Raw genomic sequence first — 57,386 nt, 5'->3', positions numbered from 1 at the left:
GAACCATGACGGAGAAAAACGATGCAAAGACGAAACTTCATGCTGAAGAGCACCGCTGCGCTCGCTTTCGGCGGCCTTGCACTCGCTGGCTGTACAACGACGAGCAACAGCAGCAACCAGGGCACCGCATCCACCGATTCATCCAAACGTCAGTCGATCGACGCAAGCGTCGACGGCACCATGTCGCGTCTGTACACCACCGTGAAGGGTTCGCGTGAACTCGTCTCCAAAGCGCGTGGCGTGCTGGTATTCCCGTCGGTGCTGCAAGCCGGTTTCATCGTCGGCGGTCAGTACGGCGAAGGCTCGCTGCGCGTAGGCGGCGGCACGGTCGGCTACTACAGCACGATCTCCGGTTCGTTCGGTTTTCAGGCCGGCGCTCAGTCGAAGGCCATCATCTTCCTGTTCATGACGCAGGACGCACTGGACAAATTCCGCAATGCCGACGGCTGGTCGGTCGGTGGCGACGCTTCGGTCGCGCTGGTGAAGATGGGCGCCAATGGCGCCATCGACACCAACACGGCGACCGCGCCGGTCGAAGTCTTCGTGCTGACCAACGCCGGCCTGATGGGCGATCTGTCGCTGTCGGGTACCAAGGTGTCGCGTCTGAAGATCTAACGGTCGCGGAAGCTTCGCAACCACTCTCCGGTTTGCGGGTAAGCGCCCGATCCGCGCCTGGTGTTGTCTGTCGGCATCTGGCGGCATCTGCCGGCAACGGCATCCGGATCGAGCGCAGCCCGCTGCGAAGGCTTCTGCAACCAGGCATTGCATCGTGCAGGCTGCCTGACTTCGAGCAATCGAAGACCATCCGGGACGAACGCCCCGCAGGCGGCAATGAAAAACGGCGATAAGCATAGGCCTATCGCCGTTCTTTTTTCAGCTGCCGCCAGCCGCTGGCCCGATGGCCCGGCGCCCAAGCGACTCGCCGCTCAACTCCCCGACGTATCGATCACCTTGAAGCGCGAACGCTTCTGCGCACGAATCACCGATTGATACGCATCCACGTACTGCTGCGCCATCCGGTGCGACGTAAAGCGTTCCTCGAAGCGCTGCCGCACTCCCGCGCGAGGCATCTTGTGCAGACGGTTGACAGCCGCCACCGCGCCGATCTCGTCCTCGACGATATAGCCCGTGATGCCGTCTTCCAGCACCTCCGGCACCGACCCGCGATTGAACGCGACGACCGGCGTGCCGCAGGCCATCGCCTCGATCATGACCAGACCGAACGGTTCCGGCCAGTCGATCGGAAACAGCAACGCGTGCGCACCGGACAGAAACTCGGCCTTCTGGTTATCCGCGATTTCGCCGATGAATTCCACGTAGGGCAAATCCAGCAGCGGCCGGATTTCGCGCTCGAAATACTCGCGATCGGCGGCGTCCACCTTCGCGGCGATGCGGATTGGCAGGCCGCAGCGCCCGGCAATGCGGATCGCGGTATCGACGCGTTTTTCCGGCGAAATGCGACCAAGGAATGCCAGGTATTTCGGCTCGACCGGTTGCGGGGTGTACAGGTTTTCAGGCAGGCCGTGATACACGGTCGTCAACCAGCGCGCTTGCGGCAAAGGCTGGCGCTGCGAGTTGGAAATGGAGATGACCGGCGCCGTGTTGAACGTGTCGAACACGGGCTGCTGCTCGGGAAGATCGAGCCGGCCATGCATGGTCGTCACGAACGGCGTTTCCTGGCGCTTGAAAACCGAGAACGAGTAGTAGTCGAGATGGAAATGCAGCACGTCGAAGTTGTCGGCCTGACGGCGCACCAATTCCATTAGCAGCATGTGCGGCGCGACGCGATCGCGAATGCCCGGATCGAGACGCAACGCGCGCGGCCAGACGGCTTCGAGTTTCGCGCTGGTGACCGAGTCACCGCTGGCGAACAGCGTGACGTCGTGCCCGAGATCGACCAGCGCCTCGGTGATGTACGACACGACGCGCTCCGTGCCGCCGTAAAGCTTGGGCGGCACCGATTCGGTCAATGGGGCGATCTGGGCAATTTTCATTCGCTTGTCTCCTGTTCTTGAGCCGCCGGTTCGCGCTGCGACGGCAACGAATCATTATTCCCGAGGCCACCCGTAAAAGCCTCGGGTCTTGCACTTACATGGCGCTGTTACATTCGGCTTACATTCGACCGGGCCAATTCCCTCCGCTAGCGCGAAGGCCATTTCCAGGCCGGCAGGTCGCGATCGTCCGCATCGGCGATACGCGTTGCGCCCAGCTCCTTCTCCAGCACGATCGACTCGCTGCCGGGTTCGCGCTCGAGCGCCGCGATCAGACGCGTCGCATGCGACACGACCAGCACCTGTGAATGCGCCGCTGCTCGCGCGATCAGTCGCCCGAGCGGCGCCAGCAGATCGGGATGCAGGCTCGTCTCCGGTTCGTTCAGCACCAGCAGCGCGGGCGGACGCGGCGTCAGCAGCGCGGCCACCAGCAGTAGATAACGCAAGGTGCCGTCGGATAACTCAGCGCCCTTGAGCGCGCGCAGCAAGCCCTGCTGCCGCATCGTCACTTCGAAACGGCCGTCCCTGCAGTCGATGTCGACACGCGAGCCGGGAAACGCGTCGTCGATGGCGGCGTCGAGCGCGGCCGCATCGCCGATCTCGCGGACGGTTTGCAACGCGGCGGCGAGATCCGCGCCATCGTTCGCGAGCACCGGCGTATGCGTGCCGATCTGCGGCAGGCGGGCGGCAGCTTCGGCGTCGGTGCGAAAGTGATCGTAGAAGCGCCACGAGCGGATCTGCTCGCGCACCGCGATCATCTCCGGCGCGGCTCTCGGGTCGGAGAACTCCGTCATCATGCTGTCGAAGCTCGCGACCGGCTGCGGGATGCTTTGCCAGTCGTCGCGGCTAGCCGCGCCTTCGCGCGTGAAGATCGCCGGACCACGGCGGTCCACCAGCAACGTGGACGGACGCAGCAGCGGTCCGTTCCAGATGCATTCGCGCTTGATGACCGGGTCGAGCGTGAAGCTGGTCGCTTCGTGATTGCTGGGTATGCCCAGATCGATGGCATAGCTGAAGGTCTCGCTGGCAAAACCCAGCCGCAAGCTCACCGGCTCGTTGCGGCGGGTCGGCTGGACCGGCTGATCCCCAGCGAGCATCGCGCGTGAAAAGCGCTCGGGGCCGGCCCACAACGTGGACGGCAAACCGCCCTCGCGCGCCAGCGACGCAATCACCCCGCCGCGCGCGGTCTCGCCGAGCAGCCGCAACGACCGGTACACACTCGACTTGCCGCTGCCGTTCGGACCGGTAATCACGTTCAGCCGACCGAGCGGCACGATCAGTTCGCGCAACGACCGGTAACCCGCGACGGCGAGCGCCGTCAGCATGACGCTTCCTGCACCGGGCCATGCGACATTACTTGTGTCCTCCGCGCGAGCCGGGTTTGCGCACCGGCACGCTGCGCAGGTCGCGCAGAAAACTGTCGCGCCACACGCCCAGATCGTTTTTGCGCAGCGCCGCCATGTTGATTTCATGCCGACGTTGACGCGCGTCGAGCGGCATCTGCAACGCCCGTTGCAACGCTTCGCACATGCCGATGGCGTCGTGCGGATTGACCAGCAGCGCGCCGGTCAGTTCAGCCGCCGCGCCCGCGAACATCGACAACACCAGCACGCCCGGATCTTCCGGATTCTGCGCGGCGACGTATTCCTTGGCGACGAGATTCATACCGTCGTGCAACGGCGTGACGAAGCCGATCTGCGACTCGCGGAACAGCGACATCAGCTTCCAGCGGTCGTACTGCTGGTTCAGATAACGGATCGGCGTGTAGTCGAGGCCCGAATAGCGCCCGTTGATCCGCCCTGCTTCGTACTCCAGGTCCTGGCGGATCTTCTGGTAGGTCGCGACGTCCGAACGCGTGGGCGGCGCAATCTGCACCAGCGTGACATTGCCGCGCCACTCGGGCGAGCGCTCCAGCAGATGCTCGAACGCACGGAAACGTTCGACCAGCCCTTTCGAATAATCGAGCCGGTCGACGCTCATGATCAGCTTGCGGCCTTCCAGGCTTTGCTTCAAATCGAGCACGTGCTGCCGCCCTTCGTAGCGCTGCGCCTGCTCGGCGATTTCATCGGGAAACACGCCGATGCGATACACGCCCGTGCGCAGCTTGCGCCCATATGCTTCGACCCGATTGCCGTCGGTGACCTTGCCTTGCGCATGACGAACCACGTAGTCGTGAAACGCCTCTTCGTCGGTCGAGGTCTGGAAACCCAGCAGGTCGTAGCAGGACAGCGACTTCACGAGCTCTTCGTGCGGCGGAATGTTGAGCAGGATTTGCGGCGCGGGAAACGGAATATGCAGGAAGAAACCAATGCGATTCGTAACGCCTTCGTTACGCAGCGCTTCGGCGAACGGGATCAGGTGGTAATCGTGAATCCAGATCACGTCGTCCGGTTCGAGCAGCTTGATGAGCTTGTGGGCAAGCCATGCATTGACGCGCCGATAGCCCGCGTATTCCTCGCGCTCGTAGCGCGCGAGATCGTTGCGGTAGTGGAACACCGGCCACAACGTGGCGTTGGAGAACCCGCGGTAGTACTGGTCGTAGTCCTTGCGCGTGAGCCCGACGGTGGCGAACGTCACCGCGCCTTCCTGCACGAGAGTCGGGCCGGCATTGGCGACGGTTTCGCTCACCACGTCGCCGCTCCAGCCGAACCATACGCCGCCCGCATCTTTCAGCGCACCGAATACGCCGACCGCGAGACCGCCCGCAGACCCTTTGGTTTCCGTCGGCGTTGCGACGCGATTCGACACGACGATCAGTCGCCCCATAGTGCTTGTCCTCCCTGGTTCGCACGGCGCGACAGCGCGGTTCGGTTGCTCATGATGTCTCGAATGCAGCAGCACGTCGATGATCTGGAACAGATGAAACACGCCGGCATCGCGCCGGATTCTTCAATCGGAAAGCGGTTCGACCGCTTTAGTGCCGGATCAGTTGCACGGCGCGTGCCTGCCCGGCGGCTAAACCTTCTCTTTCTCCCGTTCGGCGCTGGTGGTCGGCGGTGGAATTGACTGCGCCGTCCTTCCCGTGCGACTCGCGACCGGATCGGCTTCGGTATGCGCCGCAGTGCTGCCGGCCGGCGTTTGCGTGCTGCGCGGCACCCAGTCGAGCGCCGTGCCCTGACCGGTTTCGAGTTCCGCCGACACTTCCGCGCGCGCCCGCGGCAGATATTCCGGAAAGCGCTGCTGGATAAAGCTGAGCAGCCCCTCGCGCACACGGCAACGCAAGTCCCAGTTCAAACCGGAATCGAGCGAACTGACCAGCGCGCGTAACTGCATCGAGCGCTCGGTGCCGTCGGTCACCTGCAGAACCTGCACGCGGCGATCCCATTCCGGCGCATCTTCGACGATTCGCGCAAGCTCTTCGCGCAGCGGCGCGAGCGGCATCCGGTAGTCGACGTACAGAAACACCGTGCCGATAATCTGCGAACTGCTGCGCGTCCAGTTCGAGAACGGGTTTTCGATAAACCACTGCAGCGGCACGATCAGCCGCCGCTGGTCCCACAGCCGCACCGACACGTACGTGCCGGTGATTTCCTCGATACGCCCCCATTCGTTCTCGATCACGACCACGTCGTCCAGCCGGATCGGTTGCGACAGCGCGATCTGCAAACCGGCGATCAGATTGCCGAGCACGGGCCGCGCGGCGATACCGGCGACCAGCCCGGCCACGCCCGCCGACGCCAGCAGGCTCGCGCCGATCTGGCGAACGTTGGGGAACGTCATCAACGCGCCGCCCACGCCGACGATCACGATGACCAGCATCACCGAGCGCGCCAGCACCCGCGCCTGCGTGTGGATGCGGCGCGCGTGCAGATTGTCCGCGGTATCGAGCGGATGTGCCTGAATGATGGCCTCGCCGATCGCCGCCGCCGAGCGCACCGAGAGCCACGTAATCGAGCCGATCAGCGCGATGGCCGCGGCGTCGCGCAAGGGCGTGATGAACGTGAGCGTATCGGGCGCTTCCCACCAGACGGCCTCGAGCGCGAGGATCATCAGCGCGACGCGCGACGGTTTGTCGATATAGCGCAGCACGACGCTGGTGAGCGGATACGGCCGGGCCACGCGCGTAACGATGCGCGAACCGACGTAATGGATGCCGATGGCGAGCAGCAGCGCGAAACCCGACACGATCAGCGCGCCGAGCCAGCTATGCATCGGGGAATCGGCGATACGGCTGAGGTCGTCGAAAGTAGGCATGTCGGGCGAGCTCCTCCAGAATGGCGGGATGGACTGGACCGCTTGACCTGCTGGGCGGCAATAGCCCACCGGCGCGGATCGACCTCCTCCGCGCCGGTGTCGGACCGGCTTCACATGAGATTCAAAGCGGCTTCAAGACGCGCTTCAAGGCAACCTTCACGGCAACCTTCACGACGCGCTTCACATCACACCCCGGGGGCGCTGCTCCGGCGTTCAGCTGCCGCTTTTGCAAGGAAAAGCCTTGCCCAGTCCCAGCGAAATGGCCGTGCTGGCGTTATAGCCAACAGCGTTCGGATTTTCGGCGATGTACTTGCGCACCGCGTCGGTGAGTTGCGCCGAGCGTGCGTCCTGCGGCAGACAGTAGTACTGGCCGACGCGCGGCCCGGTAGTTCCGCCGATCGCGTCGATGGTGTTGAAAATGCCGTCGGCGGCGCCTTCGATATACGCGGCGCACGCGCTACGCGAGGCCACGTCGGTTTTGGTGCACAGCTTGTTGAGGTCGCCTCCCGTAAACGCGGCGGCCGATAGCGGGACGGCAAGCGCGCTGGCGAAAATCAAAACCCGCAGCATGGTGTTCCTTTTCAGGGTCGTTTATCGGGCGGTCTCGCGCCGCATCCGGAAAGCGCGCCTATTAGGGCGCGCCAAGTCGCCATTCTGCACTGTTTTGCGAAGCGGCAGCAGGCCTGCCACCGCGATCTTCGGCAAAAACGACGTGTCGAGCAGAACGGCTCAAGCCTTTATTTCTGCTGCATCTGCTGCAACCGCGCGGTCAGGCCTTCGACCACGTCCGGCTCCTTATAGGTCTTCGCGAAATCGAGCGCGGTCAGGCCGATCTGGTTCTTCACCGTGAGGTCCGCGCCGTTGTCGAGCAGCAGTTTGACCGTCGAAACATGACCGCCGCGCGCCGCCATCATCAGCGGGGTGGTGCCGTTCGGCGAACCGGCGTCGACGTAGGCCGAATGGTCCAGCAGAATTTTCACGATGTCATCGTGACCGTTCGCGGCGGCGTAGTGCAGCGGCGCCCAGCCCTTCTTGTTCACCTCCGCGTCTTTCGCGATCAGCAGGTTGACGAAGTCGGCGTCGCCGTTCAGCGCGGCCATCATCATTGCGTTTTCGCCGGCCTTGTCCTGAATCTCGATGTTGGTTTTGGGGTTGGCGGCCAGTACGGCGCCCACCTTGTCGGACTTCTCGCGTGCGGCCAGAACCAGCAGCGGAATGCCCTGGTCGTCGACGCTGTTCGGGTCCAGCCCGCGGCCTAGCAGCTTGTTGACGCCGTCGACGTCGTCGAACTTCACCGATTTGATCAGCGAGTCGATGGGCGCGGCATGCGCCGATACCGACAGAAGCGAGGTCAGCGCCGCGCAGACCAGCGCGACCGTCAGCGACAGCCGCGACGCGCTGCGGCGAACTTGCTGTTGAAGCGTTCCCATCGACATCGAATTATTCGTCATATTTTACTTTAGGAAAATTTCCTATCCATTTGATATTTCTAAAATTTTATCGATTCACACGCCAACGGGCGCGGGAATCTTGAAAAGCCGGAAGAAGTTGGCGGTGGTCGCCGCGGCCAGCGCCGTGTCCGGCATCTCGCGTTGCTGCGCGATGAAGCGTCCGACATAACTTACGTACGCAGGTTCATTAGGCTTGCCGCGATACGGTACCGGCGCGAGATACGGCGAGTCGGTTTCGATCAGCAAACGGTCCAGCGGCATGCGGCGAGCAACGTCCTGCACGTCCGTCGCGCTCTTGAACGTCACGATGCCCGACAGCGAAATATAGAAATTCTGCGCGAGCGCCTGTTCGGCGATCGCCCACGGCTCGGTGAAACAGTGCATGACGCCGCCCGGCTCGCTCGCGCGCTCCTCGGCCATGATGCGCAGCGTGTCTTCCGACGACGAGCGCGTGTGGATGATCAGCGGCTTCGACGTGGCATGCGCCGCGCGAATGTGGGTGCGAAAGCGCTCGCGCTGCCACTCCATATCGGCGATCGTGCGGCCTTCCAGACGGTAGTAGTCAAGGCCGGTTTCGCCGATGGCGACGACCTTCGGGTGTTGGGCCAAGTCGACCAGCTCGGCGAGGCTCGGCTCGCGCATATCCTCGTGATCCGGATGCACGCCGACCGACGCGTAAATATTCTCGTGCTCGCTGGCGATTTTCAGCACGGACGGCAGCGTCTCCAGATCGACCGATACGCACAGCGCATGCGTGACCGACAGGCTGCGCATGTTTTCGAGCACCTGCGGCAGGCGGTCGGCGAATCCTTCGAAGTTGATATGGCAGTGCGAGTCGACAAACATGGTGAGTCCTGCGGGTTAATGGCCTGAGGATGAGCGGAGCGCCGAGGGCAGATTCAGGCCGGATCGAGCCGTTTGCCGAGAATCACCAGATCGCGCTCCACGCCGTCGAGCACGGCCACGCGCGGCAGCGACCCCCACGTATCGAAACCGAAGCCGCGGAACAGGCGCAGGCTCGCGTCATTGTGGCCGAAGATAAAACCCAGCACCGTATCGATGCCGAGCGCCGGCGCCGTGTCGAGCGAGGCGGCCAGCAACTGCTTGCCGAGGCCCTTGCCGCGCGCGCTTTCGTCCAGATAGATGCTGACTTCGGCCGTGCGCAAATAAGCCGGACGACCGTAAAAATCCGAAAAGCTCAGCCACGCGATCACCCGGCCCGGCTGCTGCGGGTCTTCCACCACCCACAGCGGCCGCTTCTGCGGGTCGTGCGCGTGGTACCACGCAAGGCGGCTTTCGACCGTGACCGGCTCGAGGTCGGCGGTCACCTGCCGCGACGGCACAGTCGAGTTGTAGATAGCGACGATGGCGGGCAGATCGTCGAGCGTGGCATCGCGGTAGACAAGACTCATGGCGGTATGAAGAGAAGAAGGGAAAACGAATGGGCGGGCGGGAATTCAGGCTGATCCGGCGGCACCGGCGGCGCGCCGCGCTTTACCCGCCCGGCCCGGACAGGCTCACGCGAACAGTTCGCGGTAACCGATAAACAGTTCCTCGAACACCAGCCGCGCGTTCAGCGGATGATTTTCCACCGCACGCTGACGCGTCACGGTGCGGATGAAGCGGGCGAACGCATTGGCATCGGCCTGCGCGGCGCAACGGGTCAGCGCGACCGACGCCTGCGGGAAATAGCGCGGTGCGCCCGCCGTACGCTGTGCGAGCAGGTCGTACATCCAGCGCTGCAACCAGCCGAGCACCAGCGGCACCGGCAGCTTCTGCAGCGCCTCGCCGCACGCAAAGGCGTCGCACTCGGGACCGGCGGCCAGTTGCTTGAGCGTCCAGTCGCGCAACGTGCGGTTCTCGTCGCTGGCGAGCGCCAGCGCCGCGAGCGGGGCGCCGCCGGCTTCGGCGAGCAGCGCGGGCGCTTGCGCCACGCCTTGGGCCGTCAGCCATTCGGTCGCGGCGGCCGGCGCGGGCAAGGTCATCGGCCATTGGCGGCAACGGCTGATGATGGTGGGCAACAAGCGGTCGATGCGCGCCGACACCATCAGGAACACGACGCCGGCGGGCGGTTCTTCGAGCGTCTTGAGGAGCGCGTTGGCGGCCGCGACATTCAGGGCCTCGGCCGGCGCCAGCACGACGACGCGCGCGCCGCCGCGATGCGAGCCCACGCCGACGAAGTCGAGCAGGCCGCGCACCTGTTCGATCTTGATTTCCTTGCTCGGAGCGCGGGTTTTCTTGCCTTCGTCACCGTCGCCTTTGTCGGCTTTTTCCTCGGCCGCGTTGCCGATGCCCGCTTCGGCGGCGAGCGCCTCGGGCACGACGATCCGGTAGTCGGGATGATTGCCTTGCGTGAACCAGTTGCACGCGACACACGCGCTACAGGGCTCGCCATTTGGCTGCTGCGCCTCGCAGAGCAGACCTTGGGCGAGATGCTGCGCGAAGCGCAGCTTGCCGATGCCTGCCTGGCCATGCAGCAGCAAGGCATGCGGCCAGTGGCCACGCAATTGCTGCAGGCGGTTCCAGTCATCGGCTTGCCACGAATAAATCATCGGGTTTCTTTTTTAAATCAGCTGGTTATAAGCATTACGCGAGACATTGCTTTAACTTGGAGCGCTCTCGGCTCGACGCGGTATTAATGTCTAAAAATCATAGGCCTGCGACCAACTCTTCAAGTTTTTTCTGAATTCGCGCGATGGTCTGCGAAGAGTCAATGATAGCGAAACGGTACGGCGCTTCCTCCGCACGGCGCAGATATTCCGCCCGCGTGCGGTTGAAAAACGCCGTCGTTTCGCTCTCGAAGCGGTCGGGATCGCGCGCTGCGCTGCGCCGTTCTTCGGCGATATCGGGCGGCAAATCGAACAGCACCGTCAGATCCGGCTGAAACCCGCCCTGCACCCAGCGCTCCAGCGTTTCGAGCTTGTCGCGCGGCAAGCCGCGGCCGCCGCCCTGATAGGCAAAGGTGGCGTCGGTGAAGCGGTCCGAGAGCACCCAGTCGCCGCGCGCCAGCGCCGGTTCGATCACGTCGGCCAGATGTTGCCGGCGCAGCGCGAACATTAGCAACGCCTCGGTTTCCAGGTCCATTTTCTGATGCAGAACGATTTCGCGAATCTGCTCGCCGAGCGGCGTGCCGCCCGGTTCACGCGTGATGACGACGGCATGGCCCGCGCGCGCCACTTTCTCTTCCAGGCGGGCACGGAACCAGTCGAGGTGCGTCGTCTTGCCCGCCCCGTCGATGCCCTCGAATGTGATGAATTTGCCCCGCACCATCATTGCCCTCGAATGTATTTGTCCACGGCCTTGTTGTGATCGCCGAGGGTGTCAGAAAAGATACTGCTGCCGTCGCCGCGCGAGACGAAGTACAACGCGGTGCTTTGCGCCGGGTTCATCGCGGCCTGCAGCGACGCGACGCCGGGCAGCGAGATGGGCGTCGGCGGCAGGCCCATGCGGGTGTAGGTATTGTAGGGAGTGTCGGTTTGCAGGTCTTTTTTGCGGATGTGGCCGGCGTAACTCTCACCCATTCCATAGATCACGGTCGGGTCGGTCTGCAGCGGCATCCCCACTCGCAGACGGTTCGCGAAGACCGCCGCCACCATCGGCCGGTCGGACTTCTTGCCGGTTTCCTTTTCGATGATGGACGCCATGGTCAGCGCGTCGTACGGCGTCCTGTACGGCAGGTTCGGTGCGCGCGCGACCCACGCCTCGTCGAGCCGCAGGCGCATCAACCGGTACGCGCGGCGGTACACGTCGAGGTCGCTGGTGTTCTTGTCGAACAGATACGTATCGGGGAAAAACAGCCCTTCGCCGTTGCCAAGGGTCGCTTCCGGCGCGTTGATCGCGTTCATCAGATCGGCGTCGCTCATGCCGGCGGTGTCGTGCGTGAGCGCCGGGTTCGCGTCGAGTTCGGCGCGCATGCGCTTGAACGTCCAGCCTTCGATGATGGTGGCGACGTATTCGTTGACGTCGCCGCGAGCGATTTTCTGCAGCACTTCGTAGGGCGTGACGCCCGACTTGAACTCGTAGTTGCCCGATTTCAGATCGCTTTGCAGCCCCAGCAGCCGTGTCATGACGATGAACAGTTCGGGCTCGACCGGCACGCCGCCGCGATTCAGTTGCAGCGTGACGCTACGCAGGCTGCTATGCGGCTTGACCGTCACGTCGAGTTGCGCGGGAGACAGAACGAGCGGGCTGCGGGCCCAGTAGTAACCGCCGGCGACCCCCGCCGCGGCGATGGCCACGGCAACCGAGCCGGCGATGAAACATTTCGTGAACAGGGACATGCGGAACGTGGCTGAGTGTGACTGCATATAATACTTGTTTGCCTCAGCCAAAGTCAGAATTGACTGTTCCGGAAATCCATGAACACACCGCTCGCTACCGCGCCAGGCACAGCCTCATCGGCCCTTCCCGTCCTGCCTCGTCCCGCTGCTGCTGAATTCGCCGCCGCGCTCGAACACGGCGCTTTCTCGACGCTCACGCAATTCGGCGTGATCGACGCCACCGGCGACGACGCGGCCAGTTTCCTGCACGGCCAGCTCACCAACGACACCCAGCATCTCGACGCCGCCACTGCGCGCCTCGCCGGCTATTGCACGGCCAAGGGCCGTCTGCTGGCATCGTTCCTGACGTGGCGCACCGGCGAGACGATTCGCCTGCTGGTGTCGAAAGACGTGCAGGCCGCGGTGCAAAAACGGCTATCCATGTTCGTGCTGCGCGCCAAGGCGAAACTCGCGGACGCCAGCGACGAACTGACCGTGATCGGCCTCGCCGGTGACGTGCGGCAAGCGCTCTCGGGCGTGTTCGACGCATTGCCCGATGGCGTGCACGGTCAGGTCGACGGCGACGCGGGTTCGCTGATCCGCGTGCCCGACGCGCTCGGGCGCCTGCGGTATCTGTGGATCGGCGCCAGGGCGCAGATCGACGCGCATCTGCCCACGCTCGACGCCGCGCTGACCCGCGTCTCGCCGGCCGTGTGGGACTGGCTCGACATCCGCGCGGGCGAACCGCGCATCACGCAGCCGGTGGTCGAACAGTTCGTGCCGCAAATGATCAACTTCGACGTGCTCGGCGGCGTGAACTTCCGCAAAGGCTGCTACCCCGGTCAGGAAATCGTCGCGCGCAGCCAGTATCGCGGCACGATCAAGCGGCGCACCTCGCTCGCCAACGTCGCCGGCGATCTGGACACGGTCAAGGCCGGCGCGGAACTGTTCCACTCGGCCGATCCGGGCCAGCCTTGCGGAATGGTGGTGAATGCCGCATCCGCGCAGGAAGGCGGCGTCGACATGCTGGTCGAGATCAAGCTGGCGGCGCTGGAAGACGGTACCGTCCATCTCGGCACAGCGGACGGTCCGGCGCTGAACTTCCTCGCGCTGCCCTACGGCCTGCCGACCGAGGTCTGATCCTTTTGCCCGTCGATCCACGGCGGCGTCCAGTCACGGCGCCGCTTTTTGCTCGCCTCGTGCGCCGCCATCGTCTTTCCCGGAGTGTTCGCCGATGTGCCTGATCGTCTTCGACTGGCGGCCGGACGCGCTCGAGGGCGCACTGTTCACGCTCACGGCAAATCGTGACGAATTCTTTCGCCGGACTGCCGAGCCGATCGCCTGGTGGGCCGATGCACCCGGCGTGCTGGCCGGGCGCGATCTGGTCGGCGGGGGCACCTGGCTCGGCCTGTCGCGCGACGGCCGCTTCGCCGCGCTGACCAACTACCGCGCGCCGCACGAGATGCGCGCCGATGCGCCGACGCGCGGCACCCTCGTCAGCGACTGGCTCGGCGCATCGACGCCCAACGCCAAACCCGGCACGACGCCGCTGGCGTATCTGCAGGATGTCGCCAGAAGCGGCGATCTTTATAACGGCTTCAACCTGCTGATCGGCGACTGGACGCGCCGCGAGTTGGGCTGGTACTGCAACCGCGCAGCGGCCGCGCCCGCGCTGCTCACGGCGGGCACGCACGGCATGTCGAACGCGGTGCTCGATACGGCGTGGCCGAAGCTAGTCGGCAAGCGCGCCGAGTTGAGCGCGCTGCTGTGCAAAGAGCCGATGCCGCCGCTCGAAACGCTAATCGACCTGATGCGCGATCCGCGTATTGCACGCGATGACCAGTTGCCCGCCACCGGCATTGCGCTGGAACGCGAGCGAGCCTTGTCGGCGGCGTTCATCGACACGCCGGATTACGGCACGCGCGGGACGACTGCGCTGCGGGTGGTCGCGCATGGCGAGGTGATCGGCGTCGCCGTCGCCGAACGCAGCGACGACAACGGCTCGCACCGGATCGTGCGGCCCGGCGACTTCGAGCGGAGTTTCGCTTTCAACGTCGAGCGCGAACTGGCCTGATACCTCGAACCACGTTGCGCAGCAAAGCGTCCGGTTTCAGGCCTTCGCCGCAAAAAACGCCGCGCGCAACGCAGCCGCGGCATCCGCATGCGCGTCGGCCACTTCGGGCACGAAGCCGCCCATCTTGAAAAATTCGTGGATCATCCCCGCATAACATCGGAATGCGACCCGGTTGCCCGCCGCGCGCAGCTTCTGCGCGTAAGCCGCGCCCTCGTCGCCTAGTGGATCGTATTCGGCGGTCGCGATCCAGGCCGGCGCGAGTCCGTCGAATGCGGGAGCGCCGCGCTGGCCGTCGAGCGGCGCGAAACGCCAGTCGTCGCGGTCGTTTGCCTCGCGCACGTAGTTCTCGAAGAACCACTGGATCGTTTCGCCCGACAGCAGATAGCCGGAAGCCAGCCGACGCTGCGACTCCGTCTGCTGATGGCCGCCCGTGCCGGGATAGATCAGCAATTGCAGCGCGAGCGCGATGCCCGCGTCGCGCGCGAGTACCGCACAGACCGCCGCCAGCGTGCCGCCCGCACTGTCTCCGCCGACCGCGAGACGCGCCGCGTCGATGCCGTATTCCGCCGCGTGCCCGTGAAGCCAGCGCAACGCATCGAACGCATCCTCGACGGCCGTCGGAAAGCGGTATTCGGGCGCGAGCCGGTAATCGACCGACAGCACCGCGCATTCGCCGTCGCGCGCGAACATCCGGCACAGCGCGTCGTGCGTATCGACGCTGCCGACCGTATAGCCGCCGCCATGAAAATACACGAGTGCGGCCGACGGTTCGGTCCAATCCGGCTCGACCGGTTGATACAGCCGCGCGCGAATCGTCGCGCCATCGCGGGTGGGCACCTGCAGGTCTTCCACGGAGAACATCGGCGCGCTCGCGATCTCCAGGATCGGCGCGCTTTTTTCGTACGATGCGCGCGCCTGTTGCGGCGTCAGTTCGTGAAACTGCGGGCGCCTTGCGCGCGCGATCATGTCGAGCACCTGCGCGATCGTAGGGTTCAACGGCATCGCGCTCTGATTCCTTGCTGGCCTTCTTAGGGTTCGTTCCTGACTTCGGGCTTTAGCGACATCGGGTCGGTGGGATTGCGCAACTGCTCGATGTCTTCGTGACGCAGCTTGACGGTCGCCATGATGCCCGGGTGCGTGACGATGTAGAAGCGTCGCGCGCCGATTGCTTCGAACGTGATGTCGGCGACGTCGGCCGCGGTCAGCCTGCCGGATTGCACCGCGCGTTGCAGTTGCTTGCCGGCGGCGATCTGCGAACGGGTCAGGCCAGCCGTGTTACGCAACGCGGCTGGCCGCGCGCGCTCGGCGTTGGCGATGCCGGTCGGCACGAAGGCCGGACACAGCAACGAGCAGCCCACCGGCGCCTCGACGGGATGGCCCGGTTGACTCGCCTGGGCCAGTTGCAGGTCGTGATACAGCGTCTCGGTAAGCGACACCACCGCGTGCTTCGACGCGTTATAGATGCCCATGGCCGGCGGCGACAGCAACCCCGCGACGGAGGCGGTATTGACGATATGCGCCGGCTCGTTCTGCGCGAGCATGATCGGCGTGAAGACGCGCACGCCGTGCGCCACGCCCATCACGTTGACGCCGAATACCCACGACCAGTCGTTCGCCGAACTCTCCCACAGAAAACCGCCCGCGCCGACGCCCGCATTGTTGAACAGCAGATGCACCTTGCCGAACGCATCGAGCGCCGCTCTTGCGAGCGCTTCGACCTGAGCGGCATCCGCGACGTCGGTCGGCACGCCGATCACCTCGGCGCCGTTCGCCCGCAACGGGTCGATGGTGGCCGCGAGCGCTTCGGGATTCACGTCGGCGAGCACGAGCTTCATGCCGAGCGCCGCGCCCTTCTCCGCGAACGCGCGACCGAAGCCGCTTGCCGCGCCGGTGATCACGGCCACCTTGCCGGTGAATTCGAACATTGCTTGTCCCCTTGCCGATTGCGCTGATTGCGCCGATTGCGCCGGTGCGCCGCTGCGCCGATTATTTGCTGTTCGCGCTATTGTCAAGAATGCGATGGAGGTTCAACTCGAGCCAGAGCTTCAGACCAGCTTCACGAGTTGCTTACCGAAGTTCTTGCCCTTCAGCAGACCCATGAACGCCTCCGGCGCCGCGTCGAGACCTTGCGCGACCGTCTCGCGATATTGCAGTTTTTTCTGCGCGACCAGCGTGCCGAGTTGTTTGAGCGCTTCGGGCCACACCTCCATATGCTCGCTGACGATAAAGCCCTGCACGAGCAGCCGCTGAGTGAGGATCAGCGACGGATACTTGAGCGGCACCGGTTGACCGTCGTAGCCGGCGATGAAACCGCACAGCGCGATGCGGCCGAACGCATTCATCCGCGCGAGCGTCGCGTCGAGCACGGCGCCGCCGACGTTTTCGAAATAACCGTCGACGCCGTCCGGCGTGGCGGCTTTCAGTTCTTCGTAGAGTTTGCCGGCCTTGTAGTCGACGCAAGCGTCGAAGCCGAGCGTCTCGACCACGTAGCGGCATTTTTCCGCGCCGCCCGCGATACCGACTGCGCGCGCGCCGGCCAGCTTCGCCAGTTGCCCGACCACGCTGCCCACCGCGCCGCTCGCCGCGCTGACCACCACCGTGTCGCCCGCCTTCGGCGCGATGATGCGGTTCAGCCCATACCAGCCGGTGACGCCCGGCATGCCGACCGGTCCGAGATATGCGGACAGCGGTACGTGCGTGTCGTCGACCTTCTGCACGCCGGCGCCGTCGGAGGTGCCGTATTCCTGCCAGCCGAACATGGCGACGACCTTGTCGCCGGCAGCGAATTTCGGATTCTTCGATTCGATCACTTCACCCACCGTGCCGCCGATCATCACTTCGTTCAGCGGCTGCGGCGCCGCGTACGACTTGCTGTCGTTCATGCGGCCGCGCATGTACGGATCGAGCGACAGGAAGTGATTGCGCACGCGTATCTGGCCTTCGTTCAGCGGCTCGAGCGGGGTTTCGACGAGCTTGAAGTTATCGGGCGTGGCCTCGCCTTGCGGACGCGAAGCCAGCACGAGTTGACGGTTGATCTGGGGCATGGAAATCGTCTCCTTGTAGTACCGAGCGGGTCGGCTGATGAGTCGGGTAGATAGCGTGCGCGCGTCGGACTCAACCGTCGCTGGGACCGGGTTTCGCCGAGGGGTCGCTGCGCAGACGCTGTTGCGTGACTTCACGGCCGACCGCGAGACGTCGCATGTATTTGAACGTGCCGAGTGCTTTGGCGACGAAGTGGCCTTCGCTGTCGCGAATCTCGCCTTCGCAATACGCCATGGTCGTGGAACGGTGCAACACGCGACCGGTCGCGCGCAGTTCGCCGCGCCCCGGCTGCATGAAGTTCACTTTCATTTCGACGGTGACCACGCCGACGCCGTCGCCGGCGAGACTGCGCGCGGCCATCGCCAGCGCGACGTCCGCGAGCGTCATGGTGACCCCGCCGTGCGCGACGTTCCACGTGTTCATATGATCGTGCTGCAACGGCAACACGATTTCGCTGACCCCATCGGCCGCCGATAACAACTGCGCACCCAGTCGATCGACGAACGGGCTTTCGGGCAGGGACGCAGGGTTCGGGACGGGAGGGATGTCGGTCATGACGGATTCGGATTCGAGGGTCGGCGTTCGCCATGCGGCGGCGGGCGCGTGAGTGGGAGGGAGCGGAAATGATAACCGCTATGGCGGCTTGCCATCGCCAGTCCGCCACTTCCGCACCGCGCCCCGCAACACCCTCTCGTTCACACCACCTCGAACAACCCCGCCGCGCCCTGGCCGCCGCCGATGCACATCGTCACCACCACCAGCTTCGCGCCGCGCCGCTTGCCTTCGATCAGCGCATGCCCGGTCAGCCGCGCGCCCGACACGCCATACGGATGCCCGACCGCGATCGCGCCGCCGTTCACGTTCAGACGCTCGTGCGGAATGCCGAGCTTGTCGGCGCAATACAGCACCTGCACCGCGAACGCCTCGTTCAGCTCCCACAGGTCGATGTCCTCGACCTTCAGGCCCGCCTGCTTCAGCAATTTGGGCACCGCGAACACCGGGCCGATGCCCATCTCGTCCGGCTCGCAGCCCGCGACCGCGAAGCCGCGAAAAATGCCCAGCGGCTGCAAGCCTTCGCGCTCGGCCACCTTTGCGTTCATCACCACGCACGCAGACGCGCCATCGGAAAACTGGCTGGCGTTACCCGCCGTGATCACGCCGCCCGGCAGCGCGGTACGAATCTTCGCGACGCCTTCTAACGTCGTGTCGGCGCGGATACCTTCGTCGCCGCTCACCGTCACTTCTTTCGTGTAGAGACGGCCCGTGGCTTTATCGGCGACACCGGCGAGCACCGTCAGCGGCACGATCTCGTCCTTGAAGCGGCCGGCCGCAAGCGCGGCGGCCGCGCGTTGCTGCGAGCGCGCGCCGTATTCGTCCTGACGTTCCTTCGAAATCGCATAGCGCTTTGCGACATTCTCGGCAGTCTGCAGCATCGACCAGTAAATCTCGGGCTTGTTCCGGCTCAGCCAGCCCTCGGCGAGCATGTGCCGGTTCATCTCGTTCTGCACGCACGAGATCGACTCCACGCCGCCCGCGACGAACACTTCGCCCTCACCGGCAATGACGCGCTGCGCAGCCAGTGCAATGGTCTGCAAACCCGACGAGCAGAACCGGTTCACCGTCATGCCCGGCACGCTGACCGGCAAGCCGGCGCGCAACACGATCTGCCGCGCGATGTTCGCGCCGGTCGCGCCTTCCGGATTCGCGCAACCCATGATGACGTCTTCGACCCGCGCCGGGTCGAGTCCGGCGCGCTCTACGGCGGCCTGCGTGACGTGACCGCCCAGCGTCGCGCCGTGCGTCATGTTGAAACCCCCGCGCCATGATTTGGCGAGACCCGTGCGGGCGGTCGATACGATTACGGCGTCGGTCATGCCTGTCTCCTGCTGTCGAATCTGGATGGTGGGCGCAATGGCCCCGATGAACGCACGACGGCAGGCATCAGCCGTTGAAGCCGCGCCCTTCTGCCGCGAGCTTCGCGAGGCCCGGCGCGATTTGCCACGCATCGCCGTTCGGCTGCGCGGCATAGCGGCGGATCGCACGCTCGACGTTGTAGAGGCCGACCGTGTCCGCATACAGCATCGGGCCGCCGCGATACAACGGAAATCCATAACCGGTCAGATAGACCATGTCGATGTCCGAAGCCTTCGACGCAATGCCTTCTTCGAGAATCTTCGCGCCTTCGTTCACGAGCGACAGCACGAGCCGTTCGACGATTTCCTCGTCGCCGATCTTGCGACGCGGCGCCTGCGTTTCTGCGCAATAACCGACAATCATCTCGTCGACCGCTTTCGACGGATACGCGGTACGGTCGCCCGCTTTGTAGTCGTACCAGCCGCCGCCGGTCTTCTGGCCGAAGCGGCCGAGTTCGCACAGGCGATCGGCGACTTTCGAGTAATGCATGTCGGGCTGTTCCTGATAGCGCCGCTTGCGGATCGCCCAGCCTATATCGTTGCCCGCCAGATCGCTCATGCGGAACGGGCCCATCGCGAAGCCGAACTTTTCGATGGCACGATCGACCTGCGCGGGCAACGCGCCTTCTTCGAGCATGAAGAGCGCCTGGCGAATGTACTGCTCGATCATCCGGTTGCCGATGAAGCCGTCGCAAACGCCCGACACCACAGCCGTCTTCCTGATTTTTTTGGCCAGCTTCATCACGGTAGCGAGCACGTCCTTCGCAGTGTGCTCGCCGCGCACCACTTCGAGCAGCTTCATCACGTTGGCCGGACTGAAGAAGTGCATGCCGACCACGTCCTGCGGACGCTTCGTGAAAGCGGCGATCCTGTCGACATCCAGCGTCGACGTGTTCGACGCGAGAATGGCGCCTGGCTTCGCCACTTCGTCCAGACGCCTGAACACCTGTTCCTTCACGCCGAGTTCTTCGAACACGGCTTCGACGATCAGATCGGCGTCTTTCAGATCGTCGTAGGACAGCGTGGGCGTGAGCAAAGCCATACGCTGTTCGAGCGCCTCGGGCTTGAGACGGCCCTTCCTGACCGTGGCTTCGTAGTTCTTGCGGATGGTCGCAATGCCGCGATCGAGCGCTTCCTGTTTCGTTTCCAGCAGCGTGACCGGAATGCCCGCGTTGACGAAGTTCATCGCGATACCGCCGCCCATGGTGCCGGCGCCGATCACCGCGACGCGCTGGATATCGCGCGTCGGCGTGTCGGAGGGCACATCGGGAATCTTGCTGGCCGCGCGTTCGCCGAAAAACGCATGACGCAGCGCGCGGCTTTCCGGGGTCTGCACGAGCGCGACGAAACACTCGCGCTCGACTGCGAGGCCCTTGTCGAAACCGTTCTGCACGCCGGCTTCGACCGCGTCGATGCACTTGTGCGGCGCAGGGAAATTTTTGGCGATCGCGGCAACGCTATTGCGCGCGAACTGGATGAAGCCCGCAGCATTCGGATGCTCGATCTTCCGGTCCCGCACCTTAGGATGCGGGCCCGTTTGCGCGCCGACGCGGCGCGCAAACGTGAGGGCGGCTTCGGCCAGATCGCCTTGCGCAATCTCGTCGAACAGCCCGGAATCGGTCAGTTTCTCGGAGAGCACCGGCGTACCCGAGACGATCATGTTCAGCGCAGCTTCGAGGCCGATGGCGCGCGGCAGCCGTTGCGTGCCGCCGGCGCCCGGCAGAATCCCGAGTTTCACTTCCGGCAGCGCGATCTGCGCGCCAGGCGCGGCGATGCGGTAATGCGCGCCGAGCGCGAGTTCCAGTCCGCCGCCCATCGCCACGCTGTGGATTGCGGCGATCACCGGCTTGGCGCTGCTTTCGACCACCTGAATGACGGTGGCGAGCGTCGGTTCCTGCGTCGCTTTCGGGGTATTGAATTCGGTGATGTCGGCGCCGCCGGAGAAGGCTTTGCCCGCGCCGGTGAGCACGATTGCCCGGATGGCCGGGTCGCTCTGCGCGCGTTCGATGCCGGCTACGATCCCGGCTCGCGTCGAGAGCCCAAGACCGTTGACCGGAGGATTGTTCAGCGTGACGACGGCCACGCCGTCATGAGTCGTGTAGTCCACAGCCATCTGCCTGCCTCCATGCGACGGGTCGGCACGAGGCGCGCCGCCCATCGGTTCGGTTCGTCGAGCCGGCCTCGCGGCCGACCGCTCCGGTCGTCCCGGTCAGCAGGCAGAATACAGTAGAAAAGCACGCTCGTTCAATTTAAGCGTGGACGGGGTTTTCCCTAAGCATGGGGTGACAGCGGCGTGAGCGGACAGTCCTTCTGATCTTCGAGCGCGGACGGCAGCACGTGATCGCGAAAGATATCGCGCAGCTTGAGCTTTTGCAGTTTGCCGGTCGCCGTGTGCGGCAGTTCGTCGACGAACGCGACGTCGTCGGGAATCCACCATTTGGCCACCTTGCCGTCGTAGAACGCGAGCAACGTTTCGCGGCTCACGTCCATGCCGGGGCGCTTGACGACGACCAGCAACGGCCGCTCGGTCCATTTAGGATGCGCGCAGGCAATGCACGCGGCTTCGGCCACGGCGGGATGCGCGATCGCGACGTTCTCGATATCGATGGAACTGATCCATTCGCCGCCCGATTTGATGACGTCTTTCGAGCGGTCCGTGATCTGCAGAAAACTGTCCGGGTCGATGGTGGCGACGTCGCCGGTCGGAAACCAGCCGTCCACCAGCGGCGACTCGTCCTTGCGGAAATACCGGTCGATCACCCACGGTCCGCGCACATGCAGGTCGCCGAACGCGACGCCGTCCCATGGCAGCGAGCGGCCGTCGTCGCCGACGATTTTCATGTCGACGCCGAAGATCGCATGCCCCTGCTTTTCCAGCAACTTGCGCTGCTCGGCGGGTGGGCGTTGACTTTGCTCCCACGTCAGTTTCGACAGGGTGCCGAGCGGCGACATTTCGGTCATGCCCCATGCGTGGATGACCTGCACGCCGTAGTCGTCTTCGAACGTGCGCAGCATGGCCGGCGGACACGCCGAGCCGCCGATCACCGTGCGATTCAACGAAGAAAACTTCACCCCGGCTTCACGCAGGTAGTTCAGCAAGCCGAGCCACACGGTCGGCACGCCCGCCGAGAACGTGACGTGCTCGCTTTCCATCAATTCATACAGCGACTTGCCGTCGAGGTCCTTGCCGGGGAACACCAGTTTTGCGCCGGTCAGCGGCGCGGCATGCGGAATGCCCCATGCGTTCACATGGAACATGGGCACGACCGGCAGCACGGCGTCGCGCGCGGACAGGCCCATCGCATCCGGCAACGACGCGCCGAACGCGTGCAGCACCGTCGAGCGATGCGAATACAGCGCGCCTTTCGGATTGCCCGTCGTGCCGGATGTGTAGCAGAGATAGGAAGCCTGCCGTTCGTCGAGTTCGGGCCACTCGAACTGGCCGTCCTGCGCCTGCAGCAGCGTTTCGTAGTTGAGCACCGGCGTCTGCATGGCCGGCAGATGCCCGACGTCGGCAAGCGCGATCCAGCCGCGCACCTTCGGGCACTGCGGCGCCAGATGATCGACGAGCGGCGCGAAGGTGGTGTCGAACAGCACGTACGCGTCGTCGGCGTGATTGACGATGTAGGCGATCTGATCGGGGAAAAGACGCGGATTGATGGTGTGACACACGGCGCCGAAACCCACCGTGCCGTAATACGCTTCCAGATGACGGTAGCCGTTCCACGCGAGCGTCGCGACCCGTTCGCCGGGCGCCACGCCGAGCGCGATCAGCGCCTGCGCCAGTTGCTTCGCGCGCTTTTCGCAATCGCGGTAGGTATAACGATGCAGATCGCCTTCGATGCGGCGCGACACGATTTCCGTGCTGCCGAAGTGCCGGGCGGCGTGTGTCAGCAACGACGGCACGGTCAACGGCACGTCCATCATCTGGCCAAGCAGCGGCGTCGTCATCGTCATAAAGCGGGGTCTCCTCGCCTTCTTAAGTTACGGGGTCGTTATCGTGGGCCGCGCGGGGCTGGCGTCATGCCAGCCCTCCCAGCAGTTCCGCGGGCGCGGACTTACAATATCGGTTAATCCAGAGGCGCTCAACATGTCGTTTTCCCCAAGCATTGCAGGGTTATCCGGGCCGTTATCGGCTATTTCTAACGAATTGGCAGCACCGTCCGACAACGCGTTCGCGCGGCTGGGCAGCGAGTTTCTGACCCGTCTGCCGGCCGCGCCGCTCAGCGCGCCCTACGTGGTCGGCTTCTCCGAACAGACCGCGGCGCTGCTCGGTCTGCCTGCGGACATCCAGCACGATCCGGGTTTCGCGGAACTGTTCTCCGGTAACGCCACGCGCGAATGGGCCGCCGAATCGTTGCCGTATGCGTCGGTGTATTCGGGTCATCAGTTCGGCGTGTGGGCCGGCCAGCTCGGCGACGGACGCGCGCTCGGTCTCGGCGAAATCGAACACGGCGGCCGGCGTTTCGAGTTGCAACTCAAAGGCGCGGGGCGCACGCCCTATTCGCGCATGGGCGACGGTCGCGCGGTGCTGCGCTCGTCGATCCGCGAATATCTGTGTTCCGAGGCGATGCATCATCTCGGCATTCCCACGACACGCGCGTTATGCGTGATCGGCTCCGATCAGCCGGTGCGGCGTGAAACCGTCGAAACCGCTGCGGTGGTGACGCGGGTCGCGCCCAGCTTCGTGCGCTTCGGGCACTTCGAACATTTCTATTCGAACGATCGCACCGACGCGTTGCGCGCGCTCGCCGATCACGTGATCGACCGCTTCTATCCGCATTGCCGCGAAGCCGACGACCCGTATCTCGCGCTGCTCGGCGAAGCAGTGAAGTCGAGCGCGGACCTGATGGTCGAGTGGCAGGCGGTCGGCTTCTGTCACGGCGTGATGAATACCGACAACATGTCGATTCTCGGCCTCACGATCGACTATGGTCCGTTCGGTTTTCTCGACGGCTTCGACGCCGGCTACATCTGCAATCATTCGGACACGCAAGGTCGCTACGCGTACAAGATGCAGCCGCAAATCGCCTACTGGAATCTGTTCTGTCTCGCGCAGGGCCTGTTGCCGCTGCTCGGCGAACAGCACGAGGAAAGCGTGCGCGGCGAGAAGGCCGTCGAAGACGCGCAACGCGTGCTCGGCGGATTCAAGGAACGGTTCGCGCCCGCGCTGGAGGCGCGCATGCGCGCGAAGCTCGGCCTCGACACTCAACGCGATGGCGACGACGCGCTGGTCAACCGGCTGTTCGAAGTCATGCACGCCAACCGCGCGGATTTCACCTTGACCTTCCGCCATCTGGCCCGCCTGTCGAAACACGACGCGAGCGGCGACGCGCCGGCGCGCGACCTGTTTCTCGATCGCGCGGCGTTCGACGCGTGGGCGAACGACTATCGCGCGCGGCTGTCCGAAGAAACATGCGACGATGCCGGGCGCGCCATTGCAATGAACCGGGTCAACCCCAAATTCATCCTTCGCAATCATCTGGCGGAAACGGCGATCCGCCGCGCCAAAGAGAAAGATTTCTCCGAAGTGGAACGCCTGGCGGCCGTATTGCGCAGACCATTCGACGAGCAACCGGAATACGAGGCTTACGCAGGTCTGCCGCCCGACTGGGCAAGCTCGCTGGAAGTAAGCTGTTCGTCGTGACGCGCGAAGTCAAGCGTGAGCGCGACGCATAAAGCCCGACGCGTGAAGCCCGATCAACCCCGAGACAGGAAGCCCGACCATGAACAAGCCCGACGACCTCAAGACCGACGCCCCGGCCGTGCAGAAAGACGACGCCGAGTGGCGCAAGCAGCTCTCCGACATCGAATACCAGGTGACCCGCCATGCGGCGACCGAGCGGCCGTTCACCGGCCGCTATCACGATCACTGGGATCGCGGCATTTACGACTGCGTGTGTTGCGGCACGCCGCTGTTCGAGTCGGACACCAAGTTCGATGCCGGGTGCGGCTGGCCGAGCTACTTCAAGCCTATCGACGGCGAAGTGATCGCCGAGAAAACCGACCGCTCGCACGGCATGCTGCGGATCGAAGTCGAATGCAAGAATTGCGGCGCGCATCTGGGCCACGTGTTCGAAGACGGACCGGCGCCGACCGGTCTACGGTACTGCATCAATTCGGCTGCGCTACAATTCGAGCCCAAGTAACGTAGCGCGGCGCGCCGCGTTGGGCTACGCGCCGGGCGCCCTCGACCGGCGTTGCAGGCTGCGATGGAGTCATTCCATCGCAGCCTGTTTGCACAATCCCATCGCAACCCCGGCCTGTGCGCCCCCTTCTGCGTCCCTCAATCTCCGGTTCACATCCCGGCTTATTCTGCGAATCCCGACCAGATAATGAAATTCCTGTTCGATCTGTTCCCGATCATCCTGTTCTTCGTCGCCTTCAAGATCTGGGGCATTTTCACGGCGACGGCAGTGGCGATCGTCGCCACGCTGGTGCAGATCGCGTGGGTGGCCTTTCGCCACCGCAAGGTCGACCCGATGCTGTGGGTGAGCCTCGGCGTCGTCGTCGTGTTCGGCGGCGCGACGCTCGTGCTGCACAACGACACCTTCATCAAATGGAAGCCGACCGTGCTGTACTGGGCATTTTCGGTCGCGCTGATCGTCTCGCAATTCGCCTTCAACAAGAATCTGATCGAAGCGATGATGGGCAAGCAGATCACGCTGCCGCACGCGATCTGGAGCAAGCTCAGCATCGTCTGGGCGGTGTTCTTCGTGCTGCTCGGTCTGCTGAATCTGTTCGTCGCGTTCCACTACACGCTCGACCAGTGGGTCAACTTCAAACTGTTCGGCGCGACCGGCTGTCTGGTCGTGTTCATCCTCGGGCAAAGCCTGTGGCTTTCGAAGTACATGAAGGAAGAATGACATGACCAACCCGACCAGCACGACCGGCGACGCCTTTCTGCACGCCACCACCGCCGAGCGTGCCGAACTGATCGAAGCGCGCCTCACGGCCGCTCTCGCACCGGTCGCCTCGATCCATATCTCCGACGACAGCGCGCAGCACGCGGGCCATGCCGGCGCGTCGGCCGGCGGTCATTTTTCTGTCACGATCGTGGCCGCCGCATTCGCCGGGAAAGCCCGCGTGGCGCGGCATCGCCTGGTGTATGATGCGCTGGCCGATGCTATGCAGCGCGGCATTCACGCCCTTGCCATCACGGCTTATACGCCCGAAGAATTCGCTTTGTTGCCCCGCTAGGAACCTTTCGATGACCTTGAAAAAAACCCACTTTTGGGTATTGCTGGCTGCCTTTGCTGCCGCACCTGCATTCGCACAGAACATCGCCGTCGTGAACGGCACGCCGATTCCGAAAGCCCGCGCCGACGCGCTGATCGGTCAACTGGTCCAGCAAGGCCAGCAAAACACGCCGCAACTGCAAATGGCCGTGCGTGAAGAACTCGTGAACCGTGAAGTGCTGATGCAGGAAGCGCTGCGTCGCGGCCTCCCCAATCGCCCTGACATCAAGGCGCAAATCGCCGTTGCACAGCAAACCGTCGTGCTGCGCGCGCTGATCGAAGACTTCGTGAAGACCAACGCACCGAGCGACGCCGAAGTGACCGCGCGCTACAACGCATTGACGAAGGACGCGGGCGGCAAGGAATATCACCTGCATCACATCCTCGTCGACAACGAACAGCAGGCCAAGGATCTGATCGCGAAGATCAAGGCCGGCGCGAGCTTCGAAGACCTCGCCAAGCAATACTCGAAAGACCCGGGATCGGGCAAGAACGGCGGCGACCTGGACTGGTCGGACCCGAAGGCTTACGTGCCTGAATTCGCCGATGCCGCAACGCATCTGCAAAAAGGCCAGATGACCGATACGCCGGTGCATACGCAATTCGGCTGGCACATCATCCGTGTGGACGACGTGCGTTCGGTCACGCCGCCCCCGCTGGAACAGGTGCGCGCGCAAATCGTCCAGCAGATCCAGCAGGAAAAACTGCAGGCGTTCGAAGAAGGTCTGCGCAAGAACGCGAAGATCCAGTAAGCGGGATTGCGTGGTTGTGCAGGACAGAACCCCTGTTCGGTCGATGACCGAACAGGGGTTTTTTCTATTGAGCGCCATGTGGACGGCGCGCCCATAAAAAAAGTCCCCTGAAACCATCTCAAGGGACTTTCCGATCGTCGATCCGGCGGAGCGCTGCTGTCAGCCAATCCAGCGCCGCGCATTCTGGAACACGCGCAGCCACGGGCTTGCGTCCGTGCCGTTCTCACCCCAACCCTTGGGATGCCAGCTCATCTGCACCGCGCGATGCACGCGCTCGGTATGCGGCATCAGGACGGTGAAGCGGCCGTCCGCCGTCGTGACCGACGTAATACCTTGCGGCGAGCCGTTCGGGTTGAACGGATACTGCTCGGTCGCCTGACCACGGTGATCGACATAACGCATTGCCACCGCCACCTTCGACGCATCGCCCTGCTGCGAAAAGTCCGCGTAGCCTTCGCCGTGCGCAATCGCCACCGGAATGCGCGAGCCTTCCATGCCGGCGAAGAAAATGGACGGCGACGGCTGCACTTCGACCAGCGAAAAACGCGCTTCGAATTTTTCCGACTTGTTGCGCGTGAACTTGGGCCACGCTTCGGCACCCGGGATCATCGACGCGAGGCTGCTCATCATCTGGCAGCCGTTGCAGATGCCCAGCGCGAACGTGTCTGCGCGGCCGAAGAACGCGGCGAACATGTCGGCGAGTTGCGCATTGAAGCGAATCGCCTTCGCCCAGCCTTCGCCGGCACCCAGCGTGTCGCCGTACGAGAAGCCGCCGCAGGCGACCGCGCCGGCGAAATCGGCGAGATTCGCGCGGCCCGCCAGCAGATCGCTCATGTGCACGTCGTGCGCGTCGAAGCCCGAGCGATCGAACGCATACGCGGTTTCCAGATGCGAGTTCACACCCTGCTCGCGCAGAATCGCGACGCGCGGACGGGCGTGCGTATTGATGAACGGCGCGGCGACGTCTTCGGCCGGCTCGAAACTCAGCACCGGCGTGATGCCGGGATCGGCCGCGTCGGACAGCGCGTCGTATTCGGCATCCGCACAAGCCGGATTGTCGCGCAGACGCGAAATGCGCCAGCTCACTTCGCTCCACGTGCGATGCAGGTCGGTACGCGGCGCTTCGTAGATTTTCTTCGCGTCGCGATAGATTTCGATCGTGTCGCGTTCGTTGATCTTGCCGATGACATGCGAACAGGCCGACAGCCCGTGTTCGCGCAACGCGCCGAGCACCGCGTCGCGATCGGCCGCCCGCACCTGCACGACCGCACCGAGTTCTTCGTTGAACAGCGCGCGGATCGTGCGATCTTCGCGGCGGCCGCTGGTCTGCTTCGCCCAGTCTTTGGCATCGCCGAAATCGGATTCGTGATTCGGATCGAGCACCAGCATGTCGACGTTCAGCGACACGCCGACGTGACCCGCGAACGCCATTTCGCACACCGTCGCCCACAGGCCGCCGTCCGACCGGTCGTGATAGGCGAGCAGCTTGCCGTCCTGATTCAGCGCCTGGATGGCCGTAAAGAAGCGCTTCAGGTCTTCCGCGCTATCGACGTCCGGCACCGAGTCGCCGACCTGCTGCGTGACCTGCGCGAGAATGCTGCCGCCCAGCCGATGCTTGCCGCGACCGAGGTCGATGGCGATCAGCACCGTGTCGCCCACACCGTCGGTGCCGCCGATACGACGCAGTTGCGGTGTGAGATGACGACGCACGTCTTCGACCGGCGCAAACGCGGAGATGATCAGCGAAACCGGCGCGACGACTTCTTTGGCCACGCCGCGGTCTTCCCACTTCGTGCGCATCGACAGCGAATCCTTGCCGACCGGAATGCTGATGCCGAGTGCCGGGCACAGTTCCATGCCGATGGCCTTCACCGTGTCGTACAGCGCGGCGTCTTCGCCGGGGGCGCCGCACGCGGCCATCCAGTTGGCCGACAGCTTGAGCTTGTCCAGCGACGCGATCGGTGCGGCCGCGATGTTGGTGACCGCCTCGCCGACCGCCATGCGGCCCGACGCCGGTGCATCGATCACGGCGAGCGGCGTACGCTCGGCCATGGTCATCGCTTCACCGCGGAAGCCCGCGTAGTCCATCGTGGTGATCGCGACGTCGGCCACCGGCACCTGCCACGGACCGACCATCTGGTCGCGCGCCGTGGTGCCGCCCACCGACCGGTCGCCGATCGTAATCAGGAACGATTTGCTCGCCACCGTCGGATGACGCAGCACGCTCGTCGCGACATCGGCGAGCACGAGGCCCGTGACGTCGACCGGTTCGAGCTTGCGCTCGACGCGTCTGACGTCGCGATGCATCCGCGGCGCCTTGCCGAGCAGCACTTCCATCGGCATGTCGACGGGTTCGTGCGCGTGTGCGTCGCTGTTTTCGGAATCGATCACTTTCAACTGACGCTCGGCCGTCGCCGTACCGACCACCGCGAACGGACAACGCTCACGCTCGCACATGGCCTGGAACGCCGGCAGATCGGCCGGCGCGATGGCCAGCACGTAACGCTCCTGCGCTTCGTTCGACCAGATTTCACGCGGCGACAAACCGCTCTCTTCCAGCTGGATCTTGCGCAGATCGAAATTCGCGCCCTTGCCCGCGCCGTCCACCACTTCCGGGAACGCGTTCGACAAACCGCCTGCACCCACGTCGTGAATGCTCAGAATCGGGTTGTGCTCGCCGAGTTGCCAGCACGCGTTGATCACTTCCTGCGCGCGCCGCTCGATTTCCGGATTGCCGCGCTGAACGGAGTCGAAATCGAGTTCGGCGGTATTCGTGCCGGTCGCCATCGAACTGGCCGCGCCGCCGCCCATGCCGATCCGCATGCCCGGGCCGCCGATCTGGATCAGCAGCGAGCCTTCCGGCAGATCGTGCTTGTGCGTGTGCTGGTCGGAGATGTTGCCGATGCCGCCCGCGATCATGATCGGCTTGTGATAGCCGCGCACGAGGCCCGCGACGTTCTGCTCGTACGCGCGGAAATAGCCGCCCAGATTCGGCCGGCCGAACTCGTTGTTGAACGCGGCGCCGCCGAGCGGCCCGTCGATCATGATCTGCAATGGCGACGCGATGCGGTCGGGCCGGCCATACGCTTCGTGTTTGTCGGCGGGGTTGCGGTGCGCGAGCGGCTGCGCGGCGTCACGCGCGTTTTCCCATGCTTCGACGCCATCGGGCAGGGACAGATTCGATACCGTAAAACCGGCCAGGCCCGCTTTCGGACGCGCGCCACGGCCGGTCGCGCCTTCGTCGCGGATCTCGCCGCCTGCGCCGGTGGATGCGCCCGGGAACGGCGAGATGGCCGTCGGGTGATTGTGCGTTTCCACCTTCATCAACGTGTGCGTGAGCTCGACGTTGCGGCGATAGTGCTCGGGCAGCGCACCCGCTTGCGCGTCGGCCGGCGTGCGCGGGAACCAGCGCTCGGCCACGCCGCCCGCCATGATCGCCGAGTTGTCCGAGTACGCGACGATCGTGCCTTGCGGGTTCAGCTTTTCCGTATTGCGGATCATGTTGAATAGCGAGATGTCCTGCTTCTCGCCGTCGATGGTCCAGTCGGCGTTGAAAATCTTGTGGCGGCAGTGTTCGCTGTTGGCCTGCGCGAACATCATCAGTTCGACGTCGGTGGGATTGCGGCCGAGCTTCGTGAACGCGTCGACCAGGTAGTCGATTTCGTCGTCGGCGAGCGCGAGCCCCAGTTCGGCGTTCGCCGTTTCCAGCGCGGCGCGGCCGTGGCCCAGCACGTCGACGGTTTGCAGCGGCTTGGCCGGCAGTTCGTCGAACAGATGCAGTGCATGGTCACGCGAGGGCGACAGGCTTTCGGTCATGCGGTCGTGCAACGCGGCGGCCACGGCGGCGCGAGCTTCGTCCGAAAGCGCTTTCTTGCCGCCCAGCAAACCGCTCTTGAGCGTGACCGTGTATTCGACCCCTCGCTCGATACGACGCACCTGCGTGAGTCCGCACAGGTGCGCGATGTCGGTTGCCTTGCTGGCCCACGGCGACACGGTGCCGAAGCGCGGCACGACCAGGAAGGTTTCGGCCGTGCCGCGTTCCTTGACTTCGTCGAGCGGATCGCCGTAGTGCATCAGTGCTTCGATCTTCGCGTTGTCTTCGGCCGACAGCGGCGTCTGGGCGTTGACGAAATGCAGATACTGACCGCGCACGCCGGTGATATTGCTGTCGATGCGCGTAAGCGTGTCGAGCAGGCGGGTTTGACGGAAATCGGAAAGGGCCGAAGCACCGGGGAAACACGAGAAGTGGGCCATGGACTTGACGTTGCGTCGCTAATGATGCCGATGAATGTTGCCGATGAAAGAGGCGGATGGGATGCGCCGCTCGCTGATGATTTGCACCGAATTGCGCCGATGGGTCGCGCGTAAGGCGACGTGAGGCGCAAAGGAAGTGCGGGATTATACCCCGGGAACGGCCTTCCAGCGGGCTTGCCGTGGCGCTGAAGATGGGCGCCGCGCGCTGCTTGCGATCTACGGGGAGCCTGCTTCGCGCCCGCCTGCCGCCCCTCTGCACGCTCGCGCGCACCTGGGGCAAGCCGGCGCATGAGGCGGCGCGTGCGTCGCCGGGTGGACGGTTTGGCTGATATCATTCCGCCTTTCATCAGATCGGTGCGAGCGGCTTGCTGGATGCCGGCCGCACCGCATGCCACGCTCTACGGGCGCCCGCCGGTTCGGCGTCCCACCGGCAAATCGAACCAGAACATGGATGTCATCGTCATTGGCGGCGGAATCGTGGGGGTCGCCACCGCTTATCAGTTGCGCGCGGCCGGTCACCGGGTCTGCGTCGTCGAGCGCCACGCCACCGTCGCGCAAGGCGCGACCTATGGCCACGCCGGCACCGTGCTGCCGACACCGCTCGACGTCTGGTTCGGTCCCACCTTCATGGCAAGCCGCCACAACGCAAAAAACGGTGTCGTCAACAAGGCCGGCTTCAATGGGCCCGCGCGTCAGTTCGTCAAACAGTTGGGCGCGTTGCAGGAGCCCGAGGCATTCGCCCGGCAATATGCGCGGCTGAGGCCGCTCATCGAGGCATCGCGCGAAGCGATGGCCGATATCGAAGCGCGCTTCGGCCTCGAGTTCGAACAGGCGAGCGGCCTGCTCTATCTCGTGCGTGCCGCGCACGAATGGGAAGACACGCAGCCCGCGCTCGAACTGCTGCGTCGCTTCGAAGTGCCCCATCACGTGCTCACGCCCGAGGAATGCGCCGCGTTCGAACATTCGGTGCGCACCGAGCCCGAGTTTGCCGGCGGCGTGCTGTTCGACGATGAACGCACCGCCAATTGCCCTCTGTTCGCCAAGCTGATCAAACAGACGCTCGATACGCAAGGCGGCGTGCAGTTCATGCTCGGCTGCGAAGTCTCGTCGATCCGCCTGGAAGGCCAGCGCGCGTCGGTGGAACTGGCGCCGCGGCCAGGCGCGACGTCGCGCTCGCGTGAAGTCGATGTAATTCATGCGGATGCGGTCGTGGTCGCCGCGGGTCACGGCAGCCTCGCGCTGCTGGAACGGCTCGGTTTGCGCCTGCCGCTGCATCCGCTGCGTATGCACACGCTGGTCGCGCCGATCGCGCATGAAGAATGCGCGCCGCACGTGGCAATCGTCGATGCGGTGAAGCGCATTGCGATCAGCCGGATGAACCATCGCTTGCGCATTGCGGGCGGTGCGGTTCTGCAAGCCGCGGCGCAACTCGACAAGCCATTGGGCGAAGCGGTGACCAAGGAAGCGCTGGCCTTGCTCGGTCAGGCCACGCACGACTGGATTCCGGGCGCCGCGCGAATTTCGGCGGCGCTGCCGTGGGAAGGCGTGAAGCTGTTGTCGCCCGATGGCTTGCCGGTGATCGGCAATGCGCTGCATCCGCGGCTCTTCGTCAATCTCGGCCATGGTCCGGCAGGCTGGGGACTAGCCTGCGGCGCCGGCAAGCTGGTCGCCGACCTGATGAGCGGCACGACGCCGGATCTGCCCGAAGACACGTTGAGCGCGGTACGCGCGGATCGTTTTCAATAACGACCTGGCGCAACACCGGCCGCAGGGTGCGCGAGCCGGGCGCGCCATATACCCTTCCCTGCTCGCACGACCCGGCTATCCGCACTACCATAGCGACTCCCCCGCTTCCTCGCCTTGACCAAGGCGTTCGCCCCGCTCGCCATGACAGAAGCCGACCTCACGCCACCGACACTCATCGACCCGCGCGATCGCGCGCTTCCCCTCCTCACACTGGCCGAATTGCGCAGCGCCGAAACCGGCGCCGCCGCGAGTCTGCCCGAGCATACGTTGATGTCCCGCGCGGGCCGCGCGGCCGCGAGCTTCCTGCATGAGCAGATCACCCGCCCATCCGCGCGCGGCGGCTCGACCGACCGCTCGAAACACAAGGTCTGGCTGATCGCCGGGCCGGGCAACAACGGCGGCGACGCGCTCGTGCTGGCGACCGAGTTGCACCGTGCCGGCATCGCGGTCGAACTGTGCATGCCGGTCGAGGTCAAGCCGGACGATGCGCGCTGGGCGCTCGACGCGGCACGCGCCGCGGGCGTGGCCATGTCGACCACCCCGCCCGCTTCATTCGATGCTTATACGTGGCTGGTGGACGGCATGTTCGGCATCGGCTTGACCCGGCCGCTCGAAGGCGTTTTCGCGGATGTCGCGCGGCGACTCACGCAGCGCGCGAAGGCCCGGCCGCGGGTCGGCGGTGTGCTGGCGCTCGACGTGCCGAGCGGTCTGGACAGCGACACGGGGACGATCGTCGGCGAACACGACGCCGTTGCGGTTCATGCGACGCATACCCTGAGTTTCATCGCCGCAAAGCCGGGACTCTTTACCGCGCAAGGACGCGACGTGGCGGGCGCGGTGACCGTTGCGCCGATCGGGACCGATACCGGCAGTGAGAGCAGTGAGAGCAGTGGCAGCGGTCGTAGCACCGTGCAACTGAACGCGCCCGACCTGTTCGCCCGCTTTCTGCCGCCGCGCGATTTCTCGACCAACAAGGGCAGCTTCGGCAGCCTCGCAGTGGTGGGCGGCGACACGGGCATGTGCGGCGCGCCGATTCTCGCCTCGCGCGCGGCGCTGTATACCGGCGCGGGCAAAGTGCATGTCGCGTTGCTCGGCGAAGGCGCACCGCCCTACGATCCGCCGCATCCGGAACTGATGCTGCATGCAGTGGACGATCTGCCGCTCGACACGATGGATGCGCTCGCGATCGGCTGCGGCATGGGTCATCGCGAGCGTGCCACGCAGGTTCTGCACGACGTGTTGCGGCTCGACGTGCCCAAGCTGTTCGACGCCGATGCGCTGAACCTGATTTCCAAAGACCCGGCACTCGCCGCCGAAGTCAACGCGCGCGGCGTACGAGGCGACCCGTGCGTGTTGACGCCGCATCCGCTGGAAGCCGCGCGGCTGCTCGGCACCGACGCGCCCGGCGTGCAGCGCGACCGGCTCGCCGCCGCGCGTGCGCTGGCGGCACGCTTTGCCGCGGTCATCGTGCTGAAGGGCACCGGCACGGTGATCGCCGCGCCGGACGGCCGCGTCGCGATCAATCCGACCGGCAATGCGGCGCTCGCCACCGGCGGGACCGGCGATGTGCTCGGCGGCATCATCGGCGCACTGCTCGCGCAGCATTTGCCGCGCTATGAGGCGGCACTGGCGGGCGTCTATCTGCACGGCCTCGCCGCCGATACATTGACCGCGCAGGGCCAAGGGCCGGCCGGTCTGACAGCCGGCGAACTCGCGCCGATGGTGCGTACCCTGCTCAACCGTTTGTTCTATCCGGCCACGGACGCTTGAAGGATTTGCAGCGCACGCATCATGCGAGGGACGAGTCCCAGACTATGCGCGGCGTGCCCACTACGCTGCAGTTCTTCACACGAGGCCGCTATACTGGCTCATCACGTTGGCGCGGCGGCTTCGGTTCGGCTTCGGTTCGGCCTCGGTTCATCACGCCAGCCTCGTGCTGCTTGCAGACAGCTTGCAGCCCGTGTCAGCGCAACCCGCGGCGAACCCGGCCGCGCGGTGACGCTCTAACAGCATCGTTGCATCATCGTCGGCGGCGCTTCATGCGCGCGCCATTCCCCGAGCCCTTTCGTTAGACGGACGCTATGACCCAGAACACTCTTCCCACCTGGTCCACGCTGCAAACGCATTACGACGGGATTCGCGACGCGCACATGCGCGACTGGTTCGCTCCCGAAAACGACCCCGCCCCGACCCGCGCCGAGCGTTTCGCGTTCGCAGGCGGCGGTCTCGCCGCCGATTTCTCGAAGCACCGCATCACCGACGACACGCTCAAACTGCTCGTGCAACTCGCGCGCGAAGCCGGCGTGGAAAAACGCCGCGACGCGATGTTCGCGGGCGAGATCGTCAATCCCACCGAAGGTCGCGCCGTCCTGCATACGGCGTTGCGCGCCACCGATCCGAAAGCACCGTTCCACGCCGAAGTGCAGGCCGAGCGCGCGAAGATGGCAGCGTTCGCCGAGCAGGTGCGCAGCGGTGCATGGACCGGCTACACCGGCAAGCGCATCCGTTACGTCGTGAACATCGGCATCGGCGGCTCGGACCTCGGGCCGAAGATGGTCGTGCACGCATTGCATCACCTGGCTACGCCGGACATCACGACGCACTTCGTGTCGAATGTCGACGGCGCCGATCTATACGACGTCATGCAGCAGATCGATCCCGAAGAAACGCTCGCGATCATCGTCTCGAAGACGTTCACCACGCTCGAAACCATGACGAACGCGCGCTCGCTGCGCGACTGGTTCGTCGAAAAGGGTTGTCCGGAAAGCGCGTTGTCGAAGCATTTCGTCGGCGTGTCGGCGAACGTGGCCGAGGTGGTCAAGTTCGGTATCGCCAAAGAGAACGTGTTCCAGATGTGGGACTGGGTCGGCGGACGTTACTCGTTGTGGTCGGCCGTCGGTTTGTCGATCGTCATTGCCATTGGACCGAAGCAGTTCGACGAACTGCTGGCCGGCGCCAACGAGATGGACGAGCATTTCCGCACGGCGCCGCTCGAGAAGAATCTGCCGGTGCTGCTCGGCGTGATCGGTATCTGGTATCGCAACTTCTTCGGCTCGCAGAGCTATCTGGTCGCGCCGTATTCGCAGGCGCTGCACTATCTGCCCTCGTATCTGCAACAGCTCGAGATGGAGAGCAACGGCAAGTCGGCGCGCCTCGACGGTCAGTTCGTCGACTATCCGACGGCAGCGGTGACATGGGGCGAACCGGGGACGAACGGCCAGCACGCATTCTTCCAGATGCTGCATCAAGGTCCGACGATCGTGCCGATCGACTTCATCGCGGTGCTGACGCCGGAGCACCCTTTGGTCAGTCATCACCCGAAGCTGCTGGCCAACTGTTTCGCGCAAAGCGAGGCGCTGATGCTCGGCCGCACGCTCGAAGAAGCGAAGAAGGTGGCCGGTCCGGACAAGCCGGAGCTTGCACCGCATCTGACGTTCCCGGGCAACCGTCCTAGCAGCACGCTGCTGGTCGACGCGCTAACGGCGCGTTCGCTCGGCGCGCTGATCGCGTTGTACGAGCACAAGGCGCTGGTGCAGGGCACGATCTGGGACATCAACTCGTTCGATCAGTGGGGCGTCGAACTGGGCAAGATTCTGGGCAAGGTGGTCGAGGCGGATCTGACCGCGTCGAGCGCGGACGGGAAGAAGCACGACTCGTCGACATCGGCGTTGATCGCGCGGGCCCGGGCTGCGTTGAAGAAAAATTGAACGCTGCGTTTGAGTTGAGTTGAGTTGAGTTGAAGAGAAGCAAAAAGAAGCGGGCCTCGAAGGCCCGCTTTTTTTTATGCGCTCGCGTTCTTTGATGGACGGTCAGGCCAGACGGCCCGCTTCGATCGTCACGGTCTTGTCGCAACGGCGTGCAAGCTCGATGTCGTGTGTCACGAGAATCAGCGTGGCACCGTTCGCGCGATTCATCTGGAACATGAGGTCGATCACCGCATGCCCCGTAGCGGCGTCGAGACTGCCGGTCGGCTCGTCGGCAAACAGAATGGCCGGATGCGTGACGAACGCTCTTGCGAGCGCAACGCGCTGTTGCTCGCCGCCGGACAGCAGCTTCGGATAGTGAGCCGTGCGCTGACCGAGCCCCACCTGTTCCAGCAGGCCGCGCGCACGCGTCGCGGCTTCCCGTGTACCTACGCCGCCGCGCAACTCCAGCGGCAAGGTCACGTTCTCGAGTGCCGTCAGATGCGGCATCAACTGAAACGACTGGAACACGAAACCGACCGAGCCGCTGCGCAAAGCGGCCCGCTCGTCTTCGTTGAGTTCGGTGAGTTCGCGCCCGAGCAGCCGAACCGAGCCCGAGCTCGCACTGTCCAACCCTGCGAGCAAGCCGAGCAGCGTAGACTTGCCCGACCCCGATGCGCCGACGATCGCCACACTGCTGCCCGCATCGATAGCAAGATCGATGTTGTCGAGGATCGTCAGTTCGCCCGTTGCATCCTTAACCTTCTTGCACAAACCCCGCACTTCAATGACCGGATCAGTTTTGTTTAGCATGGTGAAGCGTAGGTTGAAAGTGCGCGCCATAGCGCCGCGCACGGCGGCGCTGACTACGGCATTCGGCACGGCCTCCCTGGCCGCTGCCCTGTTTGCTATGCCCTTCTTTTCGTCGGCCGCGTGGGCGGCGAATGCTGCGACTGTCGCGACTGCTCCCGCCGTGAATACGCCCAACGCGGCCAAGCCGGTGATCGTAGTACTCGGCGACAGCATCTCGGCCGAGTACGGACTGCCTCGCGACTCGGGCTGGGTGGCTCTGCTGCGCCAACGACTCGCCGAGGAGCGGGTCGATTATAGCGTTGCGAATGCCAGCATCAGCGGCGACACGACGAGCGGTGGACGAGCGCGCCTGCCCGTGTTGATGCAACGCCTGAAGCCAGCCATCGTCATCGTGGAACTGGGTGCGAACGACGCGTTACGCGGCGTGCCGCTTGCCACGACTCAGGACAATTTGCGCACGATCGTCGAACAGGCGCAGCAAGGTCATGCGAAGGTCGTGCTCGTCGGCATGTACGTACCGCCTAATTACGGCCCGGACTACACGCAAAAGTTCCACGCGCTTTATGGAGACCTGTCAAAGCAGATGCATACGGCGTTAGTCCCGTTTCTACTCGACGGCATTGCGGATAAACCGGAGATGTTCCAGGCCGATCAGATGCATCCGACCCAGCAGGCACAGGCAGTGCTACTCAACAACGTGTGGCCGGTAGTGAAGCCACTCCTTCGTACAAGTTCGCCGCACTGAAAAGCAGCTAACAACTTGTTTCCAACACCTCGGGAACGCGAATCGGTCAGGTCACTCCGACACTTTCCTAATCACGCGTAACCCGGCTCGATTTTGAGCGACTTTTGAGGAGATAACGTGAAATATTTACCGTTAATCGCTTTGACCGTGGCAATTTCCGCCTGCGCCGCTCAACCGCCTGCGGGCGTGCAATCCGTTGGTCAAAGCCAGCAACCGCCGAAGGTCGTCGCCACCTGCATCGCGCAAAAATGGGCCGACGCTTCGCAACAGCAAGTGGTGTCGCAAGACACGCTCGCCAACGATCAAGCCGTGGACGTTTACGTTCCGGGTCAACAGCCGCCTAACGGCGCAGCCGCCGTGGTGCGTCCTTCGTACTCGGGCAAGGGCACGTGGGTTGGCTATCGCGCAAATGGCGGGGCTAATAGCGACGCTACTTCCGCAATCAGCGGTTGCCTGTAATTCTCGTCGTATCCGATTGACGGGCTTGCACTCGTCAAATGAAAAAGCCCCGCTTTGGCGGGGCTTTTTTCATTGTTGATCCTAACGACGAGCAGTTTCTAGTTGTTGTCGCTTGCCGGGTTCGCGTTGGGGCTGCCGTCCAGCGAGCCGTAGAACTTCACCTTCGATCGCGCACGCACGGCCTGAACATACGCTTCGGCTTCGGACTGCGCGTCGACCTGAGCGATCTGTTGCTGTGCAGCAGCCAGACGTTGCCCGTTGACCGGCGTACCCGCCACAACCGAGTTCACGCGATAGATAGCGTAGCCGTCCGCGCCGAGATCCACACCCACGTAGGCGGGCAACTTTTGCGCGTCCGCTTTGTAGATTGCACTTAGTGCAAGCGGCGGCACACCTTGCGCGTCGCTGCGCGACACCTTCAGCGGCGAGGAGAAACCGGTGGTGGCTTTCGACTTATCGAAGTCCGCGAGTTTTGCAAGACCGTCCTTGTGCGCAGCGTCGTTCGCCTGAACCGCGACGACCTTCTGACGCACGGCGTCCTTGATCGCGTCGAGTGCCGGCACGGCGGCGGCCTTGTAGTCGGTGACGTGCGCAGCAATCAACGTATTGCCGCCGACGTCGATGGCTTGCGTGTTGTTACGCGAATTGACCGAGTCGTTCGCGAACACCGCCGCGAGGAACTTCGCGTTGTTGAGCGGGCTGGTCGCCGGCAGCTTCGGATCCGCTTGCGGTGTGACCGTGGCGGTTTGAATCTGCAACTTGTACTTGTCGGCTGCCGGTTGCAGGCTCTTCGCTTTTTCGTAGACGATCGACGTGAAGCCTTCCGCGTCGTCGCTCAGTGCCTTGGCGGCCTGTTGCGCTTTCACGTCCGTCGCGATCTGATTTTTCACGTCGTCGAACGGCTTCGTAACGGTAGGCTTCACGTCCGTCACCTTGACGATGTGATAGCCAAAGTCCGTTTGCACGATACCGCTGACTTCGTCTTTCTTCAGCGCGAAGACGGCGTCGTCGAACGACTGACCGCCCGCAATCATGCCGCGACCGAAGTAACCCAGATCGCCACCCTTCGAAGCCGAACCGGGGTCCTGCGAATTCTGCTGCGCGATTTGTGCGAACTGGTCCGGATGCGCCTTGATTTGCGCCAGCAGGTCTTCCGCTTTCTGCTTCGCTTTGGCCTTGTCGGCCGCGCTCGCGTCTTTCGGTGCGGCGATCAGGATGTGGCTTGCGCGCACCTGGCCTTCCACCCGGTAATGCGCGATGTTGTCGTCGTAGTACTTCTTCAGATCGGCATCGCTCGGCTGCACGGACGCGGCCATCGTCGAGGGCGACATGACGAGGTACTGGATCGTGGCCGTGGCGGGTGTGGCGAATTCGCTGCGATGCGCGTCGTAATAAGCTTGTACCTGCGCGTCGGTCGGCTGCACCTTGGCCAGATAGTCGCGCGGATGGAAGGCGATGCCTTGCACTTCACGCTGCTGGTCGGCGAGTTCGGTCAGATGTTGTGCGAGCGTCTTCGACGTGAACGCACTGCCCTGAATGCTGGCGGGCAATTGCTGGGTAGCGAGCGTGTAGCGCACGCGCTCGTCGTACTGATCGGGCGTCATGCCCTGCATGGCGAGCAACTGCTTGTAACGGTCGACATCGATTGAACCGTCGGGATTCTTCAGCGACGAAATAACCGGATCGTTGAGCAGTACGCGGCGCACTGCGTCGTCGGAGGCCGTCAGATGCAGACGCTGGGTTTCATCGGCCAGCACGCGCTGTTCGATCAAACCGTCGAGCATCTGGCGGCGACGCTCGGGCGTATCGAAGGACTTCATGTCGAACTGCGCACCGAGCATCTGACGAGCGCGGTCGAGTTGCTGGCGCGTAGCGTCGTCGAACTCTGCGCGGGTGATCTTGTGACCGTTGACGCTGGCGACGTTGGCACTCTCGTCAAAGAAGCCGCGGAAGCCCTGAATACCGACAAAACCCAACCCCGGCACAATGACGAGGATGAGCATGAACATCATCAGGCGTTTGTGATTACGGAAAAAATCGAGCATGCGTGTAGTGCCGAAAACAGAACGCCCGATATTACAACAGCGGGCAATAAAAAAGGCGAACCGGAGTTCGCCTTTCGAGGATACTGGCGGAGTGGACGGGACTCGAACCCGCGACCCCCGGCGTGACAGGCCGGTATTCTAACCGACTGAACTACCACTCCTTGCTACAACGTTTGATGCAGCCAGAACGCGTGTTGCTACTGCAACTACTGTAACCACCACCGCGCTAAATAGCCGCACTCAAATACCGCACAGAATCTGAAACTGGTGGGTGCTGAGAGGCTCGAACTCCCGACCTACGCCTTGTAAGGGCGCCGCTCTACCAACTGAGCTAAGCACCCGTTTCTCGATTCGATGCTGGCTGGTGCTTCTTGATTTGTTGCCTGTTTTTTTACTTTGAGTACTGCTTTTTCCGCTGCCGAATCTTCAAGCAGCAAGCCCATTAGTTTAGCGCATCCTTCAGAGCTTTGCCAGGCCTAAATTTCGGAACCTTCGCGGCCTTGATCTTGATCTCGGCACCCGTGCGCGGATTACGTCCCGTGCGTGCGGTGCGCTTGCCCACGGCGAAAGTACCGAAGCCGACTAGCGTGACCGAACCGCCCTTTTTCAACGTACCCTTCACGCCACCGATCACCGCATCCAGAGCACGGCCGGCCGCGGCCTTCGAAATGTCGGCTTGCTGTGCAATGTGATCGATCAATTCCATCTTGTTCATTCCAACCCCCGAGAATGTATTGGCAATCGTGACGGCGCTTTGTAGCACCTGAGATCACGCAAGCCGGCGGGTCACGCCGGGCCGACCCATTAGAATTGGCCGAAACACCCGTGTCAAGCGGGGTTGCGCCTGATGCCCGGGGATAACAAGTGCAATAAAAAAGCCCGCGGTCTGAATGACCGCGGGCTTCTGATGCAGCGTCGGATTAAAGAACGCTTAGTGCTTCACGACTTCCGTCGCAGCGTCTTTGCCCGGCTCGGCCGCAACCGGTGCAGCAGGCTTCGGCTCTTCATCCGGCAAGGCTTGAGGAACGCGTTCGAGTGCCAGTTCGAGCACCTTGTCGACCCAGCGAACCGGGACGATTTCGATCGCGTTCTTCACGTTGTCCGGAATCTCCGTCAGATCCTTGACGTTTTCTTCCGGGATCAACACCAGCTTGATGCCACCGCGGTGCGCCGCGAGCAGTTTTTCCTTCAAGCCGCCGATGGGCAAGACTTCGCCACGCAACGTGATTTCACCCGTCATTGCAACGTCGGCACGCACCGGAATACCGGTCAACACCGACACCAACGCGGTGGTCATCGCGATACCGGCAGACGGACCGTCTTTCGGCGTCGCGCCTTCCGGCACGTGAATGTGAATGTCCTGCTTCTCGAACGCTTCGTCCTTGATACCGAGACGACGCGAACGTGAACGAACCACGGAGCGGGCTGCTTCGACCGACTCCTTCATCACGTCGCCGAGCGAACCCGTACGGATCACATTGCCCTTACCCGGCATGACCGCGGCTTCGATGGTCAGCAAGTCGCCGCCCACTTCCGTCCACGCGAGACCCGTGACCTGGCCGACCTGATTTTCCTTGGCAGCCAGACCGAAGTCGTACTTGCGCACGCCGAGGAACGTGTCAAGGTTGCTGCCGTCGACCTTCACTGCGCCTTCCGCCTTCTTCAGCAGAAGCATCTTCACGACCTTGCGGCAGATCTTCGAAATTTCACGCTCGAGCGAACGAACACCGGCTTCGCGCGTGTAGTAACGAATGATGTCGCGGATCGCGATTTCAGCAACGTCGACCTCAGTGTCTTTCAGGCCGTTGTTCTTCTTCTGCTTGGGCAAAAGATAACGCTGCGCGATGCTGACCTTCTCGTCTTCCGTGTAACCCGACAGACGGATCACTTCCATCCGGTCGAGCAGCGGCGGCGGAATGTTCAGCGAGTTCGACGTCGCGACGAACATCACGTCCGACAGATCGAAGTCGACTTCGACGTAGTGATCGGCAAACGTGTGGTTCTGTTCCGGATCGAGCACTTCGAGCAGGGCCGACGACGGATCGCCGCGGAAATCCTGACCCATCTTGTCGACTTCGTCGAGCAGGAAGAGCGGATTGCGCACACCGACCTTGGTCAGGCTTTGCAGAATCTTGCCAGGCATCGAACCGATATACGTACGACGATGGCCGCGAATCTCGGCTTCGTCACGTACGCCGCCGAGCGCCATACGCACGAACTTGCGGTTCGTTGCGCGAGCGATCGACTGACCCAGCGAGGTCTTACCGACACCCGGCGGCCCGACGAGGCACAGGATCGGCGCTTTGACCTTGTCGACACGTTGCTGGACCGCGAGATACTCGAGAATGCGTTCCTTCACTTTCTCGAGACCGAAGTGGTCTTCGTCGAGCACGCGTTCCGCATTCGAGAGGTCGTTGTTGACCTTGCTCTTCTTGCGCCACGGCAAGCCGATCAGCGTGTCGATGTAGTTGCGCACGACCGTTGCTTCGGCCGACATCGGCGACATCAGTTTGAGCTTCTTGAGCTCGGCGTCTGCCTTCTTCTTTGCTTCCTTCGGCATACGGGCGGCCGTGATGCGCTTCTCGAGTTCTTCGAGATCCGCGCCCTCTTCGCCTTCGCCGAGTTCCTTCTGGATTGCCTTGACCTGTTCGTTCAGGTAGTACTCGCGCTGGCTCTTCTCCATCTGACGCTTGACGCGTCCGCGGATACGCTTTTCAACCTGCAGGATGTCGATCTCGGCTTCGAGTTGCGCGAGCAGATGCTCGAGTCGCTCGATGACCGGGAACATTTCGAGAATGTGCTGCTTCTGGTCGAGCTTGAGCGGCAAATGTGCCGCGATCGTGTCGGCCAGACGACCCGCTTCGTCGATACCCGACAGCGACGTCAGGATTTCCGGCGGGATTTTCTTGTTCAGCTTCACATACTGGTCGAACTGCGACACGATTGCGCGGCGCAACGCTTCGGTTTCAGCGCTGTCGGCAACGTCGGGTTCGAGCGGCATGACTTCGCACGAGAACTGCGTTTCCTGTTCTTCGATGGAAAGCGTCTTCGCGCGCTGCAAGCCCTCGACCAGCACCTTCACGGTACCGTCGGGCAGCTTCAGCATTTGCAGGATGTTGGCGATACACCCTACTTCGTACATGTCCTTTTCGGTCGGCTCATCTTTAGCAGCCGTCTTTTGGGCGACGAGCATGATGTGCTTGCCGCCTTCCATCGCTGCTTCGAGAGCCTTGATCGACTTCGGGCGGCCTACGAAGAGCGGAATCACCATGTGCGGGAAAACGACTACGTCACGCAGCGGGAGCAGCGGGAGCGTAATGCGTTCCGGCGGAAGGAGTTGGGTTCCTGACATTTCATTTCCCCATGAGTGGAATCAGTTCGTTCGATAGGTGAGGCCAGCAGAAAAATTTGCAAGCCTCCGCGTGTGGGAAAAGTTCAGTGACTCCGAAGTTTCAGTGACTCCATTGTGAAAACAAGCAACCTCAACCACACGATAAACGAAAAAGCCGTTCACGTCGCCATGAACGGCTTTTTTACTTAACCAGAAAGCCGATCAGTTCGAACCCGCGACTTTGGGCGCGTCTTCGTAGATCAGTAATGGTTTGCCGTCGCCGTCGATCACGTTGTCGTCGATAATGACCTTGCTAACGCCTTTCATCTGCGGCAGGTCGTACATCACATCGAGCAACGCCTGTTCCAGAATCGAGCGCAGACCACGTGCGCCCGTCTTGCGACGGATTGCCTTACGCGCGACAGCCTGCAACGCGGTCGGGCGAATTTCCAGCTCGACGCGCTCCATGTTGAAGAGCTTGTGATATTGCTTGACCAGCGCGTTCTTCGGTTCGACGAGAATTTTCATCAGCGCGACTTCGTCGAGCTTGCCGAGCGTGGCGACCACCGGCAGCCGACCGATCAGTTCGGGGATGAGACCGAATTTGATCAGATCTTCCGGCTCGACTTCGCGGAGCACTTCACCCGCGTCGCGATCCTGCTTGCTCTTTACGCTTGCGCCAAAGCCAATACCCGTTTTCTCGGTACGGTCGACGATCACTTTTTCGAGCCCGTCGAACGCGCCACCGCAAATGAACAGAATATTGGTGGTGTCGACCTGGATGAAGTCCTGATTCGGATGCTTACGACCGCCCTGCGGCGGCACCGACGCCATCGTGCCTTCGACCAGTTTCAGCAGTGCCTGCTGCACGCCTTCACCGGACACGTCGCGGGTGATGGACGGGTTATCGGACTTGCGGCTGATCTTGTCGATTTCGTCGATGTAGACAATGCCGCGCTGGGCCTTGTCAACTTCGTAATTGCAGTTTTGCAGCAACTTCTGAATGATGTTCTCAACGTCTTCGCCGACATAGCCGGCTTCCGTCAACGTGGTTGCATCGGCAATCACGAACGGGACGTTCAGCAAACGTGCGAGTGTCTGTGCAAGCAGCGTCTTACCCGATCCGGTCGGACCGATCAGCAAGATATTGCTTTTCGACAGTTCGATCTCGTCTTTCTTGTCGAGATGCTTGAGACGCTTGTAGTGGTTGTAGACAGCAACCGCCAGAATTTTCTTCGCGCGTTCCTGCCCAATCACATACTGGTCGAGAATTTCGCGGATTTCCTGCGGGCTCGGCAAGTCTGACTTCGACAAGCCAGCCTCGATGCCAGCACCTGCTGCTTCATCGCGGATGATTTCGTTGCACAGATCGATGCATTCGTCGCAGATGAAAACCGATGGGCCGGCAATCAACTTTTTGACTTCATGCTGGCTCTTGCCGCAGAACGAGCAATACAACAGCTTCTCGCTGTTCGAACCTTTTTTGTCCGCCATAGATGTGTGAGCCTCCGGACACTCGATTACATAATACGCCGTTTGCCTCTCCCGCCCGGCTGGGGCGGCAGGGACATGAGCCAGAACAACGGCGTTTGCCGCAGGCGTTCGGACCAGTCTTGATTATTTCACAACCGGGCTGGTCACGACCTGGCCCCGCTACAGGACCTGGCCGCACCGTTGATCAGGGACGCTTGTGCGCTACCTGATCGACCAGACCGTAAGCTTGCGCGTCGTCACCGGACATGAAATTGTCGCGGTCGGTGTCGCGCGCGATACGCTCCACCGGTTGACCCGTATGATGCGCGAGCAGGCTATTCAGACGCTCTTTCAAATACAGAATTTCGCGCGCCTGGATTTCGATGTCCGATGCCTGACCACGTGCGCCGCCGAGCGGCTGGTGAATCATCACACGCGAGTTCGGCAACGCGAAACGCTTGCCCTTTGCGCCGGCGGCCAGCAAAAACGCACCCATGCTGGCGGCAAGACCCATACACAATGTCGACACGTCCGGCTTGATGAACTGCATCGTGTCGTAAATCGCCATACCTGCGGAGACCGACCCGCCCGGGCTGTTGATGTAGAAGCTGATGTCCTTGTCCGGATTCTCGCTTTCGAGGAACAGCATCTGCGCGACGACGAGATTGGCGGTCTGGTCATTCACTTCGCCGACGAGGAACACGATACGTTCCTTCAGCAGCCGCGAGTAAATGTCGTACGAGCGCTCGCCCCGGCCGCTCGTTTCCACGACGATCGGCACCAGTCCGAGCGCCTGCGCTTCGAGATCCCGCGACGACTGGGAGGTCAACGTGTCCAGCATTTGAGCGCGAAAGGTCATGCAATGGATCCTTGTCTGGAAATATTCTGAAAAACAGATGCAAGACAGGTGTGGTCGGCGAGTCCGTATTCAAGTGCTCGATCGGTGCATTAACCCTGCACCAGCGATGCATTAACGATGAACGGCACCTTGCAACACGCTCTCCACATTCGCAGCACAAAAAAACGGCGTGCGGGCCGTCGCTTCGACAGCCGGCACGCCGTTGCTACGACGCTTACGCTTGCGCCGTTGCGCTTGCCAGTTCTTCGAAGCTCACTTCCTTGTCCGTCACCTTGGCCTTGCCAAGGACGAAATCGACGACGTTTGCTTCGACGACGTACGCTTCCATTTCGGCAAGACGTTGCTGGTTCGAATAATACCAGCGGACGACTTCCTTCGGGTCTTCGTAGCTTTTCGCGAATTCGTCGACTTCGGCACGAATCTGCTCCGGCTTCGCCTGCAGGTCGTTGGCCTTTACCAGCTCGGCCAGCACGAGGCCCAGCTTGACGCGACGCTCGGCCTGTTCCTTGAACATTTCGGCAGGAATCGGCGCGTCTTTAGCATTCGGCACGCCGCGTTGTTCCAGATCCTGACGAGCCATGCCGACGAGGCGTTCCTGATCCTGTTCGATCAGTGCGTTCGGCACGTCCAGTTCCGAGATCTTGAGCAGCGCGTCCATCACCTGGTTCTTGACGATGGCTTGCGTACGGCGCTTGGCTTCGCGTTCGAGATTGTCTTTGATCTCGGCGCGCATTTTGGTCTGATCGCCGTCTTCGATACCGAGCGATTTAGCGAATTCAGCGTCGATTTCCGGCAGATGCGGCCACTCGATCTTCTTCATCGTGATCGTGAACTGCGCGGTTTTGCCGGCGACGTCCTTGCCGTGATAGTCCTCGGGGAATGCCAGGTCGAATTCCTTCGCCTCGCCGACCTTCAGACCCAGCGCTGCCTTTTCGAACTCCGGCAGCATGCGGCCTTCGCCCAGCACGAACGCGAAGTCGTCGGCGCTACCGCCCTGGAACACTTCACCGTCGATCTTGCCGACGAAGTCGACCGTCACGCGGTCGCCGTCTTTCGCTGCCGTGTCGGCACCGCCGTCGCCATGATCGCCGGACTCGCCGCGTGCGTGGAAGTGCACGCGTTGCTTGCGCAGGATGTCCAGCGTGCGGTCGATTTCCGCTTCGCTGATGGTCGTGGTGGTGCGTTCGATTTCAGCCGTGGCGACGTCGCCCAGCTTCACTTCCGGATAGACCTCGAAGGTCGCGTCGAATGCGTAGTCGCCTTCGGCGATTGCGTCGGCCTTCGGCGCGAAGCTCGGCTGGCCGGCCACGCGCAGGTTCTCAGCGCGGCTGATGTCGAAAAATTCCTTGCCGACCTTGTCGCTCAGCACTTCGGCTTCCACCTGGCCCGAGTACTGTTGCGTCACCATCTTGAGCGGCACCTTGCCCGGGCGGAAACCCGGCATGCGCACGTTCTTGGCGAGTTGACGGATACGCGAATCTACTTCCTTCTGCACGGCTTCCTTCGGCAGGGAAATCGTGACGCGGCGTTCGAGCTTGCCGAGGTTTTCAACAACGTTAGCCATGGCTTCAATCGTCCTAAAATTATTCGAGCGAAACAGTTATCTTCTCGTGCCGCTTTTCGATGTCGCGTGGGGCGTGGTTAGCATCGATTGCGCGCCTGCGCCGCGGGCTGGCAGGCCGCCGGCAGCACGGTTGAGTCCAAAGAGCCGAATATTTTAGCAAACTATTTGCGCGCCTAGCCGGGATTCGATGGTTGCACTCGTTTTCCCACGCGTTTTTATCGGGTTTGGGGCGCTTTCCGTGTTGTTTCTAGCCTGTTTCGCGTTAGGCCCCCGGCGTCTTCCCATGGATCCGGCCGCTTCGCCCAGGACGATCCCAGCTATGCCTTTCGGCATATTCAGTCGGCGCGATTGCCCTGATAAGCTAGCGGTCGCGCTCGGGACTTCGCCTTCGCCTGCTTCGGCTTCCTTCATGTTTGCGCCTGGCATCGTCCCGCGCCCGCCACGATTTCAACCATTCAGAGACACCATGCCGAATTCGCCGTCCTCGCCCGTCGTCGTCGTTGCTCCCGATTCTTTCAAAGGCTCGCTCAGCGCCGAGCAGGTCGCCGAGGCGATCGAAGCCGGCATCCGGCGCGCGCGGCCCGATGCCGACGTGCGCATCTGTCCGATGGCCGACGGCGGCGAGGGCACGCTCGACGCCATGCTCACCAGCGGCGGCGAGCGCCGCAAGCTCAGCGTGCGCGGCGCCGCGGGTCCGGTGCGCGACGCGATCACCGGTTTGCTCGCGGACGGCAGCGCAATCGTCGAAACGGCGGAGATCGTCGGCATTACCGATCCGGTCGGCATGGCCGTGCCGGTTGAGACGCGTAGCACACGCGGCATGGGCGAAGCCATCGGCGCGTTGCTCGACGCCGGCGTGCGGCGCTTTTACGTCGCGCTCGGCGGCAGCAGCACCAACGACGGCGGCGCCGGCCTGTTGGTCGGACTCGGCCTCAAACTGTTCGACGCACAAGATAACGAGCTCGAGCCGACACCCGAACAACTCGCGCGCGTGGCGCGGGTCGATATTGCGCAACTCGACGCCAGACTAAAGGACTCGGAATTCGTCGCCATGTCGGACGTGGACAATCCGCTCACGGGCGAACACGGCGCAACGGCCATTTTCGGCCCGCAAAAAGGCGTCGAGCCACAGCAGATCGAATCCATCGACGCGGCGCTGGGCCATTTCGCCGATCTGCTCGAAGCAGCGCTCGGCCGTCGGCTGCGCGACGAGGCGGGCGCGGGCGCGGCGGGCGGCCTCGGTTTCGCGCTGCATATGCTCGGCGCCCGCTTCGAGCCAGGTGCGGAAACGGTTGCCCGGCAGATCGGCCTCGACGCGGCGCTCGAGGGCGCCAACTGGCTGATCACCGGTGAAGGCCGCTCGGACGTGCAAACCCTGCATGGCAAGGCGCCGTTCATCGCCTGCCGTCATGCGCAGGCGGCGAGTGTGCCGGCCACGCTGCTGTCCGGCGCGGTCGACTCCGCCGCACTGCCCCGGCTGGCCGAACATTTCAGTGGCTGCTTCTCCCCCGCGCCCGGCCCCATCACGCTCGAGGTCGCGATTCGCGACGCCGGCCGGTTGCTGGCGGACACAGCCGAACAGTTGACGCGCCTGAAATATGGCGCGCGTTGACCCGGGATTCGGGTGCGGCAACAATCACCACGCCTGATTACCGCAGCCGCCTGACGTCAAAAAGCTTTCGCCCGCCGGCAGAGTCCTGCGCAGCCGCTCTTCACTCATCTTGGGAAAACCATGAAGGACTCTGCCAAAGCCGGGCTCGAACAACTACTCACGTACCGGCTGCACCAGCTGAACAAGCTGACGGAACGCGGCATCAGCGAACGGTATCAGGCGAAACTCGGCGTGAGTCTGCCCGAAGCGAGAGTGATCGCATCGGTCGGCTCGTTTGGACCGTTTTCGATCATGGAACTGGCCCGGCACGCCAATCTCGACAAGAGCCAGGCAAGCCGCGCGGCGGAAGGGTTGATCCGTCAGGGGCTCGTGAAGCGCGAGCGTAACGTCGACGACGGCCGCGGCGTGCTCGTCTCGCTCACGCCCGAAGGGCGCGCACTGTTCCGCAAGGTGATGCCCATCGCGCGCAAATGGAACAGCGACATGTTCGACTGTCTCGACGAGCGGGAAAAGCTCGCCTTCAGCCGGGCGCTCGACAAGATTATCGATACCGTTGCGGCGCAGTCGAAGTAAGGCTCAAAACCGCCGCGTTCACTCTCGCTGAACCCATCGTCGCGATCAGGCTAGCCAAGGCGCGGCCTCAGCTTTGCCCGTCACCGGCTCGCTGCGCATCTGCGGGCGAACCAGGCGTCGCGCTGGACAACTCGCCCGCCTTCAAGGCTTGCGCCGCCCCAAGCTCGGCGCCACTCCGTCTGCGCGCGCCCCGCACCCGCCACCAGACGACACCGCCCAGCGAGCCCACCGCCAGCAATAGCGCCGCGCCCAGCCAGTAACGTCGCTTCGCCGCCTGATTTTCACTAACCGTCGGCACTTCGGCGAGCGGTGCCGACGGCAGCGCGTCACCCACCGTTGCGTCGCCCGCCGCCGCAGAAGAAGCAGAAGCAGCAGACGACGCATCCCCCAGCAGATCCGCCCGGCTTACCGCCGCCGATTCCGCCTGCGCACTGCCCACGACCAAGGTATAAGGCGCTGCACCCTGCGCCACGAAACTCAGCAACGCCGGCCGCCAGCCCGCTGCGACGGTCAACGCCCCGCTCCCCAGGCTGCCGTCGCGCGTATCGATCACGACACGCCATTGCCGGTCGGTGTCCGGCGGAAGTTCGAGCGACGGGTTGCTCTGTTCGACCGACCCGTTGTGCAAGCGGAACAGCGTCGCGCTCGCCACTTCCCGCCACGGCGCATCGAGCCCGCTGCGCGAGTACACCACGGCGGGCGCGACCGTATTCGGCTGCGGCAAGCCGAGCCGGAGCCGGTCGACGGGATACGGCCCGCCCGTGCTGAAGAAGTATTCGCCGGCTCTCGGCCCGGCATGCGCGACGATCCCTTCCCGCCACGCCTGCTGCGCGTCCGCGCGCTGCGAGGCGCCCGCGGCGAGTGCCTCGACCTCCATGTCGATCGAATCGACATAAGGCACGCCGTCGGCCCAGCGCAGACGCACGTAGCGTCCCGGCGCACCGTCCAGCTCGATCCGGTCCTGGCTCAACGTGGTGCCGTTGTAGCTGACCTTCAGCAATTGCGCGTCACCCGCCGGTTGCCAGTGCCGCAAATCGTCGCTCGATTCGACGCTCACGCGTCCCTGGTAGTTGTCGTCGCGCACATGGACGAGCAATGCGCTCACGCGCCGGTCGTGCGCCGGCTCGCCCAGGTCGAGCAGATCCGTGTCGTGCTGGGTGCGTCCCGGCACGGCGGAACTCGCGTGCAGCGATCCGTCCGGGCCGAGCGTGACGCCGCGCGGCATGCCCTTACCGGTCGAGGACGTGCGCGGTAGCGGGAACCAGTTCACCGAATGCAGCGTCGGCGGCGTCCGGGCGGAATCGTGAGCGGCGTCGAGCGAATAAGGCACGGCCTCGCCCGCGCCGTCGAGCACGCGAATGTCGCCGAGATCGCTACGTTGACTCGCCGCGTAAATCGCGGCGGGCACGCGCACGCTGTAATACGCCGAGCCCGGATCGAACTGGAGCGCAAAGCGCTCGGCGAAACGATCGGCCGGGTACACAGGCGATGCGGCCAGCGCCAGACAGCAACTCGTCAAGATCCACAGAGGTTTCATTACCGGTTGCCAATTCACAGTAGCCAGTTTCAGATGCCGCCGAGCGACGAATCGACCATCGACGGCCCGGACACGACCGGATCGTACCGATAAACGCGCCCGCCCGGTGGCGCCATCATCTGCGCGAGGGCGCCCGCGCGCCAGCCATGTCAAAATTCGGCACCGGCAACGCGCTCCGAACGCGCCTGCCACTCTCACTTTCAACCGAGGATGTTTCAGTGGATATCAACAAACAGCTCGCGGCGCTGACCGCTTCCGAACTGCAAACTGCAGGCGCCAGCCAGGCGACGGCCATCGCGGTGAGCGTGCTGCTGCGGCATCTGCGCTCGCCCGAACTCGTGAAGCTGCTGTCGTCGGCGTTCGAAAACCATCAGGCGGTGATGCTGCAGACCCCGTGGCCCGATCAGATGCTGCAAGCCTTCGAATCGACCCGCCGTTTCCTGGAAGGCGCGTCGCAAGCCGATCTGCCCGGCACGCAGGCGCAGGCTCCCGGCACATCCGGCTAGCCCGGCGCGCGGCACCCGGCGTCGAAGCCGGCACGGCGAGTCGCCGACCCGCCGCCGCACCTACCCACCGACCGGCCAACCCGCCACTCACAGCACTTCGAACACGCTATACGCCGGCCCCTCCTTGAACCGGTGCCCGGTCCCGACCGCCACCACGCGGTTGAGCCATTCGTAGCGGCCGGCGGGCGCCTCGAAAGTCGGCGTCATCCGGAAGTAGTAGCTGCCCGGGTCGACCTCCTCGCCTTTCTCCAACCGTTGAATGACGTCTTGCGGACCGTGGCGGATGCCGCCATACGCCATCGTGAAAACCGTCCCGTCGTGGGTCCGCAGAACGAGCCGGACGTCGAGTGTCGTACTGCCATCGCCGCGTACGGTCTGCCAGTCGCTGCCGCCGTCGAGCACCGTACCGGCCAGGCGCTCGCCTTCGAACCTGCCCGACGTCACGATACCCACGCGCCGGAACGCGCCCGGCGTCGCGCCGACCACCACGATCGGCTTGACGTCGAGTCGTACGACGAACAGCGGCAGCGTCCCGATACTTTGAAGCGGCATGGGCAGGCTGTCGAAAAGTGACGGGCTCATGGTGTGTCCCTCGTACGCCAAAGAAATGGATGTTGGAGTGCGCGCTTGACGGCGGGCTTCACGAAGCCGTCTTGCCGCCGTTCACCATGATGATCTCGCCGGTGATGAAACTCGCCTTGTCCGACGCGACGAAGAGGATGGCATCGGCGATTTCGTCAGGCGTCCCTGCGCGCTTGAGCGGCACGTTGGCGAGGAAAGCGCGCTTGCGTTCGGCGCTGCCGGTCAGCCGGTCGAGCATCGCGGTTTCGACCGGCCCCGGCGCGATGGCATTCACGCGCACGCCGAACGCCGCGGCCTCGAGCGCCGCCGATTTGGTGAGTCCTTCCACCGCGTGTTTGCTCGCCGCGTACAACGACACGTTCGGCGCACCCCGCGAACCCATCGTCGAAGAAATATTGACGATGCTGCCCTGCCGTTGCCCCTGCGCTTGCCCCTGCATCGCACGCATCTCATGCTTCATGCTGAGCAAAGTGCCGAGCACGTTGGTATCGAACACGGCCGCATAGCGTTCGGGAGTCTGCTCCGTTACCGGACCGGGCTCGCCTTCGGTACCGGCTGCATTCACCGCGACGTCGAGTCGACCGAAGCGCGCCACGGTCGCATCGACCAGACGACTGACGTCGTCTTCGAAACGCACATCGGCCTCGATGAACTCCGCTTGCGCACCCATCTCGCGCAGCGTTTCGGCCAGTTGCCGGCCAGCGTCCGCGCGCCGTCCCGCGACGACGATATGCGCACAGTCACGAGCGAATGCAAGCGCTGTGGCACGACCAATACCGGTCAGCGCGCCGGTGATGAGAACGACAGGAGAATTCGACATGGCGTTTCCCTGACAAAGGTTTGGATAGCCAGATACTAGGCGTGTCTACTCACGAGATAAACGGGCCCAAACTCCGATCATTGCGGACAAAAACATCCAGATTCGCGGCCTGGCCGCCAAAACTAGATCTGCAAATGCTCGCCGACATAATCGATGAACACGCGCAGCTTGGGCGACGCATAACGGCTCGCCGGCCACAAAATCCAGAACGTGACCGTCTGATCCAGAAAATCGTCGAGCACCGTGCGCAGCGCGCCGCTCGCCAGTGCGTCCCGCACGAGAAAAGTCGGCACGAACGTCAGCCCCTTGTCCTGTAGCGCCAGAAAACCCAGCACTTCGATCGTATTGGCGACGAAGGTCGGCGGCAGATCGGGCGGCGCCTCTCCTTCACCGAGCCGGAACGGCCACGCTTCGAGCTTGCCGCTCGCGGGAAACTTGTGCAGCAGGCACGCGTGCCGCACGAGTTCGGACGGATGCGCGGGCACACCGTGCCGGGCGAGATAGGCGGGCGACGCGACCAGCACCTGCCCGCATGAGCCGAGGCGGCGCGACACCAGCCGCGAATCGTGCTGCACGCCGGTGCGGATCACGGCGTCGAAACCTTCTTCGATGACATCCACCATGCGGTCGGACAGATCGACATCGAGTTCGATGTCCGGGTACTGCGCCATGAAGCCATCGAGCGCCGGCATCATCAGCCCGGAAAGTTGCGGCGTGCTGATCCGCAAGCGGCCGCGCGGACTGCCGGCGGCATCGGACAACTCGGCTTCGGCGGCTTCGAGTTCGCCGAGAATGCGCCGGCACCGGTCGAGAACCAGCGCGCCTTCGGCGGTCAGCGTGATGCTGCGCGTGCTGCGATGAAAGAGCCGTACGCCCAGACGCGCCTCGGTGCGCGCCACGCTTTTGCCGACCGCCGACGACGACACGCCGAGCAGCCGCCCTGCCTCCGTAAAGCTGCGGGTCTCCGCCACCTGCACGAATACCGAAATACCGCTGAGGCTGTCCATCGTTGCCCACCCTCAAAGTCGTGCCGCGCCGCCGATTGCGGACTCGTTAGTCCGATATATCGGGAACCTTAGCTCATTTTTCTTATTGCCGGCGCTTCCTACACTGCTTCTCAAGGGCGCGAGCCTGCTGCCGTGTCCAACCGCTCGGGTCCGTAGGCCCCTGCCACCGGCAGCCCATTCATCTTCGAGGAAATCATGTCCAAACTTCATTCCGCCGTTCAGATCGGTCCGTACCGCTTCTCCCATCGTGTCGTGCTGGCGCCGCTCACCCGCATGCGCGCCGAGCCCGGCGACCGTCCCGGCCCGCTGATGGCCGAGTATTACGCGCAACGCACGTCGCCCGGCGGCTTGCTGATCGGCGAAGCCACCATCGCCGCGCCGAACGGCAACGGCTATCTCGGCGCGCCCGGCCTCTACGACGACAGCCAGATCCCCGGCTGGCAACGCGTGACCGAAGCCGTGCATGCCAAGGGCGGGCGCATTTTCCTGCAGCTTTATCACGCGGGCCGTCAGTCGCACAGCCAGTTGCAGCCCGGCGGTGCGCAACCGGTGGCGCCGTCCGCGATCCTGCACGGCGGGGTCGCTTACACCGAGGCCGGCTGGATTCCGAATACGCCGGCCCGCGCTTTGAGCACCGAAGAAATTCCGGCGATCGTCGAAAGTTTCCGTACCGCGGCGCTGCGCGGCGTGGAAGCCGGTTTCGACGGCGTCGAACTGCACGCGGCCAACGGTTATCTGTTCGACCAGTTCCTGCAGAACGGCAGTAACCGGCGCACCGACCGCTACGGCGGTTCGTTCGAAAACCGCGCCCGTCTGCTGCTGGACACCACCCGCGCGATGATTTCCGTCTGGGGCAGTCAACGCGTTGCGGTCCGCCTTGGACCGAGCGGCAGTTGGGGCGATATGTCGGACAGCGACCCCGAAGCGCTCTTCACGTATGTCGCACGGGAACTGGCGAAGCTCGACCTCGCGTATCTGCATCTGATCGAACCGCGCGTGCTCGGCAACGTCGACGACGACAGCAAGGACCCGAGCCCGGTCGCCGCACAGCTGATCCGCAAGCACTATGCGGGCACCCTGATCGCCGCCGGCGGCTTCAAGGCCGATACGGCGGAAGCGATCCTGCAGGCGGGCGATGCCGATCTGGTCGCGTTCGGCCGGGACTTCATCGCCAACCCCGATCTACCCGAACGGCTGCGGCTCGAACTGCCGCTCAATCCGTATGACCGTCCGACGTTTTTCGGCGGCACCGCGCCGGGCTATACGGACTATCCGTTCTATCGTCACGATGCGGTGACTGCCTGAGCGGAGCCCATCATGAAACCTGTTCCTTCGCCTACCCGTCCGGCCGCGCTGACGCCGCTTTACTGGCTCGCGCTGGGCACGTTCGCGGTCGGCACCGAGAGCTTCATGATCGCCGGCCTGCTGCCCGACATGGCTGCCGACCTGCACACCACCATCGTCGCCAGCGGCCAGCTCGTGACGGTGTTCGCGCTGGCCTACGCACTCAGTTCGCCCGTGCTGACCGCGCTGACCGGCGCACTGCAGCGGCGCGCGCTGCTGATCGGTTCGCTGGCGTTCTTCGCAGCGGCCAATCTGCTGGCCTTTGCCGCGCACAGCTACGCCGAGTTAATGGCCGCGCGCATTCTGCTCGCCGCGGCCGCCGGGCTGTACGTGCCCGGCGCCAATGCGCTAGCCGGCGCGATCGCTGGACCGGAGCGCCGCGGCAAGGCGCTGGCGATCGTCAACGGCGGCATTACGATCGCGGTGGCTTTTGGCGTGCCGCTGGGCGCGTTGATCGGCGACCGGCTCGGCTGGCGCGTAACCTTCGCGGGCGTCGCGGCGCTCGCGTCGGCTGCGACCGTCGGCCTGCTGATCGGCTTGCCGCGCGGCATCGGCGCGGGCCTACCGACGGCGACGCTGCGCGAACGCATCGCGGTCGCGCGTCAGCCGGCCATCCTGCTGACTTTGCTGGTCACGACCCTATGGGCAACCGGCGCTTACACGATCTACACGTATCTCGCGCTGTTCATCGCCGACACCACGCCGCTGCATGGCGCGCAGATTGGCTATGTGCTGTTCGGCTGGGGCGTCGCGGCAGCGTTCGGCGTCATGGCGGGCGGCAAGGCGGTCGACCGGCTCGGCGCAAGACGGGTGATCGTCCCTGCACTCGGCGTGACGATCGGCGCATTTTCGCTGATGTCGGCCAGTGCGCACTGGCTGTCCGCATCGATCGCGATTCTGCCGATTCTGGTCGGCGTGGTGGCGTGGGGCGTCGCACACTGGTCGTTTTATCCCGCGCAGCAGGCGGCGCTGATCGACCTCGCCGGCTTGCGCGGTACGCCGATTGCGCTGTCGCTAAACGCGTCGTTCATGTATCTCGGCTTCTCGCTCGGCGCGGCGCTCGGCTCGCTGACCCTGAGCTTCGGTTCGGCGAACGACCTCGGCTGGGTGGCCGCCGCGTGTGAAGTCGCGGCGCTCGGTCTGACGCGAAGACTGGCACGCTACCGGATGCGCGGTGTCGCGCAACCGGCGGCGCCCGAAACCGCCGCGCCGACGTCGTTCGCATCGGCGTGCTCGACGTCGCAATCACCACGCTGCGCGACACGGGCGCAATAGCAAGGCTTAGCCAGATCGGAGCGCGGCGCGGCTTTCGTCACCCGTGCCGGGCCGCGCCCCTCGCATCGAGCAGCTTGCGCGCCATGCTCCAGCGGTGCACTTCGCTCGGGCCGTCGTAGATGCGAAACGCGCGCATGTCCATGAAAATGCGCATCGCCATCGATTCGCCGGTCACGCCGCGTCCGCCGAGCACCTGGACGCTGCGATCGACCACCCGCCACAGCGCCTCCGAACACACGACCTT

General features: G+C 63.8%; 49 protein-coding genes and 2 tRNA genes. 18 read left to right on the top strand and 33 right to left on the bottom strand.

What is annotated here, in order from left to right:
• The first annotated feature begins 21 nt into the window (after positions 1–21).
• Positions 22–615 (top strand): YSC84-related protein, encoded by a 594-nt coding sequence (locus tag FQ746_RS05035; RefSeq protein WP_144107825.1) that lies wholly within the window; start codon positions 22–24, stop codon positions 613–615.
• Between the two features lie 311 nt (positions 616–926).
• Here FQ746_RS05035 and FQ746_RS05030 read toward each other — a convergent pair whose 3' ends face one another.
• From FQ746_RS05030 to mltG, 11 genes are all read right to left on the bottom strand, one after another.
• Positions 927–1,994, bottom strand: coding sequence for a glycosyltransferase family 4 protein (locus tag FQ746_RS05030; protein ID WP_144107824.1), 1,068 nt, complete (start codon positions 1,992–1,994; stop codon positions 927–929).
• A gap of 146 nt (positions 1,995–2,140) precedes the next feature.
• Positions 2,141–3,316 carry an AAA family ATPase gene (locus FQ746_RS05025; protein WP_144107823.1) on the bottom strand — a complete coding sequence of 392 codons (1,176 nt, stop codon included), beginning with the start codon at positions 3,314–3,316 and terminating at the stop codon, positions 2,141–2,143.
• A 28-nt stretch (positions 3,317–3,344) separates the two neighbouring features.
• Positions 3,345–4,757, bottom strand: coding sequence for an alpha,alpha-trehalose-phosphate synthase (UDP-forming) (otsA, locus tag FQ746_RS05020; RefSeq protein ID WP_144107822.1), 1,413 nt, complete (start codon positions 4,755–4,757; stop codon positions 3,345–3,347).
• A gap of 189 nt (positions 4,758–4,946) precedes the next feature.
• Complete coding sequence (locus FQ746_RS05015) at positions 4,947–6,185, bottom strand: mechanosensitive ion channel family protein (RefSeq protein ID WP_144107821.1); 1,239 nt, start codon at positions 6,183–6,185, stop codon at positions 4,947–4,949.
• Between the two features lie 213 nt (positions 6,186–6,398).
• Entirely contained in the window at positions 6,399–6,755 is a 357-nt protein-coding gene (locus FQ746_RS05010; protein ID WP_144107820.1) for a Rap1a/Tai family immunity protein, read from the bottom strand.
• A 167-nt stretch (positions 6,756–6,922) separates the two neighbouring features.
• Positions 6,923–7,615 carry an ankyrin repeat domain-containing protein gene (locus FQ746_RS05005; protein WP_409932367.1) on the bottom strand — a complete coding sequence of 231 codons (693 nt, stop codon included), beginning with the start codon at positions 7,613–7,615 and terminating at the stop codon, positions 6,923–6,925.
• A gap of 75 nt (positions 7,616–7,690) precedes the next feature.
• Entirely contained in the window at positions 7,691–8,482 is a 792-nt protein-coding gene (locus tag FQ746_RS05000) for a TatD family hydrolase (protein WP_144107818.1), read from the bottom strand.
• A 53-nt stretch (positions 8,483–8,535) separates the two neighbouring features.
• Complete coding sequence (locus FQ746_RS04995) at positions 8,536–9,048, bottom strand: GNAT family N-acetyltransferase (RefSeq protein WP_144107817.1); 513 nt, start codon at positions 9,046–9,048, stop codon at positions 8,536–8,538.
• Positions 9,049–9,153: 105 nt separating this feature from the next.
• A complete protein-coding gene (locus FQ746_RS04990) occupies positions 9,154–10,188 on the bottom strand; it encodes a DNA polymerase III subunit delta' (protein WP_144107816.1) in 1,035 nt (344 codons plus the stop codon).
• A 97-nt stretch (positions 10,189–10,285) separates the two neighbouring features.
• Complete coding sequence (tmk, locus tag FQ746_RS04985) at positions 10,286–10,906, bottom strand: dTMP kinase (protein ID WP_144107926.1); 621 nt, start codon at positions 10,904–10,906, stop codon at positions 10,286–10,288.
• A complete protein-coding gene (mltG, locus tag FQ746_RS04980) occupies positions 10,906–11,916 on the bottom strand; it encodes an endolytic transglycosylase MltG (protein WP_144107925.1) in 1,011 nt (336 codons plus the stop codon). Before mltG ends, tmk begins: the two co-directional genes overlap by 1 nt.
• Before the next feature lie 78 nt (positions 11,917–11,994).
• On the opposite strand from mltG, the gene FQ746_RS04975 reads away from it, so the two are divergent.
• Positions 11,995–13,035, top strand: coding sequence for a YgfZ/GcvT domain-containing protein (locus FQ746_RS04975; protein WP_144107815.1), 1,041 nt, complete (start codon positions 11,995–11,997; stop codon positions 13,033–13,035).
• A gap of 94 nt (positions 13,036–13,129) precedes the next feature.
• Complete coding sequence (locus FQ746_RS04970; RefSeq protein ID WP_144107814.1) at positions 13,130–13,969, top strand: NRDE family protein; 840 nt, start codon at positions 13,130–13,132, stop codon at positions 13,967–13,969.
• Between the two features lie 36 nt (positions 13,970–14,005).
• Here the strand turns inward: FQ746_RS04970 and FQ746_RS04965 are convergent, their stop codons facing one another.
• The 7 genes from FQ746_RS04965 to FQ746_RS04935 all read right to left on the bottom strand — a co-directional run bounded on the left by FQ746_RS04965 (position 14,006) and on the right by FQ746_RS04935 (position 22,875).
• On the bottom strand, positions 14,006–14,971 hold the full coding sequence (locus FQ746_RS04965) for an alpha/beta hydrolase (RefSeq protein WP_144107813.1): 966 nt from the start codon (positions 14,969–14,971) through the stop codon (positions 14,006–14,008).
• 26 nt (positions 14,972–14,997) lie between these two features.
• Positions 14,998–15,894 (bottom strand): SDR family oxidoreductase, encoded by an 897-nt coding sequence (locus tag FQ746_RS04960; protein WP_144107812.1) that lies wholly within the window; start codon positions 15,892–15,894, stop codon positions 14,998–15,000.
• A 120-nt stretch (positions 15,895–16,014) separates the two neighbouring features.
• The gene (locus tag FQ746_RS04955; RefSeq protein ID WP_144107811.1) at positions 16,015–17,013 is read right to left on the bottom strand and encodes an NADP-dependent oxidoreductase; all 999 of its coding nucleotides are present in this window, start codon (positions 17,011–17,013) and stop codon (positions 16,015–16,017) included.
• A 70-nt stretch (positions 17,014–17,083) separates the two neighbouring features.
• Positions 17,084–17,566, bottom strand: coding sequence for a PaaI family thioesterase (locus tag FQ746_RS04950; RefSeq protein WP_144107810.1), 483 nt, complete (start codon positions 17,564–17,566; stop codon positions 17,084–17,086).
• 140 nt (positions 17,567–17,706) lie between these two features.
• Positions 17,707–18,885, bottom strand: coding sequence for an acetyl-CoA C-acyltransferase (locus tag FQ746_RS04945; RefSeq protein WP_144107809.1), 1,179 nt, complete (start codon positions 18,883–18,885; stop codon positions 17,707–17,709).
• 67 nt (positions 18,886–18,952) lie between these two features.
• Positions 18,953–21,037: a 3-hydroxyacyl-CoA dehydrogenase NAD-binding domain-containing protein gene (locus tag FQ746_RS04940; RefSeq protein WP_144107808.1), complete on the bottom strand. Its 2,085-nt coding sequence runs from the start codon at positions 21,035–21,037 to the stop codon at positions 18,953–18,955.
• Positions 21,038–21,195: 158 nt separating this feature from the next.
• Positions 21,196–22,875 (bottom strand): 3-(methylthio)propionyl-CoA ligase, encoded by a 1,680-nt coding sequence (locus FQ746_RS04935; RefSeq protein WP_144107924.1) that lies wholly within the window; start codon positions 22,873–22,875, stop codon positions 21,196–21,198.
• Between the two features lie 139 nt (positions 22,876–23,014).
• Here FQ746_RS04935 and FQ746_RS04930 point away from each other — a divergent pair, with 139 nt between their 5' ends.
• The 5 genes from FQ746_RS04930 (at position 23,015) to FQ746_RS04910 (ending at position 26,914) form a co-directional block, all read left to right on the top strand.
• Positions 23,015–24,571, top strand: a complete 1,557-nt coding sequence (locus tag FQ746_RS04930) for a protein adenylyltransferase SelO (protein WP_144107807.1) — start codon at positions 23,015–23,017, stop codon at positions 24,569–24,571.
• A 79-nt stretch (positions 24,572–24,650) separates the two neighbouring features.
• Entirely contained in the window at positions 24,651–25,073 is a 423-nt protein-coding gene (msrB, locus tag FQ746_RS04925) for a peptide-methionine (R)-S-oxide reductase MsrB (RefSeq protein ID WP_144107806.1), read from the top strand.
• A gap of 186 nt (positions 25,074–25,259) precedes the next feature.
• Entirely contained in the window at positions 25,260–25,790 is a 531-nt protein-coding gene (locus FQ746_RS04920; RefSeq protein WP_144107805.1) for a septation protein A, read from the top strand.
• 1 nt (position 25,791) lies between these two features.
• On the top strand, positions 25,792–26,124 hold the full coding sequence (locus FQ746_RS04915; RefSeq protein WP_144107804.1) for a BolA family protein: 333 nt from the start codon (positions 25,792–25,794) through the stop codon (positions 26,122–26,124).
• Between the two features lie 10 nt (positions 26,125–26,134).
• Complete coding sequence (locus FQ746_RS04910) at positions 26,135–26,914, top strand: peptidylprolyl isomerase (protein WP_144107803.1); 780 nt, start codon at positions 26,135–26,137, stop codon at positions 26,912–26,914.
• A gap of 159 nt (positions 26,915–27,073) precedes the next feature.
• Here FQ746_RS04910 and purL read toward each other — a convergent pair whose 3' ends face one another.
• Positions 27,074–31,168 (bottom strand): phosphoribosylformylglycinamidine synthase, encoded by a 4,095-nt coding sequence (gene purL, locus FQ746_RS04905; RefSeq protein ID WP_144107802.1) that lies wholly within the window; start codon positions 31,166–31,168, stop codon positions 27,074–27,076.
• 447 nt (positions 31,169–31,615) lie between these two features.
• Here purL and FQ746_RS04900 point away from each other — a divergent pair, with 447 nt between their 5' ends.
• From FQ746_RS04900 to pgi, 3 genes are all read left to right on the top strand, one after another.
• Positions 31,616–32,914 (top strand): FAD-dependent oxidoreductase, encoded by a 1,299-nt coding sequence (locus tag FQ746_RS04900; protein ID WP_144107801.1) that lies wholly within the window; start codon positions 31,616–31,618, stop codon positions 32,912–32,914.
• Positions 32,915–33,055: 141 nt separating this feature from the next.
• A complete protein-coding gene (locus FQ746_RS04895) occupies positions 33,056–34,684 on the top strand; it encodes an NAD(P)H-hydrate dehydratase (RefSeq protein ID WP_144107800.1) in 1,629 nt (542 codons plus the stop codon).
• A gap of 311 nt (positions 34,685–34,995) precedes the next feature.
• Complete coding sequence (pgi, locus tag FQ746_RS04890; protein ID WP_144107799.1) at positions 34,996–36,621, top strand: glucose-6-phosphate isomerase; 1,626 nt, start codon at positions 34,996–34,998, stop codon at positions 36,619–36,621.
• Positions 36,622–36,723: 102 nt separating this feature from the next.
• Here pgi and FQ746_RS04885 read toward each other — a convergent pair whose 3' ends face one another.
• Positions 36,724–37,410 (bottom strand): ABC transporter ATP-binding protein, encoded by a 687-nt coding sequence (locus FQ746_RS04885; protein WP_144107798.1) that lies wholly within the window; start codon positions 37,408–37,410, stop codon positions 36,724–36,726.
• Here FQ746_RS04885 and FQ746_RS04880 point away from each other — a divergent pair.
• Both FQ746_RS04880 and FQ746_RS04875 read left to right on the top strand, forming a co-directional pair.
• Positions 37,409–38,155: an arylesterase gene (locus FQ746_RS04880; protein ID WP_144107797.1), complete on the top strand. Its 747-nt coding sequence runs from the start codon at positions 37,409–37,411 to the stop codon at positions 38,153–38,155. The two genes, FQ746_RS04885 and FQ746_RS04880, sit on opposite strands and share 2 nt — an antisense overlap.
• A 117-nt stretch (positions 38,156–38,272) precedes the next feature.
• Positions 38,273–38,614 carry a hypothetical protein gene (locus FQ746_RS04875; protein ID WP_144107796.1) on the top strand — a complete coding sequence of 114 codons (342 nt, stop codon included), beginning with the start codon at positions 38,273–38,275 and terminating at the stop codon, positions 38,612–38,614.
• Positions 38,615–38,712: 98 nt separating this feature from the next.
• On the opposite strand, the gene FQ746_RS04870 is transcribed toward FQ746_RS04875, so the two are convergent.
• From FQ746_RS04870 to tig, 8 genes are all read right to left on the bottom strand, one after another.
• Complete coding sequence (locus FQ746_RS04870) at positions 38,713–40,659, bottom strand: SurA N-terminal domain-containing protein (RefSeq protein WP_144107795.1); 1,947 nt, start codon at positions 40,657–40,659, stop codon at positions 38,713–38,715.
• Between the two features lie 84 nt (positions 40,660–40,743).
• A tRNA-Asp gene (locus FQ746_RS04865) sits at positions 40,744–40,820 on the bottom strand.
• 104 nt (positions 40,821–40,924) lie between these two features.
• Positions 40,925–41,000 (bottom strand) — tRNA-Val (locus FQ746_RS04860).
• Between the two features lie 101 nt (positions 41,001–41,101).
• On the bottom strand, positions 41,102–41,401 hold the full coding sequence (locus FQ746_RS04855) for an HU family DNA-binding protein (protein ID WP_260853903.1): 300 nt from the start codon (positions 41,399–41,401) through the stop codon (positions 41,102–41,104).
• A gap of 189 nt (positions 41,402–41,590) precedes the next feature.
• Entirely contained in the window at positions 41,591–44,011 is a 2,421-nt protein-coding gene (gene lon, locus FQ746_RS04850) for an endopeptidase La (RefSeq protein ID WP_144107793.1), read from the bottom strand.
• 201 nt (positions 44,012–44,212) lie between these two features.
• Complete coding sequence (gene clpX, locus FQ746_RS04845; RefSeq protein ID WP_144107792.1) at positions 44,213–45,484, bottom strand: ATP-dependent Clp protease ATP-binding subunit ClpX; 1,272 nt, start codon at positions 45,482–45,484, stop codon at positions 44,213–44,215.
• Positions 45,485–45,668: 184 nt separating this feature from the next.
• The gene (gene clpP / locus FQ746_RS04840) at positions 45,669–46,322 is read right to left on the bottom strand and encodes an ATP-dependent Clp endopeptidase proteolytic subunit ClpP (RefSeq protein ID WP_074763948.1); all 654 of its coding nucleotides are present in this window, start codon (positions 46,320–46,322) and stop codon (positions 45,669–45,671) included.
• 214 nt (positions 46,323–46,536) lie between these two features.
• Complete coding sequence (gene tig, locus FQ746_RS04835; protein ID WP_144107791.1) at positions 46,537–47,886, bottom strand: trigger factor; 1,350 nt, start codon at positions 47,884–47,886, stop codon at positions 46,537–46,539.
• Positions 47,887–48,352: 466 nt separating this feature from the next.
• On the opposite strand from tig, the gene FQ746_RS04830 reads away from it, so the two are divergent.
• Both FQ746_RS04830 and FQ746_RS04825 read left to right on the top strand, forming a co-directional pair.
• Positions 48,353–49,498 carry a glycerate kinase gene (locus FQ746_RS04830; protein WP_144107790.1) on the top strand — a complete coding sequence of 382 codons (1,146 nt, stop codon included), beginning with the start codon at positions 48,353–48,355 and terminating at the stop codon, positions 49,496–49,498.
• 120 nt (positions 49,499–49,618) lie between these two features.
• On the top strand, positions 49,619–50,071 hold the full coding sequence (locus FQ746_RS04825) for a MarR family winged helix-turn-helix transcriptional regulator (RefSeq protein WP_144107789.1): 453 nt from the start codon (positions 49,619–49,621) through the stop codon (positions 50,069–50,071).
• Between the two features lie 67 nt (positions 50,072–50,138).
• Here FQ746_RS04825 and FQ746_RS04820 read toward each other — a convergent pair whose 3' ends face one another.
• Positions 50,139–51,608 (bottom strand): DUF3999 domain-containing protein, encoded by a 1,470-nt coding sequence (locus tag FQ746_RS04820; RefSeq protein ID WP_144107788.1) that lies wholly within the window; start codon positions 51,606–51,608, stop codon positions 50,139–50,141.
• A 218-nt stretch (positions 51,609–51,826) separates the two neighbouring features.
• Between FQ746_RS04820 and FQ746_RS04815 the strand changes: the two genes are divergently transcribed.
• Entirely contained in the window at positions 51,827–52,114 is a 288-nt protein-coding gene (locus tag FQ746_RS04815) for a hypothetical protein (protein WP_144107787.1), read from the top strand.
• Between the two features lie 87 nt (positions 52,115–52,201).
• Here the strand turns inward: FQ746_RS04815 and FQ746_RS04810 are convergent, their stop codons facing one another.
• From FQ746_RS04810 to FQ746_RS04800, 3 genes are all read right to left on the bottom strand, one after another.
• Positions 52,202–52,696: a DUF3237 domain-containing protein gene (locus tag FQ746_RS04810; protein ID WP_144107786.1), complete on the bottom strand. Its 495-nt coding sequence runs from the start codon at positions 52,694–52,696 to the stop codon at positions 52,202–52,204.
• Positions 52,697–52,754: 58 nt separating this feature from the next.
• Positions 52,755–53,516 (bottom strand): SDR family NAD(P)-dependent oxidoreductase, encoded by a 762-nt coding sequence (locus tag FQ746_RS04805; RefSeq protein ID WP_144107785.1) that lies wholly within the window; start codon positions 53,514–53,516, stop codon positions 52,755–52,757.
• 122 nt (positions 53,517–53,638) lie between these two features.
• Positions 53,639–54,523: a LysR substrate-binding domain-containing protein gene (locus FQ746_RS04800; RefSeq protein ID WP_144107784.1), complete on the bottom strand. Its 885-nt coding sequence runs from the start codon at positions 54,521–54,523 to the stop codon at positions 53,639–53,641.
• Between the two features lie 195 nt (positions 54,524–54,718).
• Here FQ746_RS04800 and FQ746_RS04795 point away from each other — a divergent pair, with 195 nt between their 5' ends.
• A complete protein-coding gene (locus tag FQ746_RS04795; RefSeq protein WP_144107783.1) occupies positions 54,719–55,828 on the top strand; it encodes an alkene reductase in 1,110 nt (369 codons plus the stop codon).
• A gap of 12 nt (positions 55,829–55,840) precedes the next feature.
• Entirely contained in the window at positions 55,841–57,142 is a 1,302-nt protein-coding gene (locus FQ746_RS04790) for an MFS transporter (RefSeq protein ID WP_144107782.1), read from the top strand.
• A gap of 37 nt (positions 57,143–57,179) precedes the next feature.
• Here the strand turns inward: FQ746_RS04790 and FQ746_RS04785 are convergent.
• A partial coding sequence (locus tag FQ746_RS04785) for an acyl-CoA dehydrogenase family protein (protein WP_260853895.1) occupies positions 57,180–57,386 on the bottom strand: 207 nt, incomplete at its 5' end.

It is taken from the genome of Paraburkholderia sp. BCC1886, assembly GCF_900996245.1.
In the GTDB taxonomy this organism is placed as follows: domain Bacteria; phylum Pseudomonadota; class Gammaproteobacteria; order Burkholderiales; family Burkholderiaceae; genus Paraburkholderia.
This window is presented reverse-complemented; position numbering and strand designations above follow the sequence as displayed.

What these genes read in the sequence shown, in the direction of transcription:
- FQ746_RS05030 (WP_144107824.1), bottom strand. Translation starts at nt 1,994, where the DNA reads ATGAAAATTGCCCAGATCGCCCCATTGACCGAATCGGTGCCGCCCAAG.
- FQ746_RS04895 (WP_144107800.1), top strand. Translation starts at nt 33,056, where the DNA reads ATGACAGAAGCCGACCTCACGCCACCGACACTCATCGACCCGCGCGAT.
- FQ746_RS04885 (WP_144107798.1), bottom strand. Translation starts at nt 37,410, where the DNA reads ATGCTAAACAAAACTGATCCGGTCATTGAAGTGCGGGGTTTGTGCAAG.
- clpP (WP_074763948.1), bottom strand. Translation starts at nt 46,322, where the DNA reads ATGACCTTTCGCGCTCAAATGCTGGACACGTTGACCTCCCAGTCGTCG.
- FQ746_RS04970 (WP_144107814.1), top strand. Translation starts at nt 13,130, where the DNA reads ATGTGCCTGATCGTCTTCGACTGGCGGCCGGACGCGCTCGAGGGCGCA.
- FQ746_RS04830 (WP_144107790.1), top strand. Translation starts at nt 48,353, where the DNA reads ATGCCGAATTCGCCGTCCTCGCCCGTCGTCGTCGTTGCTCCCGATTCT.
- FQ746_RS04950 (WP_144107810.1), bottom strand. Translation starts at nt 17,566, where the DNA reads ATGACCGACATCCCTCCCGTCCCGAACCCTGCGTCCCTGCCCGAAAGC.
- tig (WP_144107791.1), bottom strand. Translation starts at nt 47,886, where the DNA reads ATGGCTAACGTTGTTGAAAACCTCGGCAAGCTCGAACGCCGCGTCACG.
- FQ746_RS04805 (WP_144107785.1), bottom strand. Translation starts at nt 53,516, where the DNA reads ATGTCGAATTCTCCTGTCGTTCTCATCACCGGCGCGCTGACCGGTATT.
- FQ746_RS04880 (WP_144107797.1), top strand. Translation starts at nt 37,409, where the DNA reads ATGGTGAAGCGTAGGTTGAAAGTGCGCGCCATAGCGCCGCGCACGGCG.
- FQ746_RS04955 (WP_144107811.1), bottom strand. Translation starts at nt 17,013, where the DNA reads ATGCCCCAGATCAACCGTCAACTCGTGCTGGCTTCGCGTCCGCAAGGC.
- tmk (WP_144107926.1), bottom strand. Translation starts at nt 10,906, where the DNA reads ATGGTGCGGGGCAAATTCATCACATTCGAGGGCATCGACGGGGCGGGC.
- FQ746_RS04935 (WP_144107924.1), bottom strand. Translation starts at nt 22,875, where the DNA reads ATGACGACGCCGCTGCTTGGCCAGATGATGGACGTGCCGTTGACCGTG.
- FQ746_RS05000 (WP_144107818.1), bottom strand. Translation starts at nt 8,482, where the DNA reads ATGTTTGTCGACTCGCACTGCCATATCAACTTCGAAGGATTCGCCGAC.
- FQ746_RS05025 (WP_144107823.1), bottom strand. Translation starts at nt 3,316, where the DNA reads ATGCTGACGGCGCTCGCCGTCGCGGGTTACCGGTCGTTGCGCGAACTG.
- FQ746_RS04795 (WP_144107783.1), top strand. Translation starts at nt 54,719, where the DNA reads ATGTCCAAACTTCATTCCGCCGTTCAGATCGGTCCGTACCGCTTCTCC.
- lon (WP_144107793.1), bottom strand. Translation starts at nt 44,011, where the DNA reads ATGTCAGGAACCCAACTCCTTCCGCCGGAACGCATTACGCTCCCGCTG.
- pgi (WP_144107799.1), top strand. Translation starts at nt 34,996, where the DNA reads ATGACCCAGAACACTCTTCCCACCTGGTCCACGCTGCAAACGCATTAC.
- FQ746_RS04800 (WP_144107784.1), bottom strand. Translation starts at nt 54,523, where the DNA reads ATGGACAGCCTCAGCGGTATTTCGGTATTCGTGCAGGTGGCGGAGACC.
- FQ746_RS04810 (WP_144107786.1), bottom strand. Translation starts at nt 52,696, where the DNA reads ATGAGCCCGTCACTTTTCGACAGCCTGCCCATGCCGCTTCAAAGTATC.
- FQ746_RS04990 (WP_144107816.1), bottom strand. Translation starts at nt 10,188, where the DNA reads ATGATTTATTCGTGGCAAGCCGATGACTGGAACCGCCTGCAGCAATTG.
- FQ746_RS05010 (WP_144107820.1), bottom strand. Translation starts at nt 6,755, where the DNA reads ATGCTGCGGGTTTTGATTTTCGCCAGCGCGCTTGCCGTCCCGCTATCG.
- FQ746_RS04870 (WP_144107795.1), bottom strand. Translation starts at nt 40,659, where the DNA reads ATGCTCGATTTTTTCCGTAATCACAAACGCCTGATGATGTTCATGCTC.
- mltG (WP_144107925.1), bottom strand. Translation starts at nt 11,916, where the DNA reads ATGTCCCTGTTCACGAAATGTTTCATCGCCGGCTCGGTTGCCGTGGCC.
- FQ746_RS04915 (WP_144107804.1), top strand. Translation starts at nt 25,792, where the DNA reads ATGACCAACCCGACCAGCACGACCGGCGACGCCTTTCTGCACGCCACC.
- FQ746_RS04940 (WP_144107808.1), bottom strand. Translation starts at nt 21,037, where the DNA reads ATGGCTGTGGACTACACGACTCATGACGGCGTGGCCGTCGTCACGCTG.
- FQ746_RS04975 (WP_144107815.1), top strand. Translation starts at nt 11,995, where the DNA reads ATGAACACACCGCTCGCTACCGCGCCAGGCACAGCCTCATCGGCCCTT.
- FQ746_RS04910 (WP_144107803.1), top strand. Translation starts at nt 26,135, where the DNA reads ATGACCTTGAAAAAAACCCACTTTTGGGTATTGCTGGCTGCCTTTGCT.
- msrB (WP_144107806.1), top strand. Translation starts at nt 24,651, where the DNA reads ATGAACAAGCCCGACGACCTCAAGACCGACGCCCCGGCCGTGCAGAAA.
- FQ746_RS04930 (WP_144107807.1), top strand. Translation starts at nt 23,015, where the DNA reads ATGTCGTTTTCCCCAAGCATTGCAGGGTTATCCGGGCCGTTATCGGCT.
- FQ746_RS04965 (WP_144107813.1), bottom strand. Translation starts at nt 14,971, where the DNA reads ATGCCGTTGAACCCTACGATCGCGCAGGTGCTCGACATGATCGCGCGC.
- otsA (WP_144107822.1), bottom strand. Translation starts at nt 4,757, where the DNA reads ATGGGGCGACTGATCGTCGTGTCGAATCGCGTCGCAACGCCGACGGAA.
- FQ746_RS04825 (WP_144107789.1), top strand. Translation starts at nt 49,619, where the DNA reads ATGAAGGACTCTGCCAAAGCCGGGCTCGAACAACTACTCACGTACCGG.
- FQ746_RS05005 (WP_409932367.1), bottom strand. Translation starts at nt 7,615, where the DNA reads ATGGGAACGCTTCAACAGCAAGTTCGCCGCAGCGCGTCGCGGCTGTCG.
- FQ746_RS05015 (WP_144107821.1), bottom strand. Translation starts at nt 6,185, where the DNA reads ATGCCTACTTTCGACGACCTCAGCCGTATCGCCGATTCCCCGATGCAT.
- FQ746_RS04920 (WP_144107805.1), top strand. Translation starts at nt 25,260, where the DNA reads ATGAAATTCCTGTTCGATCTGTTCCCGATCATCCTGTTCTTCGTCGCC.
- FQ746_RS04960 (WP_144107812.1), bottom strand. Translation starts at nt 15,894, where the DNA reads ATGTTCGAATTCACCGGCAAGGTGGCCGTGATCACCGGCGCGGCAAGC.
- FQ746_RS04900 (WP_144107801.1), top strand. Translation starts at nt 31,616, where the DNA reads ATGGATGTCATCGTCATTGGCGGCGGAATCGTGGGGGTCGCCACCGCT.
- FQ746_RS04790 (WP_144107782.1), top strand. Translation starts at nt 55,841, where the DNA reads ATGAAACCTGTTCCTTCGCCTACCCGTCCGGCCGCGCTGACGCCGCTT.
- clpX (WP_144107792.1), bottom strand. Translation starts at nt 45,484, where the DNA reads ATGGCGGACAAAAAAGGTTCGAACAGCGAGAAGCTGTTGTATTGCTCG.
- FQ746_RS04820 (WP_144107788.1), bottom strand. Translation starts at nt 51,608, where the DNA reads ATGAAACCTCTGTGGATCTTGACGAGTTGCTGTCTGGCGCTGGCCGCA.
- FQ746_RS04995 (WP_144107817.1), bottom strand. Translation starts at nt 9,048, where the DNA reads ATGAGTCTTGTCTACCGCGATGCCACGCTCGACGATCTGCCCGCCATC.
- FQ746_RS04945 (WP_144107809.1), bottom strand. Translation starts at nt 18,885, where the DNA reads ATGACCGACGCCGTAATCGTATCGACCGCCCGCACGGGTCTCGCCAAA.
- FQ746_RS05035 (WP_144107825.1), top strand. Translation starts at nt 22, where the DNA reads ATGCAAAGACGAAACTTCATGCTGAAGAGCACCGCTGCGCTCGCTTTC.
- purL (WP_144107802.1), bottom strand. Translation starts at nt 31,168, where the DNA reads ATGGCCCACTTCTCGTGTTTCCCCGGTGCTTCGGCCCTTTCCGATTTC.